This window comes from Novosphingobium subterraneum, assembly GCF_000807925.1.
Classification (GTDB): Bacteria; Pseudomonadota; Alphaproteobacteria; order Sphingomonadales; family Sphingomonadaceae; genus Novosphingobium; species Novosphingobium subterraneum.
On record NZ_JRVC01000001.1, the window covers coordinates 1 to 56,856 of the forward strand.

Here is a 56,856-nt window from a genome sequence, read left to right on the forward strand (position 1 = left end):
GGTCATCGACTGACCGGGGACGACCTCGCTAACCTCATAGAGCGACATCATCGTATCCCGCAGCGCGCGCATATAGGCCTTGTTCGGCGCCTTCTCGTTCCAGCCTCGGCGCTTGAGATAGTCATCGACCAGATTGCGACCGTCAGGTTCCAGTTCCTGTGTCAGCAGATCTTCAAAGGCGCAGCCCCATAGCGGCCCTTGCCAATGATCACCGATGATCTCGAATATGGCGTCGGGTTCGAGGCCGGTCGCTTCACATGCCGGACCGAGATGCGCGGACAGCATTTCATCCATCGCCTCGTCCCACGGAGCACGATCCGCATATTTCATCAGCCCGGACAGATCGTGAGCAGATTTCAATCTGGACATTCAGGCAGGCCTTTCCACGCCAAGGCGGCGCATTTCGCGATAGATGGTGGATCTGCCGATGCCGAGTTGCCGTGCTGCCTCTGTCGGCGAGATACGGGCTTCGACCAGTTTGATGGCCGCATCCACCTTGGACATGTCGAGCGGCTGACGGCCAGGCTGCTTGCCCTTGGCGCGTGCAGCGGCGATCCCATCGCGGGTCCGCTCAGAGATTAGCCGCCGCTCGAAATGGGCGATAGCTCCGAACACATGGAAGATGAGTTCGCCGGCGGCCGACGAGGTGTCGATTTTTTCCTCAAGACTCAGGAGGGCGATGCCTTGGCTGCGCAAAGTTTCGACTGTGGCGAGCAGTTCAGTCAGCGAACGCCCAAGCCGATCGAGGCGGACCACGGCGAGCGTGTCACCCTTGCGGGCATAGGCGATCAGTTCGGCCAGTCCAGGCCGCTCCATGCTTTTTCCCGATATTACATCGGTGAACACCTTGATGGCGCCGGCATTCTCCAGTCGCATGGTCTGGCCCGCCACATCCTGATCGCCGGTGCTGACGCGGGCGTAGCCCAGAATGCCGCCCATCTATCGTGTCTCCCAAACGGTCGTTCTGTGGACGCTCTGAAGGGCGACCGCTTCACCCCGCCCATAGCCGTCCACATACTATGTCTCTTTACTCATGGCTGTCCATAGGCGCAGTTGACCTTTTGTGGACGGGAATCGGCATGACGAAGCGCAAGCATCAACTCCTGACCGAGAGCGAGCGCAATCAGATCCTTGCCATCCCGACCGATCGCGACCACTTGGCTCGGCTCTACACCTTCGAGCCTGCGGACATCGAGATCATCGGCGCGCGACGGGAACGACGGAACCAGTTGGGCGTCGCGCTGCAACTCGCGCTCTTGCGCCACCCGGGCATCACACTGGCGCAGTTGATACAGAACAGGGGAGCGATGCCCCATGATCTCGCCGCCTTCGTCGCAGAACAGCTTGGCCTGCGCGTCACGGATCTGGCTGACTATGCGGCGAGGGACCAGACCATGACGGACCATGCTCGCGAGCTAGCCGCGCGCTTGGGACTGCGAGGGCCGACGCGTGCCGATATTCCGTTCATGATCGAAGCGGCCACGAAAACGGCATGGGCGACCGACAAGGGGATGACGATAGCGACCGGTGTTGTCACCGCCCTTCGTGAGGCCCGGATTCTGCTGCCGTCCATCTCCACCATCGAGCGTGCCAGCAGCGCGGGGCGCGCGCGTGCCCGCAAGCAAGCCGCCTATGCCCTGATCGACGATCTCAGCGCTGAACAGGTCCACGCCCTCGACCAGCTCTTTGACGACGCCGGGGGCATGAGCCAGCTCGCTTCGCTCAAGACCATTCCCATCGCGGCAAGGCCCGATCATATCCGCCAGATTCTCGACCGCCTGCGGCAAGTGCGGAAGATCGGCATCTCCCCGGACGTGGCTGGCCGCATCCACGCGGACCGCTTCCGGCAATATGTCCGGGAAGGCCGTGCATCGCCTGCCTATATGATCGAGCGATACGTTCCCTCCCGGCGGCGCGCCACGCTGGTTGCCTTCCTGCTCGATCTTGAAGAGCAGCTGACCGACAGCGCTCTGGAGATGGCGGACAAGCTGATCGGCAGCATCTTCACCCGCGCGAAGAATGCCCAGGCGCGTAGCTATGCCGCCACATCGAAGAACGTGGCGCGGCTGATGCTGATCTTTCGCAGAACGATCGATGCGCTGACCGATGCGGTCGATACTGGCGAAGATCCAATTGAGGTCCTGGACGCATCGGTCGGGTGGAACACCCTGATGAAGGCGAGGCCGGAAGTGGCGAGCATCGCGGAAACCGCCAACCTCGATCCGCTGACGGTCGCGGCCGACCGCTATGCGACGTTACGCAAGTTCGCCCCCGACCTGCTTGAGACGCTCCAGTTCAGGGCCGGAAAGGGCAGTGCGAAAACGATCGCTGCCATCGAAATGCTGCGCGACCTCAACAGGTCGGGCAAACGCGATCTTCCTACCGACGCTCCGATGCCCTTCCGTAAAGAATGGCGAAAAATCGTCGTTGGCGATAACGGCAAGATCAACCGGCGGCTCTGGGAAATCGCAACGATCGCGCATCTGCGCAACAAGTTGCGTTCGGGGGATGTCTGGGTGGAGCGATCGGCGGGATACCGCCAGTTCGACAGCTACCTGCTCAGCGAACCGAAGGCGAAGCCAATCGTGTCGGCTCTTGGTCTGCCACCCACAGCCAGCGAATGGCTCGAACAACGGGGCCGCGAACTGGACTGGCGACTGAAGAAATTTGCCCAGCGCCTGAAGCGCGACGCTCTGGAGGGTGTGCGGTTCCGCGACGGCCGCCTCCAGATATCCCCGGTTCGCACGATCGCGATGCCCGATGCCGAAGCGCTGGCTGACCGGCTCGATGCGATGATGCCCCGCATCCGCATCACCGAGCTGCTGCATGAAGTGGCGCAGGAAACCGGCTTTCTTGCTGCATTCACGAACCTGCGCACCGGCGAAGCGTGCCCCAACGAAAACGCGCTGCTCGCCACCATCCTTGCGGATGCCACCAATCTCGGCCTGTCGCGCATGGCTGCCGCGAGCCAGGGCGTGACGCGCGACCAGCTCCTGTGGACCCATGACGCCTATATCCGCGACGACAGCTACTGCGCGGCGCTGGCCGTGCTCATCAACGCGCATCACCGCCTGCCATTCTCGCGCGTATGGGGCGACGGCACAACGTCCAGTTCCGATGGCCAGTTCTTCAGGGGCGCGAAGCGCGGTGCATCGGGCGGCGATATCAACGCCCGCTATGGCGTCGATCATGGCTTCAGCTTCTACACTCATGTTTCCGACCAGCGTGCGCCTTACCACGTCAACGTGATCTCTGCCGCGACGCATGAGGCACCCTATGTTCTCGACGGCCTCACCAGCCACGGCACCGATCTGAAAATCGTCGAGCATTACACCGACACTGGCGGGGCGACCGATCATGTCTTCGCCCTGTGCGCGATGCTGGGATTTCGCTTCTGCCCGCGCCTGCGCGACTTTCCAGACCGGCGCCTCGCGCCGATCGCGCCGGTTAAGGCCTATCCGGCCATCGCCCCGCTAATGGGCAAGCGTATCCGCACCGACATCATCGCTGAACAATGGGATGACGTGCTGCGCCTCGTCGGCTCGATCAAGGCCGGCCATGTCGCGCCATCGGTCATGCTGCGAAAGCTCGCCGCGTACGAACGGCAGAACCAACTCGACGTCGCGCTACAGGAAATCGGCAAGATCGAGCGAACCCTGTTCATGCTGGACTGGCTGGAAAATCCCGATCTGCGCCAGCGATGCCATGCTGGTCTCAACAACAGCGAACAACGCCATGCCCTGACGCAGGCAATCTACACCTTCCGCCAAGGCCGGATCATCGACCGCAGCCATGAGGCGCAACAATATCGGGCATCCGGCCTCAATCTAGTCATCGCCGCGATCGTCTACTGGAACACGATCTACATGGATGCTGCCGCCCAGCATCTACGATCAACCTCGGTCGCGGTGCCTGATTATCTGCTCGCCCATACGTCCCCCGTGGGTTGGGAGCATATTGCCTTCTCCGGCGATTTCCTCTGGGATCGCGCAGCCGCTTCCGCTGGCCGCAAGGCCCTCAATCTCCCGCCGGATAGCCGCGTCGCATAAGCGTTCGCTGATTGTTCGCCCTTAGCGTTGTTTAGCGTACCATCCACGCTATGCCCTCAAAAGGGATAATCTGTCGTCCCGAGAGGCGATCATCACGGCAATCGTGGCGAAAACGCTGAGCGTCAGGCCACCTGAAACATCTGAAGGACAACCGATGATGCTCTGAAATTGAAAGGGGGCCCCGCGCCAACGGGACCCCCTTTAACGCATCCTGTTGCCAGAGCGCCAAGTTCACCTCGCTTTCTAGCAACAGACCGAATGGCAAACAAGCGCTTCTGCGCGCGATGAAACGCGCCCGAACGCTGCCAAGAATCGCCGCACCAGCTGGTGCATATGAAAGGGAGGTCAGCGACGCAGACATGAAAAACCCGGGCAGCGCCCGGGCCTTTCGAAGGAAGCTGTAATTTGCCGCGCCAAAGCGTGGCGAGAGACACCGGCAAGCTACCTGCTCCCTCACAACTTGCAAGCATTTTTCGCAACGTTTGCGGGCAATGTTTTTTGTCTGTGCCGCACCTCAGGACTGAGGAAGCGAAGGGATGACTATTGTCCAGAATCAGGCAGCCTGGGAGGTGGATAGCCGCCGCCGGGGAGGGCCAGCAGCGATCGGCGCCTGTCTGCCAAAACTGGGGATGCTCGAGACCGAACAGCTGACCAAGATCGCCTTCATGGAAGACCCGGCAGATCGGGCAAGACATGCTGCGCGCGTCAGCAAGATGATGCGAGGGTTCGGACATACCGGGACCGAAAGTGCAGGCAGACAGCGGCGGCGCAAACTGCTCGATATCATCGAGACCTTCGTGAGAATGCCGCCCGTGACTATCGATGTTCCGAGGATCGTCTGGCGCGATCTTTACGATGCCGCCGCGAGCATCGCCGCCATGAATATCGACTGGGACAGCCGCTGCGGCCCCCTCATCGCCGCCTCGAACGACCATCTCAAATGCCGGATAGGATGGACCGCCGCGCGCAAGAACATCAGGCGCCTTGCCGAATACGGCCTGATCATCCCCTATTGCCTCGCGGGCAACGGCAAACGATTTCTTGGATCACGAGACAGCCTGGATCGCTCTGACGCCTCAGGATGGTCGCTAGCCCCGCTGCTCCTCCTCGAAGATTACCTCACACAGCTCGCCGCCACCGAAAAGGCCCTGGCCGAGCAGAACCTGATCCTGCCCAAGGAGATTCGAAAGGCAACAAGCAGCGCCTACCGGCTGCTGCGGCCGTTCGAGCAGGGCCACCCCTGGGCTGACAAGGCCAGAAAGAAGCTCGATGCGATCGCTGCGGCGCGGCGCATATACCAGAGGCGGAAAGGATCCATGGACGCGATCGGCGTGCTCGGCCGCCTCGCCGAGGTCGCAACGCGGCTGCTTGATCGGTTGTCAGAGCGCATATCGCTCGGCGAGATTGCGTCGCTGACACCTTCCGGGGACACTAGGGTGCGCCGGGATGGCCACCATCAATACAGTCCTGAAGAAGCTCTTGAATCTGTATCCGGCTTGGCGGAGGGCGCTTGCCGACGGGAACCTGATGACGTTCGAACCACGCCTGATGCCGACAGGGTGAAGCAAGAAACAGCCGATGCTTGTCAGAACGCGCTGGTCTCTGCCGACACGAATGATGTCTACGGCATCCAGCGATCGGGGTTCGTTTGGGCCGAAGCCTCTGCCCTCTTCCCTTTCATCGACGGTATGGTCGAAATCGCGAGACGGCCCGGCCTGACCGAGCTTCACGCGGTCGCTCGCGTCTGCCAGATAGGTCAGGCTACAGCCGCTCGGGCAAGCGCCATGCTAGGGACAGAGATCGCACTCCTCTGCGCGCTAATCACCGGGCATCACCTGGCCAACGGACAAATCCGCAAGACCCCCGATGCATACATGCAAGCACTGGTGCGGCGCGCCCGCAGCGGTGAGCTCAATCTCGGCCACACGCTGCTCGGCCGCAGAAAGGCAGTATTCGGCCAGGGGGATACAAGGGCTTCGAATATGCGTATCTCTGTTCGATCATCGATGCACTAGGTCCGACTCATGAAGCAGGAAGCCCTTATCGCTTGGACATCGCTCTACATCGGCGTGGGAATGATGGCGCTGATCTGCGCAGTGCTCTCAGTTGTCGTCACGGCTGACGACTGGCGGAGTGGCAGGTGGCGACCCACGCACCAAACGGGGCTCCAGAAAGCTCTGGTCATCCCGAAGCTCTGGCTGCGCTGGCAGCTCAACTACCTCAAGGGCGCGCCAGTCATCCTGGCAATCAGCGTGTACTATGCTTGGCACGTCGGTTTCTCAGTGTTCTGGGACGTCTGATCGTCCATCGAATGAGGCAAGCATTACCCTGCGAAACGGATTGGGCGCGGGAAGTGCTGCCGAAGTCAGCGACACGCCGCCGGTCGAATTCGGAATGCCAATTGAGCCCATGATCGTACGCACATAGTTGCGGGTCTCACGAAACGGCGGGATACCGCCAAATTGGTCCACGCGTCCCGGGCCTGCATTATAGGCAGCCAGTGCAAGCTCCCATGTCCCGAAGCGATCCAACTGCTCGCGCAGATACCGCGCGCCGCCGACAAGGTTTTGCCGCACATCCCAAGGGTCGGTGACACGCAGATATTGGGCCGTACCGGGCATAAGCTGAGCCATGCCCATCGCACCGGCACTGCTTCGGGCGAAGGGACGATATCTGCTTTCCTGCGCCAGCAAGGCGTCAAATAGAACAACGGGCACGCCGGCATCGCAAGCGACGTCGACGATCAGGTTGAAATAGGCGGTCCGGCGAGCCTGAGCATCGCCGCTGATACCATATCGCGGGAAGAAGCTGCGGGACTGGCAGAGTGGGTCATCCTGCGAAGGGCGGAATGGTGAAGAAGCAGGGCTCATGAATGATGCACCTGCCCGCATCCACGAAGGAACAGCGGGACGCGCGGCATAGGGATTGATCGTGAAGCTGTGAGGGACCAACTCAAAGTCGCCGTGCAACTCTGGTGAAAACGCATCCACTGGAGCCGGAGGCACTTCCACTGATTGCTCGAGATCGACCGCCCCGCGCAACTGTGGGCGGAGCACAGCAAAATCCGGTTTTGCCTCTGGCACAAACACGTCGAGCATGGCTTCGCGCGCCGATGATGGCGTCGGCGTCAAAGCGACCAGCAAAAATAGAAGATTTTTCATGACCACACCTTTCGGCGTGGTTCGGATATCGCCCCACTTTTCTAAATGAACAGGCGGCGCATGGCAATCGCCCAGAATCTGGCATCGCACAGACGAAAGCGGCGTTGGCCATCGCGAGCCGTGCCGGAGAAGGTCGGGTCGATCCAGAGGGGAAAGATGGTGAGGCTGAGCTGAGAGGAGCGAGTTTATGCTAGTTGCGCTCAAACCCACCCAGGAGACCATCGACATCGTTGCTGCGCTGAAGGGCCGTTGGCACGGTTCCTACGCGATGTGCATCTGCCCTGCGCATGCAGACCGAACGCCGTCACTTTCAGTCCGGCAGGGCGAGCGGGGTATTCTGGTCCACTGTTTTGCGGGATGCCGCAGCGAGGATGTCCTGCGCGAAATCGGTCGGACCAAACCGATCCTGAATTCCTCTGCCCCAAGCTATCAGCCAGAACGAACTGCGCCAAACGTCAGAAGGATATGGGATCAGGCCACGGAGATCCGCGGAACGCTCGGTGAAGTCTACCTTCGGTCGCGGCGGCTGCCAATCGACCTCCCCGACTTACGCTTCCATCCGCGGTGCCCATTCGGCCGCAAGCCTAAGACCACCTTCCGGCCCGCGATACTGGTCGGTGTCAGAACCGGGCACCGGATGACGGCCATCCAGCGGATCAGGCTGACCAACGACGGAACATGGCATGATGGCAAATTCATGCTCGGAAAGCCTGAACGGGGCGCGTGGGCACCGCAGTTCGAGGGCGACGTGCTCGCCATTGCTGAGGGCATGGAGGATGCGGCGAGCTATACTCAGATCAAAGGAGTCCCTTGCTGGGCAGCACTCGGGAATAAGCGTCTCGCGCTAATCAACGTTCCGGACCAAGTTGGCACCCTTTACATCGCCGCGGACAACGATGGTCCAGGCCGATACGCTGCAATGGCGGCAGTTGGATCACATAACATACCAGAAAGGCAGCTCTTGCGTGATCCGCCGCCAAGGCCTTTCCACGATTGGGCAGAAGCTCAGAGCCATATCCGTTAAATGAACATCAGGCTGAGTGTCGGCGATGAAGATCGGGCGCGAGGCACCGACAAACGCTGTAAGCTGTTGAACGAGCCATTCGGAAACATACCGCAAACTTGCCGGTCGAATTTCAGCATCGATATGCAGTTCCGACTTCCGCCGTCGAAGTTCATAGGCCACACCATCATAGAAAACGGATCGGTCCATTGAGGAACCCGTTTCAAGCAGTGCAGCGAAACTACGCAGACCGATTACTTGCATCTTTCCCACTACAAAGCTTGCGGGATTATCAATCGCGTCAATTCGATTTATGGCGAACCATTTGCCCATGAAATCTCGGATTTTCGGTGATGGGGCCAAAGGAAAACGCTATCACTTCAAGACACAGCTTGGTTTTATCCTGTATGTCAATTATACTGCCGCTGACTTCGGTTAAAATCCGTTGTCAACAGATCGCGCCGGTGCCCGAGAGGGTTTAATTCGGGAACACGGTGAGGAGCGGCTTTTGCTGATCCGAGTCCGAGGCTGTCCCTGCAACTGTAAGCGGCGAGCGCGATGCACATCGCTTCCACCTTCGGGCGGGAGCAGCCACTGGGCCGGACGCTAAGTCATGCGGGGCCTGGGAAGGCCGTGCATCAAGCTGTGACCCGCGAGCCAGGAGACCTGCCGGCGCTTGGTCGCTCTTGCTGCGGTCCAGGGGATGGCCATGGCACGGTAAACCTCCGTCTGAGCGACGAATCGATGTGACTGGGTCTTTCAGCGGCCCCGGCGCTGCGGGCGCGCGCCAGGAGAAAGCTGCTGACCACCTCACGTGGCGACTTGGTCTTGGTTCGTGGCGTCCGGACCGGAGACACCTGCAATGCAAATGTCATATAGTGCCTGACGTTATGGCAATCCGCCGCTTGGTCACCCTCAAGAAAGACAATGACCATTTGGTCGTAGAGGTAGACCTCGATGGGCCGATGCCGATTGGCCTTGTGGTCCATAAGGGCGAGCGCGACGCTACCATGCGGCTACTCATGGCGAAGAGTGGCAGCGCAATCGACAAACCCGGAAGAGTTTGCAGATTTCAACCCGATCAGTTGGGCTCTGCTGAAATGCTTGTCGATGAGCTTCGCGACAGGCTCCGCCGGATCGCTTCGAAACCCCTTAGTCTCAAGCAGATTGAGAAGCTGTTGTCGCTCACCCCCGCCGAACGCAACCGGTGGTCGAAAGATGGCCGACTGCAAATTTCCGGGACATCCAAAATACGCCGAGGGGACAACCTCATTTCGCTCGCGACCTATAATGTGGATGCGGTGGAACGGTTGCTTGAAAATCCTGCCATCGTTGAGGCTTGGCGTCGTTCCGATGCCAGTCGTTAAGGGATTGGCTTTCGGGCGACTTTCGACTAGTGGATCAACGTCAACGGTTTAAGACCGTTGTCAACAGATCGCGCCGGTGCCCGAGAGGGCTTAATTCGGGAACACGGTGAGGAGCGGCCTTGGCTGATCCGAATCCGAGGCTGTCCCTGCAACTGTAAGCGGCGAGCGCGATGCACATCGCTTCCACCTTCGGGCGGAAGCAGCCACTGGGCCTTACGCTTGTCCAAGCGCGGCCTGGGAAGGCCGTGCATCAAGCTATGACCCGCGAGCCAGGAGACCTGCCGGCGTTTGGTCGCTCTTGCTGCGGTCCAGGGGATGGCCATGGCACGGTAACCTCCGTCTGAGCGACGAACCATTGCGGCTGGGGCCGCAGGGTTAGTCCTGCGCGGGTGAATTGTGCCCACTCGCGTTGGCCTGGCCGACCGTTCGTGCGCTCTCCCGACTCGCCTTGGGAGTTGATGGATCCGGTTGCCCCTTTTCGTCGCGCAGTTGCTCGGCACCAAGGGGGTATCCCGATGAAGAAACCTGTTCTCGTATCCACGTTTGCGCTGGCGCTAGCCAGCTGCCCGGCCTTCGCGCAGTCGAACCCGGGACAGCCTACAACCAATGACAGCGGAGAAACCATTGTCGTGACGGCGTCACGGTCCGGTGAGGCCGTGGCCGTAAACAAGCTCGGTGCGTCGGTGACGGTACTGGACAGCGAAGCGTTGGAGCAGCGCCAGACCCGGATTGTTTCGGACATTCTGCGCGATGTGCCGGGCGTTGCCGTGAGCCGCACCGGCGCTGCTGGCGGCCTCACCCAGCTCCGGCTTCGCGGCTCCGAGGGCAACCACGTCCTCGTTCTGATTGACGGTATAGAAGCTTCGGACCCGTATTTTGGCGAGTTCGATTTCGCCACTCTCATTGCCGATCCCGAAGCCCGCGTTGAAGTCCTGCGAGGGCAGCAGTCCTCGCTTTACGGTTCGGACGCGATCGGCGGCGTTATCCAGTATCTGACATTGACCGGGAAGGAGGCTCCGGGGGTCAGCTTGCGCGCAGAGGGCGGCAGCTTCAACACCTTCACCGGAAGCGCGCGTGCTGGCGGAGTGTCTGGCGATCTCGATTATGCTGTGTCTGGCGCTTACTATCACACCGGCGGCTATCCCACGGCACGAAATGGCAGCAGGGATGTCGGCTCCGACATCGCAGGCCTTTCGGCCAAGCTCATCTGGTCGCCGTCCGAAACCTTCAAACTGACCGGCGTTGCCCGCTACAGCTTCACGGAAGCCGATACCAACAACAGCGAGAACAATCCGGCGAGCCCGCTATTCGGATTCACCGTCGACAGCCCCGGCGTGTTCTTCAGAAACAAGGCCTTCTATGGTCTTGTGAGAGCTGAACTGATCGGGCTCGACGGCCGCTGGACGAACGCAGTGACAGGGCAAGTCGCGTTGAGCGAGCGCAAGGGCTTCGACGCTGCGGGCTTCGATTACGGCAACAAGGGTAACCGCTACAAAGGCTCGTTCGAATCGAGCCTGCGGCTGGGCACCGACGCCATCCGGCATCGCCTGACCGCCGCAATCGACGTCGAGCGCGAAGAATTCCAGAACACCACACCGTCATCCTTCGCGTTTCAGGGAAAAAGATCGACCGACAATGTCGGGATTGTCGGGCAGTATGAACTGCTGATCAACGACGCATTCTCTTTTGGTGCATCGATCCGCCATGACGAAAATGATCGCTTTGATGACCCCACAACTTGGCGGGTTCAAGGCAGTTATTCGCTCCCGACTGGTACCCGTGTTCGCGGTGCCTATGGAACGGGGGTCAAGAATCCGGGCTATTTCGAGCTCTATGGATTTTCCGATGGCCGCTATATTGGCAACCCTAACCTGAGGCCCGAGAAGTCGGAAGGGTGGGAAGCCGGCATCGAGCAAAGCTTCAGCGATGGCAAGGCCACCATAAGCGCGACCTATTTCGATAGCCGCCTGAAGGACGAAATTTTCACGACCTTCCCCGCTCCGACCTTCATAGCGACGCCATCAAACCGTGCAACTTTGTCGAAACAGCATGGCATTGAGGTGGCCCTTGCCGCCCGTCCAATTCCCCAGATCAGGCTGGACGCCGCCTACACATGGCTTCATGCGCGAGAAAACGGCACAGTCGAGGTGCGTCGCCCCAAGCATATCGGCAGTTTCAACGCGACAGTGTTCAGCAAGGATGAGCGCTTTTCGGGTACGTTGACAGTGCGCTACAACGGGCGTCAGACCGATGTCGCGTTTACAAATCCAAGCTTCATTCCGGTGCGCGTGTCCCTGAGGGAATATGTACTGGTTAACCTGAATGCCGAATACAAGTTGCGCCCCAACATTTCGTTGTTTGCGCGCGTAGAAAACCTCATCAACGAGCAATACGAAGAGGTGTTCAGTTTCGCCACTCCGGGCCGCGCAGGCTATGGTGGCGTTCGCGTCCGCTTCTGATGTTCCGCAAGGCGCTCTGCCTCCTTTGGATGATCTCCGTGCTTCCGGCTCTGGCCGGTTGCACGGAGCCGTCTGGTAGTCGCAGCCAGGCGGCAGCAAAGCCAGTCCATGTCATGTCGATGAACCAGTGCACGGATCAGCTTGTCCTGGCATTGCTGCCACCTGAGCGGATCGCGTCGGTCACTTGGCTGTCGCGCGATCCCGACGGCTCCCTCATGTTCCGCGAGGCTGCGCGTGTCGACATCAACCATGGAATGTCGGAGGAGGTCCTGCGCCAGAAGCCGGACCTGGTTATTGCCGGGGCATTTACGACGCCGGCAACACGCGGACTGCTTAAGCGATTAGGGTTTCCAATGATCGAGGTCGATCATGCGGAAACCTACGAAGATATCCGCAAGATAACCCGACAGGTCGCCAAGGCAGTAGGAGAGCCCGCTCGCGGCGAGGAATTGATCGCAAAAATGGACCGCCAACTGGCCGACCTTGCGCGCGATCCGGGCCCGCCGCTACGAGTGGCTGCGTGGGATGGTGCTGGCTTCAATGCAAGCACGGGGTCTCTCTATGACACTGTGCTCAAGACAGCCGGTGCGACCAATGTTGCCAACACACTGCAGAAGAGCAGCTACGGCAAACCGGATATCGAAATCCTGCTCCTTTCTGCTCCGTCCCTGCTGGTGAAAGGCGCCGGGGTAGGTCGCCGCCCGGGGCTTCGCGAAAACGTCGAGCGACACCCTCTAATCCGTCGCTACTGGGACGGTGACCGTACGCTGACGATCCGACAGGCGTACTACGTTTGCGGAACGCCGATGGTGACGGAAGCCGCGATGCAGTTGCGCAACGAACTTCGTTCAGCGGCTCTCCATGCCCGCTCTCCCCTTCCCTTTGCCGGTGGGAAATCGCTATGACCCGGTGGCTTGTTCCCATGCTGGTCAGTTGTCTGCTCGCCAGCGCTTTCGCTTCGGTGCTGGCTGGCTCCGTCTGGTTGACACCACGCGAAGCGTTTCAGGCGCTGGCTTTCGATCATGCGGATCTGGCTGGCCAGATCGTCACCCAGATCCGCCTGCCACGGGTTGTCCTTTCGATGGCCATCGGTGGCATCCTTGGCCTCTCGGGTGCCGTCATGCAGGGGCTGTTGCGAAACCCGCTGGCTGACCCCGGCCTGCTGGGCGTTTCGGCAGGTGCCTCGCTCGGTGCGGTCATCGCCATCTATTTCGGCTTTGCCGCCAGTTTTACCCTTGCCGCTCCGCTGTTTGGTCTGACAGGTGCATTCGTCACCACAGGCATTGCCTTCATCCTTGCGCGGGGAGGCGGTACCCTATCGCTCATCCTGGCCGGGGCAGCAGTCAGCAGCATAGCCAGTGCAGGCGTCAGTCTGGCGCTCAACCTCTCCCCCAATCCTTATGCCGCTTACGAGATCATGACCTGGCTGATGGGTTCGCTTGCCGATCGAAGCTGGGATCATGTCCGCCTTGCCACACCCTTTATCCTTGCCGGGGGTACGATGCTTCTGCTGACGGGCCGAGCTCTGGATGCTCTTGCATTGGGTGAAGCGCAGGCTGAAAGCCTGGGGATTGCGGTTTCACGAACGCGCATGCTGGCGCTGATCGGTACGGCCCTTGGCGTCGGAGGCGCAACCGCCGTATCCGGAACGATCGGTTTCGTAGGCCTGATTGCGCCTCACCTTGTCCGGCCTCTGGTCGCCCATCGTCCAGGCAAGGTGCTCATCCCGGCCATGCTGGTTGGAGCCGTTCTGGTAACCCTCGCCGACATCGCGTCGCGCACATTGGTATTCCGGGGCATGCCGCTAAATCTCGGGGTGTTCATCAGCCTGATCGGGGCACCGTTCTTCCTGTGGCTGGTCCTTCATGTCCGGAGACGCACCGCATGAGCGCGCTGCACTTTCATGGTGTTTCGGCGCGCCGGGGGCAGCGTCTGGTCCTTGACGGGATATCGGCGCGTGTTCCATCGGGCCATCTGACTGCTGTGATCGGCCCCAATGGCGCCGGCAAGAGCACCTTGCTGGACATCACATCGGGCCTCAAACGCCCGGTGCAAGGTTCGGTCGAACTCGATGGCAAGGACCTCCACCGCCTTGGCCGCCGGGAACTTGCCAAGTTGCGTGCCTATCTGCCGCAACGTGCGGGGGTTGATTGGCCGATCACCGTAGAGCGCGTGGTTGCGCTCGGGCTGACTCCGGCGCTGCCAGCATTCGGCACCATACCGTCCGCTCTGCTTCCCGCCATCGACGATGCACTGCTCGCCTGCGATCTGCTGGGTTTGCGGGATCGGCCAGCCACGCAATTGTCGGGTGGCGAACTGGCGCGGGCAATGCTGGCCCGCGCGATTGTCGGCGATCCAGCGCTTCTGATCGTTGATGAACCAACCGCGGGTCTGGATCCACGCCATGCCATCGATGCCGTCCAGCGTCTCAAGGCCCGGACCACGGCCGGGTGCACGGTTGTCATGGCGATCCACGATCTTGATCTGGCCTTGGCCTTCGCGGACTCGATCCTCGCAATCCGCGATGGGCGATTGCTTGCACACGGTCCGACGCACGAAGTCGTCACCGAAAGCCTACTCACCTCGCTCTATGACGTTCCGGTCCGGTTATCTCGTGACGGGGACGGCATTTCCGTCCGCTTTCTCAAGTCCGGGGTATCATCATGAACCAGATTTCCTTTGACGAACTGGCACGTCTCGCGTGCGACCCTGGCCATGGCTGGAGCATCGGCACATTCGGTGCGATCGGCGAATTCATTCGCGACGAGGATGAGCCGGCCACGGTTCAAAACGACCGCGACAATATCGAAATCGTGACCGCTCGCGGTGCCTTGCGGATCAGGCATTCGGATAGCTTTGAATGCCTTGCCTGGGATAGCCTGTCCTCTGATGGCGAAAGCTGGGGTCATGCAATGGCGCTCTGCGCGCCTCTGACTGGTTCGGTCGATCGGGCTGTCGTATCTTTGGGCGCCGATACCGACGCCATTCGCAGGGAAGACCAGTCGAGCCGCCTGTTCGACATGGGCGTTTGTAACGGCACCATAAGGATGTGCGCCCGCACTGACGACGAAGCGCTGATCGGGGCTCTCGAGGCTCTTGAAGGTCAGGACCTGCTGTCTTCGCCAACAGTCATGGCCGAGGTTCTGCGTGCGCAGCCCCACCGGGTCATGCTCTCGCCTGCCGGACGGATCGAAGTCTTCCAACCGATTCCGCCTCCGGATGGGAAATCGCCGGAAGGCCCGCACACCCATCTGCTTGCCAAGCTTATCGGGAAGGGTCGGCCACATGGCGCCAACGTCCCCATTCCGGATGGCTATCAGTCGATCCTGAACATTCACCCTCGCTCACCTTGGCGGAACGCACTGGGTGAACGGCACGATTTCGTGCCCGATACGGACACCGCCTTTTCACCTATGCTTGAACGCTTTGGCCTTGATCAGGATCGTGCCGTGGACGCACATATCCGCACCGCTGTGGCTGAAGGCGCAAACCCTGAATTCTTTGATTGGCCCGACACACGGCGGGGCCGAACGAAAGCCCGCATCGTCCTGCGCCGTCTTGCCGCTGCCGGTCACGAGCACGTGGGTCCCTGGCGCGTCTGGTTCGACCGCGCTCCCGTTGAAACCGATGAAACGGAACAGTGAGGTTGCGCCTGCAATTTCAGCGCGAACTTTGATTGGCATGATCGAAGTTTGGGTCTAGAGATATTCAATGATGATGCGGGTTTGCCCGTGCCATCGATGATCGCGCCGGTGCCCCCAACGGGGCTTAATCGGGAATGCGGTGCGGGAGCGTAGCTCCCAAATCCGCGGCTGTCCCTGCAACTGTAAGCGGATAGCGCGATGCACATTTTTCCTGCGCGTGCAGGAAAAGCCACTGGACCGCGCATGAACGCGCATCTGGGAAGGCGTGCATCAAGCTGTGACCCGCGAGCCAGGAGACCTGCCGGCGCTCTGGTCGCTCTTGCCCGGGTCCAGGGGATGGCCAAGGCACGGTACTCTTCCGTCTGAGCGACGAAGCTGTGCGGCTGGGGCTGCACGGCCGCGTGGTTTCGGGCGTCTGTCGCGCCAGCCCGTTGTCGCGCGCCGACCGGACCTGTCCGGCAAGCCCTGCCCGGTGTCGCTCTGGCGCGCGGAGGAACTGCCATGTCGGACCTGTCAAAGGTACCCGTCACGATCATCACCGGCTTTCTGGGTGCCGGTAAGACCACGCTGATCAGCCACCTGATCCGCAACGCTGGCGGACGCCGATTGGCTGTGGTCGTCAATGAATTCGGTACTCTGGGGGTGGATGGGGACATCCTACAATCCTGCGCCATTCCCGATTGCCCGGCGGAAAACATCGTCGAACTGGCCAACGGCTGCATCTGCTGCACCGTGGCGGACGATTTCATTCCCACCGTAGAGCGCCTGCTCGCGCTTGATCCGCGCCCTGACCATATCCTGATCGAGACATCAGGGCTGGCCCTGCCCAAGCCCTTGCTCAAGGCCTTCGACTGGCCGGCAATCCGCAGTCGCATCACGGTGGATGGCGTCCTTGCGCTGGCCGATGCCGAAGCGGTTGCTGCCGGACGGTTTGCCCCCGATCTTGCAGCGCTGGAGGCCCAGCGCGCCGCAGACCCGGGGATCGACCACGAAACCCCGCTGTCCGAAGTCTTCGAGGACCAGCTTGCCTGCGCCGATCTCGTTTTGCTGACCAAGGTTGATCTGGCCGGACCTGACGGAGTCGCTGCCGCAAGGGCAGCCATTGCGGCCGAAGCACCCCGCCCCGTGCCTGTGATCGAGATAGCCGAAGGGATTGTCGACCCTCGCGTGATCCTTGGACTTGGAGCTGCCGCCGAAGACGATATCGCTGCCCGGCCCTCGCATCACGACAATGAGGATGATCACGAGCACGACGATTTCGACAGCACCGTCATCGCGCTCGGCGAGATTGCCGATCCCGCCGATTTGGTGGCGCGTATCGAAACGCTCGCCCGCGACCATCGCATCCTGCGGGTAAAAGGCTACGCTGCCGTGACTGGCAAGCCCTTGCGCCTCTTGGTGCAGGCCGTCGGGTCGAGGGTTCGTCACCAGTACGACCGCCCATGGCGCCCCGATGAGCGGCGCCAGACCACCCTGGTCGCCATCGCCGAGCATGACGATATCGACGAGCCTGCCATTCGCGCGGTGCTGGCAGGCTAAGCTAGGCCGTGCACGTCATCTTTCGCGAAACGCATGGGATGGAGGAAACGGCCATCCCACAGGATCTGGGGCAGGAGCCTGCGGATCTTGTCGTCCTGTCCTTCTCGGACAGCGATCTTGGTGCGTTCGCGGAAGGCTGGCGCCAGGCGCAAGCGGCGGATCCGGCATTTCCTTCGTTGCGGCTCGCCAATCTTGCCGCGCTGATCCACCCTTTGTCGGTCGACACCTATATCGAAAAGACATTGGCCGGGGCAAAGGCCGTGCTGATCCGGCTGATCGGCGGCACGCCCTATTGGAGCTACGGCCTTCAACAGGTCGAGACCCTCGCCCGATCGCGCGGGATTGCGCTTGCTGTCCTGCCTGCCGATGGTCGGCCGGATTGGCACCTCGACAGTGTCTCCACGCTTCCTGCCGCCACGCTGGCCAAGCTTTGCCAGTTGTGTGACGAGGGCGGCGCGGCAGCGGCGCGCGCGGCCCTGGCCGCTCTCGCGCACGCCGCAGGGCTTGGCGTCAGCACTGTGACGCAATGCACGGCTTTGCCGGCAACTGGCGGATGGCACCCCTCCTGCGGGATCATCGATCCTGCCAGCTTCAGGCCCAATGCGGATCGGCCGCTGATCCTGATCGTCTTCTACCGTGCGTACCTCGCCGCACACGACCTGCACCCGATCGCCGCGCTTCATTCCGCGCTTGAACAACGCGGCTTTGACGCGCTCTCGATCTTCGTCCCCTCGCTCAAGCCCCCTGAGGTCAGGGCACAGGTGGATCGCTGGGTGCGTTCGCTGGCGCCTGCAGCCATCGTCAATGCCACGGCTTTTTCAGCGCGGGGCGAGGATGGCGGAACGCCGCTCGACGGGGGGGGCGTTCCGGTCTTCCAGATCGCGCTTGCCACCGCACCGCGCGCAGGATGGGCGCGCACATCGCGTGGCCTCTCGCCGGCTGACCTTGCCATGCATGTCGTACTCCCCGAGATTGACGGGCGCATCTTTGCAGGCGTGTCGAGCTTCAAGGAAGCGGGCGAACGCGATCCGGCACTCGGCTTCGCTCCCTATTCGCACCGCGGCGATGACAACCGGATCGCAGCGGTCGCCGACCGCGTGGCGCGCTGGATCGGGCTGGCCCGCAAGCCGGCATGCGAACGCCGCGTCGCCCTGATCCTGTCGACCTACCCCGGCAAGGCCTACCAGATGGCGCACGCCGTGGGTCTTGACGCGCTGGCCTCAGTCGATGCGATTGTCGCCGATCTGGCAGAGGCCGGGTACAAGGTCAGCCGCCCCACCGATCTTGCCAGGCAGCTGGCGACCGAGCATCTGGTCTGGCCTTTGAATGCCTATCGCACTGCCATGTCCGCCCTGCCCGAGACGCTGCGGCAGGACCTTGCCTCGGCATGGGGAGAGCCGGAAGACGATCCGCTGGCTGTCGATGGGGCATTTCGCTTCCCGGCGCTCACGCTCGGCCAGGTGCTGGTGGCGCTTCAGCCCGAGCGGGGCGAGCCTATCAGTCGCGATGCAGACTATCACGACCTCTCGCGCTGCCCGCGGCACGCCTATGTCGCCTTCTACCTGTGGCTGGGCCAGCAGGGTACGGATGCGCTGGTCCATGTTGGCGCGCATGGTACGCTGGAATGGCTGCCGGGGAAGGCTGTAGCGCTGTCTGACGCTTGCTGGCCCGAAGCGCTGACACAAGCGATGCCGGTCATCTATCCCTTCATCGTCAACGATCCGGGCGAGGCAGCGCAGGCCAAGCGCCGCATCGGTGCTGTCACCATCGGCCATGTGCCGCCGCCGCTCGTCCCGACCGGAAGCGGCGCCGGGCTGGGCCGGATCGAGGCTTTGCTGGACGAATTCTCCAATGCCGACGGGCTGGACCCTGCCCGCCGGGACCGTCTGCAGAAATCCATCCGCGAGGAAGCTGCCGCGCTGGGGCTGGAGGCAGAGCTCGGCCTTGATACCGCCACCACTCTGGTCGAAGCGATCACCCGGATCGATCGCTTCGTCTGCGATGTGAAAGCCAGCCAGTTCGGTGACGGTCTCCACGTTTTCGGCCGCGGTGAACAGGGCGCGGCAGAGCGGAACGGGCTTCTGGCTGGGCTGGACGGCCGATGGATCGCTCCCGGACCATCTGGCTCGCCCCATCGCGGACGAACCGATGTGCTGCCGACGGGACGCAACCTCTACACGATCGATCCGCGCGCAGTACCTTCGCGCGCAGCGCATGCACAGGGCGTCGTGCTCGCCGAGGAGCTGCTCCGCCGCCATCTGCAGGATCACGGCGACTACCCGCGTGGCCTTGTGGTGGATCTGTGGGGTTCGGCCACCATGCGCACGGCTGGTGAAGAGTTTGCGATGGCGCTGCACCTTCTGGGGGCAAAGCCGATGTGGGACATGGCTTCAGAGCGCGTGACGGGGGTTGAGATTCTCCCACTCGCCATGCTCGACCGCCCTCGCCTCGATGTAACGCTGCGCGTTTCGGGCCTGTTTCGTGATGCCTTTCCCACCCTGCCCGCCTTGTTCGGTCAGGCCGTCCGGGCGCTGTGCACCAGGGACGAACCCGCCGACTGGAACCCTTTCGTTGCCTTGGCCCCAGCGCCGCGCGTCTATGGTCCGCGTCCGGGCCGGTATGGACTCGGGATCGGAGACGCGGCCGAAACCTATACCGATGATGCCCGGCGTGCGGCGGGCGAAGCATGGCTGGCAGCCTCCGACCACGCGCTGGATAGCGTTTCCGATTCCAGCACGGGAAGCGAGGCTGACCCCGATGGCATCCGTCTGCGAGTGGCCAGCGCGGACGCCTTCGTCCACCTGCAGGACCTGCCTGAAACCGACCTCTTGCTGGCCGCGGACTATGCCGGGCACGAGGCAGGCTTTGCCGCAGCCCAGGCGATTGTCGGAGGCAAGGCCGCACTCTATCATCTCGACAATCGGGACCCGAACAACCCGGCGGCCCGCACGCTGACCGAAGAAATTGCCCGCGTGGTCCGTGCCCGAGCCGCCAATCCAGGCTGGATCGCAGGAATGATGCGCCACGGCTTTCGTGGGGGCGCGGAACTGGCCGCGACGCTGGACCATCTTGGCGCTTTCGCACATCTTTCCGGCAGCGTGCCGCCGCAGCTGATCGACCTTTATCACGAGGCAACGCTCGGCCAGTCCGAAGTTCGCGCCTTCCTCGAACGCGAAAATCCCGATGCACTGGCGGCGATGGAAGCGCGCTTTGCCGCGCTGCATGCCGCGGGCCTCTGGCGCACCCGGCGAAATTCCATCCTGGCCAGCCTGCGGGAGGCACCATGACCGGATTTGCCGTCAAGGGCTGGTGCCCGGACGCATGGCACCCGATGATATCCGGCGACGGCCTACTGGTGCGGGTCAAACCCCGGCTCGGGCGGCTGACACGGGAGCAGGCGCTGGCCCTTTGCGATGCGGCCGCCACCTGCGGCAGCGGGCTGATCGACCTGACGCGGCGCGCCAATCTGCAGATTCGCGGCGTTGCCCAAGATCGCTGGCCCTTGCTGATCCAAAGGCTGATTGCGCTGGAATTAGTGCAGCCCGAGCCTGCACTCGAAGCGCGGCGCAACGTCCTTGTCGCGCCCGACTGGCAGGAGAACGACGACACCCACCGCATCGCCAACGCCCTGCTGGCCCGGATAGGCGAATGGCCCGATCTTCCCGGCAAGGTCGGGTTCGTCATCGATGCCGGCCCTGCCGCTGTGCTGACCGGCGCATCCGGCGATTTCCGTGTCGAACGCGGCACGGACGGCAGCCTCATCCTTCGCGCCGATGGTTGCCTCACCGGATCAAGCCTGTCTCCAGGCACGGAAGCGGACGCCCTGATCGCTCTCGCTCACTGGTTCGCCGCGAGCGGCGCCGCCGCAGCCGGGCGCATGGCCCGTTGGGATGCGGAACTTCCCGCATGGGCAAAAGGTGCGATCGCGCCTGCAATGGCTGAACCGGGCCATGTGCTTGGCACCGGACATCATCCATCGATCGCGCTGGCGTTCGGGCTGATAGAGGCTTCGGAGCTCGCCATCCTGCTCGAATCCGGTTCTGCTTCTGGACTGCGAACAACACCGTGGCGGCGGCTGTTGATCGAGGGGGCGGCGGCTGCCCGGACCCACCCGTCCACCGGCGCTAAACCTGATCCGCTGCCCCATGTGGAAGCCTGCCCGGGCGCACCATTGTGCGCACAGGCGACGGTTGAAACCCGTGCGCTTGCGCGCCGACTTGCGCCCTATGTCTCGGGACGGCTGCACGTTTCGGGTTGTGCCAAAGGCTGCGCCTGCTCGCAGGTGGCCGATGTCACGCTGACCGGACGCAACGGCAGGTTCGATCTGGTCCTTGCTGGCAAAGCCGGATCGCCTCCGTCCCGCTCCGGCTTGAGCGCCAGCGAAATCCTCGCGCATTTTGGAGCCGTCTGATGCCCCATGTCTATGAAACCGACGGGGCAGCGATCTATCGCCAGTCGTTTGCCACGATCCGCGCCGAAGCCGATCTCTCCCCTTTCGCGCCAGGCGAAGAGCAGGTGGCAGTGCGGATGATCCATGCGGCCGGGATGGTCGGACTTGCAGCGCATATCCGGTTCTCGTCGGGATTTGCCGATGCGGCACGCGCTGCGCTGGCCGGCGGCGCGCCGATACTGTGCGATGCGCGGATGGTGTCTGAAGGGATCACCCGCGCCCGGCTTCCCGGGAGCAACGCAATCATCTGCACGCTGCAAGATCCTGCGGTGCCTGACCTTGCACGCAAGATCGGCAACACCCGATCCGCTGCCGCGCTGGAACTGTGGCGGCCCATTCTGGCGGGTGCGGTCGTGGCGATCGGCAATGCACCAACCGCGCTGTTTCATCTGCTGAACATGCTGGAAGACCCCGCCTGCCCACGCCCTGCGGCGATCATCGGCTGTCCGGTGGGCTTCGTGGGAGCAGCTGAATCCAAGGCTGCCCTCTGGGCCGCTCCTCCTGCACCCTGCTGCGTCGTCGAGGGCCGCCTTGGCGGCAGTGCCATCACCGTGGCGGCCATCAACGCGCTGGCGAGTACGGCCGAATGAACGCCGGCACGAACATCGGCACCATTCACGGTGTCGGGCTTGGTCCGGGTGCGGCAGACCTGCTGAGCGTGCGCGCCGACCGGCTTGTACGCACGGCGCACCACGTCGCCTATTTCCGCAAGGCTGGGCGGCCCGGCCAGGCAAGGCGCATCGTGGAAGGGATGCTCCGCGCTGACGTGATCGAGTTTCCGATGGAATATCCGGTAACCACCGAAATCCCGGTATCCGATCCTCGCTACAATGCCTGCCTGTCGGCGTTCTACACGCACTGTTCGGAGCGGCTTGCAGCGATTTCGCAGCAGGGTGAGGACGTCGTCGTGCTGTGTGAGGGCGACCCGTTCTTCTACGGCTCCTTCATGCACCTCCATGCCCGCCTTTCAGGCCGCATACCGGTGGAAGTCGTCCCTGGCATCACGGGCATGTCTGGCGCCTGGACCGCGACGGACCTGCCGATCACCTGGGGCGATGATGTGATGACCGTGGTCATGGCCACGCTGCCGGAAGCCGAGCTTGCCCGCCGGATCCGCGAGACTGACGCGCTGGTGGTGATGAAGATCGGTCGGAACCTGCCCAAGCTTCGCCGCGCCGTGGCAGCCGCCGGGCGCATGGATGCGGCATGGCTGGTCGAACACGCAGCGATGCCCGGACAGCGCGTCACCATGCTGGCCGAGGCTGAGGCGGTGACCCCCTATTTCTCGATCCTGCTGATCCATGGTCAGGGGAGGCGACCATGACCGGGGAAAAGGACAAGGGTTGGCTAGCAATCGCCGGTCTGGGACCAGGAGACGAGGCACTCGTCACACCCGAAGTCACCGCCGCGCTGGCCGGGGCTACGGACGTGATCGGGTACATTCCCTATGTCGCCCGGATAGCTGCACGCGAAGGCCTGACGCTTCACCCCTCGGACAACCGGGTGGAGCTCGACCGCGCCGCTCTGGCGCTCGATCTTGCGGCGCAGGGCCGCAGGGTCGTTGTCGTATCGTCAGGTGATCCGGGGGTGTTCGCGATGGCCTCGGCGGTATTCGAAGCGCTTGAGGCAGGTCCTTCCCGCTGGCGGACGCTGGATATCAGGGTGCTGCCGGGCATCACCGCCATGCTGGCCGCCAGTGCACGGGCCGGGGCACCGCTGGGTCACGATTTTTGCGCGATCAATCTTTCCGACAACCTGAAACCCTGGGCCATGATCGAAAAGCGGCTGCGGCTGGCCGTGGAGGCGGACTTTGCCTTGGCGCTTTACAACCCCCGCTCGAAGGCACGTCCCGAAGGCTTCGCCCGTGCGCTGGCCTTATTGAAGGAGCTGTGCGGCGATGATCGCCCGATGCTGTTTGCCCGCGCCGTCACAACGCCGCAGGAAGATCTGCGCATCGTGCCGCTGGGCAAGGCGCACGATGAAATGGCCGACATGCGCACCACGGTGATCGTGGGATCAAGCCGGACGCGGATCATCGAACGTGCGGCAGGCCCTATCCTCTATACGCCCCGGTCCGTTGCGGAAGTGGCCTCATGACCAAGCCATTCCAGCACATCTTCTGCGCGACAGACCTCGATCCGGTCACCGATCACCGGGCGGTCGATCATCACGACCGGAAGCTTGAGCTGGCGCGCAGCGACAAGCTTTGCCTCGGCGCCCGTGCCACCGGCGTTCTTGCACACAACAAGGTCGATCATGTGAGACTGCATCAGCAGCCGATCACCTTCAGCCGTAAACGGCCCGCGATCGATGACAAGGTCGTGGGAGGGCAGGCCTGGGGGCGCAGCCGGAGGGTCAACAAAGCGCAGCAGGTAGTGATGCTGCGGCTGTGCGGCAAAGGCTTCCACATGCATTCGGCCCAGCGCGAGCAGGATGCGGCGCGGCGTGCCCGCAAGTTTGGCCACCGCAGCGGCAGTGTCTCTCACGCATGTCCAGCGATCGCCCGACCCGGCCTCCCATGCGGGTCTGGTCAAGGCGATATGGGCAATCCCGGCAATCCGCGCGGCCTTTATGGCATGTGCGCTCATAGTCGCGGCAAAGGGATGCGTCGCATCGACCAGATGCGTGATGCGATGGTCTTGGAGATAGGCCACAAGCCCCGCCACCCCACCAAAGCCGCCGACGCGGATCGGCACCGGCTGTGGCCGCGGGTTGTCGGTCCTGCCCGCGTAGCTGAGTGTCGTCGCAACCTGCGCTGCCGCAAGCAGGCGCGCCAGTGCGCTCGCTTCGGTTGTTCCGCCAAGCAGGAGAACATTCGGCATGGCTGACATGGACCCTCGCGCATGGTTGACGATCATCGGCATCGGTGAAGACGGCGTGGACGGCCTGTGCTCAGCGGGCCGGGCCGCGCTGGCCAGGGCCGAACTGGTCATGGGATCGGCGCGCCATCTAGCGCTGCTTCCCGCGCTTACCTGCGCGGTCTTCAAATGGCCAGTTCCCTTTGCCGACGGCATAGCCGAACTGCTGGCGCATCGCGGGCGGCGGGTGGTCATGCTGTCATCGGGCGATCCGTTCTGGTTCGGCGCAGGCGCAAGCCTTGCGCGCCATCTCGGTCCGGCGGAATGGGTTGCGCACCCCGCGCCATCGACCTTCAGCCTTGCTGCCGCCCGGCTGGGCTGGCCGATCGAGGAAACGGCCTGCCTCGGCCTGCACGCAGCGCCGCTGGACCGCTTGTGCCCCCATATCGCACCCGCCCAGCGCGCCATTGTCCTGCTGCGCGATGGCGATGCCGTTGCCACGGCGGCGCAATATCTGACCAGCAAGGGCTTCGGCCCATCGACGCTTCATGTGATGGAAGCGCTGGGCGGCCCCCATGAACGCCTCCGCGTGACGACCGCGCAAGCCCTGCCGTTCGCAGACATTGCCCATCCCGTTGCCGTGGGCATCGCGTTCGCCGGTTCAGGCAATGTCCTGCCCGTCACATCCGGCAGACCGGATGCGTGGTTCGATCACGACGGACAGATCACCAAGGCCCCGGTGCGCGCCCTGACCCTCTCGGCCCTCGCCCCGCGTGCCGGTGAATGGCTCTGGGATATCGGCACGGGTTCTGGGTCAATCGCGATCGAATGGCTGCTGGCTCATCCCGCCAACCGGGCGACCGCGTTCGAAGCCGATCCGCTACGGGCCGGCCGCGCCCGCGCAAACGCCAAGGCTCTGGGTGTAGACCGGTTGGATGTGATCAATGCCCGGATGCCCGAAGGCCTGCCGGAAGGCCCCCATCCGCATGCTGTGTTCATCGGTGGCGGCTTGTCCGACCCGCTGCTCGATGCCCTCTGGGCCCGGCTGCCTGATGGAACGCGGCTGGTGGCGAACGCCGTGAGCCTTGAATCTGAAGCCGCTCTTACCCGTTGGCATGGCGCAAAGGGCGGCAGTCTGCTGCGGATCGAACTGGCCGATGCCGTGCCCCTTGGCCAGCGGCATGGCTGGAAGGGGCGCTATCCCGTGGTACAGTGGAGCGTCACGCTATGATCGTGGCTGGCTTCGGCTTTCGGCGCGGCGCAGGCCTCGCTTCGCTGCGGGCGGCGCTGGAACTGGCGCAGGACGGGCTGCCCCCTATAACCCATTTGGCGACCGCCATCGACAAGACGTCTGCGTTGGTACCGCTTGCAGAGGCACTGGGACTGCCGATGACCGGCATCCCATCGGCGTCCCTGTCCACCACGCCTACGCCCACCAGCTCTGCCGCCAGCCTGAAGGCACGCGCGACCGGCAGTGTCGCAGAAGCCTGCGCGCTGGTCGCCGCTGGTCCGGGCGCCCGCCTTTTGCGCACGCGCCACATCTCGCCCGATCGCATGGCCAGCTGCGCCATTGCCGAAGGATCACAGCCATGACCGTCCACTTCATCGGCGCCGGCCCCGGCGCACCCGATCTTTTGACCCTGCGAGGGCGCGACCTGATCGCCGCCAGCCCGGTCTGCCTCTATGCCGGTTCGCTGGTTCCCGTGGCTGTACTCGATCACTGTCCGCCCGGTGCCCGCATCGTCAACACCGCGCCCATGACGCTGGACGAGATCATCGCCGAGATAGCGGAGGCTGACGCCGCAGGGTGCGATGTTGCCCGCCTCCATTCGGGCGACCTGTCCGTCTGGTCGGCAATGGGCGAACAATTGCGCCGCCTGCGCGCACTGGACATTCCGTTTACGGTCACGCCGGGTGTTCCCGCCTTCTCGGCGGCAGCGGCGGCTCTGGAAGCCGAACTGACCTTGCCCGAGCTCGGCCAGTCGCTGGTACTCACGCGCACGCCAGGGCGGGCCAGCGCGATGCCGCAGAGCGAGAGCCTCGCCAATTTCGCTGTGACGGGCGCGACTCTGGCTATCCATCTATCGATCCACAACCTCGCGCGGGTCGTGGCCGATCTTGCTCCCGCCTATGGCGCGGATTGCCCCGTTGCGGTCGTCTGGCGCGCCAGCTGGCCCGACCAGCGGATCGTCCGGGCCACCCTCGACACCGTCGAAACAGCCATCGCCGGCAGCATGGAACGAACCGCGCTGATCCTTGTCGGACGGGTGCTGGGGGCGGAGGACTTCGCACAAAGCAGCCTCTACGCCCACGGCTACGACCGGCGCTTCCGCCCACAGGATGCGAGCTCGCGCTTTGCAGGAGCCGGGGAATGAGCGTTTCAGGCCTGATGATCGCCGCTCCGGCATCGGGAACGGGCAAGACTACGGTCATGCTGGGCCTGCTGCGAGCGCTGGTTGAAGACGGCGCGGTGGTCCAGCCCTTCAAGAGCGGTCCCGACTATATCGATCCCGCCTTTCACCGCGCCGCCTGCGGCCGTGCGTCGTTCAACCTCGATACTTGGGCCATGAATGGCGAGCTGATCGCTGCAATCGCGGGAGAGGCTGTTGGCGCGGACATGGTGCTTGCCGAGGCTTCGATGGGCCTTTTCGATGGTGTCGCGAGCCGGGGTGCCGTTGGCAATGGCGCCAGTGCGGACATTGCACGGACAATGGGCTGGCCGGTTGTGCTGGTGCTGGACGTGTCCGGACAAGCCCAATCCGCCGCTGCAACGGCGCTCGGTTTCAAGCATCTGGATGACACGCTGCCGTTTGCAGGCGTGATCCTGAACCGGGTGGCCAGTCCCCGCCATGAACGGCTGGTGCGCCGGGGGATGGAAGCGATAGGCATGCCTGTGCTGGGTGCCCTGCCCCGGCGCGGCGATCTCACCCTGCCAGAACGCCATCTCGGTCTGGTCCAGGCTGTCGAGCATCCCGATCTCGAGCGGGCGATATCGGACTATGCCGCATTTCTGCGTGCAAATGTCGATCTGAATGCCATCCGCCATGCCGCCAGCAGCAACAGCGCCCCGCCTCCGGCCCCCGGCCAACTGCCGCTTCCCCCTGCCCAGCGGATTGCCATCGCCCGCGATCCCGCCTTTTCCTTCGTCTATCCCCATGTGCTCGAAGGTTGGCGGCGGGCTGGCGCGGAGATCATGCCCTTCTCGCCATTGGCAAACGAGGCCCCTGCCCGCGATGCCGATCTTGTCTGGCTGCCGGGCGGCTATCCGGAATTGCACGCAGGGACCATCGCTGCAGCGACGAACTTCCTGACCGGCCTGCGCCATCACGCCAAGACCCGCCCGGTCCACGGCGAATGCGGCGGCTACATGGTTCTGGGCGAGGCCTTGGTGGACAAGTCGGGAGAACGGCATCGTATGGCCGGCCTGCTGGGGCTTGTTACCAGCTATGCACAGCGCAAGATGCATCTCGGCTATCGCCAGGCCGAACTGCTGGCACCGATAGCCGGACTGGCCAAAGGCAAAAGACTGCGCGGCCACGAGTTCCACTACTCGACGATCCTCGAGCAGACAGACGCAGCGCTGGCATGTGTAACCGATGCAGATGGCGTCGCGGTTGCCGAAACAGGCTCGTATCGCGGCCGCGTGACCGGAACCTTCTTCCACATGATCGCGAACGCATCGTGAAAGGGTTCGTATCATTTGTGGGTGCGGGCCCTGGCGATCCCGAGCTGCTGACCCTTAAAGCCGTTTCTCGTCTTGAGACAGCGCAGGTGGTCCTGTTTGATGATCTGGCTGCGGGACCGATCCTGGCCCGCGCGCGCGATGACGCTGAACTGGTAGCGGTAGGCAAGCGCGCCGGTCGGCCATCTCCAAGTCAGGCCGAAGTCAGCCGTCTTCTGGTGGACCATGCCCTGGCCGGGAAGCATGTCATCCGGCTCAAATCGGGAGATGCTGGCTTGTTCGGCCGACTCGAAGAAGAAATTGAGGCGCTTCGCCATGCGGGAATCTCGTTCGAGATCATTCCTGGCGTCAGCTCGGCGACCGCCGCAGCGGCAGCTGCCGCGATACCACTGACACGACGCGAGCACGCTAGACGCGTCCAGTTCGTAACCGGACATGGCAAGACTGGCACTTTACCCGAAGACCTCAATCTATCAGCGCTTGCCGACCCTTGTGCCACAACGGTCGTCTTCATGCCAAAGCGCACATTTCCGGCGCTTGCTGCGCAGCTTGTCGCGGCAGGACTTGCGGACGATACTGCAGCCTTGTTGGCAGAAAACATTAGCCGACCGGACCAAAGACTTACCAGAAGCACTATTGCCGGACTTGCTCGGTCACTTGCCGACGGCGGATCGGATGCAACCGCACTGGTGATCTACGGCCCCATGATGGAGGAGGCATGATCCACCTCCATCTGATCGGCATAGGCACCGGGAATCCCGACCACCTGACGCGTGCTGCAATACGCACAATCAACGCGGTCGATCTCATTCTGCTGCCCCGCAAAGGCGATGCCAAATCAGATCTCCTGGACCTGCGCCACTCCATCTGTGGCGCCGCATTGGCCTCACCGGTCCGCATGGCCGAGTTCGACATGCCCGTTCGCCGACAGGATGGCGACTACACGCAGGCCGTCGACGATTGGCACGATGCGATTGCAGCGATTTGGGCAGAGCAGATAGCAGTTCACCTTCCTGATGGTGGGCGGGTCGCGCTGCTCGTGTGGGGCGATCCGTCGCTTTACGACAGCACACTGCGTATTGCCGATCGGCTCCGGACGGCTGGGGTCGACCTAACTGTTCGCGTCGAACCCGGTATCACCAGCATTCAGGCTCTTACGGCTGCTCACGCCATCCCGCTGAACGCCTTGGCCGAACCTGTCACGATCACCACCGGCCGCAGGTTGCGCCGGGAAGGCTGGCCGCTGGGAGTGCACACGATCGTCGTCATGCTCGATTCCGGCTGCGCCTTCGAAGTCCTCGATCCTGCTGGCATCACGATCTGGTGGGGTGCCTATCTGGGCATGTCGCAAGAAGCACTGGTGCATGGGCCACTTGCCGATTCTGCGCCGCAGATTGCCGCGCGCCGCGCGGAACTGCGCGCTCGCCACGGCTGGATCATGGATGTCTACCTGATGCGAAAGGAACGAGCCGATGCCTGCTGACCGCGAAGAAGAAGCTGCAAGCGCAGATGCGCGCCATGCCGAGAAAATGCGCAAGATCCAGGCTGCGCGTAGCACCATGATGGCCACCAAGACCCGCGAGCAGGGGCTGCTGATCGTTCACACTGGCACGGGCAAGGGCAAGACAAGCGCTGCACTCGGTATGGTCGTGCGCGCAATAGGACATGGCATGAAGGTCGGGGTCGTCCAGTTCGTCAAGGGCGCGATGGCGACAGGCGAAAAGACGGTGTTCGACGCTTTCCCGGAAAATGTCGAGTTCAAGCCGATGGGTGAAGGTTTCACCTGGGATACGCAAGACCGGACACGCGATATCGCTTCGGCACGTACTGCCTGGGATGAAGTCTGCCGCATGATCGCCGATCCGGCTTACCAGATGGTGGTAGCCGACGAACTCAACATCGTCCTTCGGTATGACTACCTGCCCTTGGATGAGGTTCTTAAGGCGTTTGCCGCGAAACCCGAGATGAAACATGTCATCGTCACCGGACGCAATGCGCCCGATGCACTGATCGAGGCGGCCGATCTCGTCACCGAGATGACCATGATCAAGCACCCTTTCCGCTCGGGCGTGAAGGCGCAGGCAGGGATCGAGTTCTGAGCGATCTGCCGCCCCAGTTCGATGCCGAGTTCGCGGCTCGATTTGCGCAGCTGCTGCGCTGGCGACGCGATGTGCGGCACTTCGAAGCCCGTGCTGTCGCGGAAGAGGAGATGTGTGCGCTGCTGGAGTGTGCCTCCCTCGCGCCTTCGGTCGGGAATGCGCAGCCCTGGCGGTTCGTGCGCGTGCGTTCATCCACCCTTCGTCAGGCGCTGGCCGACCATGTCGATGCACAGAACGCACAAGCAGCGCAGCAATATGCCTGCCAAGCCCGGCAGGAACTGTATCGTTCGCTCAAGCTGCATGGCCTTCGCGAAGCCCCGGAACTGATCGTGGTGTTCTGTGATGAGCAGCCCAAAGCAGGCCATGGACTTGGCATTGTCAGTATGCCGGAGATGTTGCGCTATTCATGCGTGCTGGCGATCCACACACTCTGGCTGGCGGCAAGGCTCCGCGGCATTGGCGTCGGATGGGTATCGATCCTCGAGCCCGGTGTCATCCGCGCCTTGCTGGACGTACCCGCCGACTGGTCGCTGATTGCACTGCTGTGCTTCGGATACCCCCAGGACCCGTCCCAGACACCCGAATTGGAGCGGCGGGGCTGGCAAGCCCGGGAACCTGTGACCAACCGAGTGTTCGACCGATGACCCCCAATCTATGGAGCAAGAAATTATGTTGATCCCCGTCGAGGACGGCCCTGCCGTAGTAGCATGCAACACCTGCCGACACAGCAGCACCGCAAAGGAGGATGACGCCGGTGTGCGTGGTGGCGCGCGTATGGTCGAGGCCCTGCGCGCCGTGCAGGCACGCGATGAACGCTATTCCGGTATCGCGGTGCAGGAAATGCCCTGCTTGTTCGCCTGCAGCGAATTCTGCACGGTCCATCTTCGTGCGCCAGGCAAAGTCGGGTATGTTCTGGGCCGCTTCACTCCCGATGAAGATGCCGCCGCTGCCATCCTCGATTATGCCGTCCATTATGCGCAAAGCGAACATGGCCGGGTTCCGTTCAAGGACTGGCCGCAGGGCGTCAAAGGCCACTTCATCACCCGCACACCGCCGCCGGGCTTTGTCGCGCAATGAGCACGTTTTCTTCCGTCGATGCCTTTGATGCTGCCATTGCCGATATGCCTGCGCCAGATGAAACAGCAATGGCCAGCGCGCGCAACCGGCAGTCGCAACTGACCAAGCCGCCAGGATCCCTGGGACGGCTGGAAGAGATCGCGATCTTCATGGCCGGTTGGCAAGGCCACGAAAGACCCCGGCTGGAACGGGGGCGTGCAGTCGTGTTTGCGGGCAATCATGGCGTCACGGCACGGGGCGTGAGCGCCTTTCCTCCCGAAGTCACCCACCAGATGGTGGCCAATTTTGAAGCAGGTGGCGCTGCCATCAACGCGCTGTGTGCCGCTGCCGGGCTCGATCTTCAGGTGCTGGCGCTGGAGCTTGACCGGCCAACCGCCGATTTCACCTCAGCCCCGGCCATGACCGAAAGCGAATGCCTTGCCGCGCTGTCTTCCGGGGCCGCCATGGTCGAAGCCGGCCTTGATCTCCTTGTCCCTGGCGAGATGGGCATCGGCAACACCACGGCCGCTGCAGCCCTCTGTGCAAAGGCGCTGGGAGGCGGTGCAGGCGAATGGGTCGGCCCGGGAACGGGGCTCGATCCGGCGGGCGTGGCGCGCAAGATCGGTGTAATCGAAGCGGCACTCGTCTTCCATCAGGTTGCACCGTCAACGCCTTTCGAAACCCTGCGGCGTCTGGGCGGGAGGGAAATAGCCGCAATGGCAGGTGCAATTGTCCGTGCAAGGCAACTTCGGGTGCCGGTGCTCCTGGATGGCTTCATCTGCTGCGCTGCCATCGCGCCGATCTTTGCCGCCGAACCTGCAATTGTCGACCATTGCCTGGCAGGGCATTGTTCGGCCGAACCTGGTCACAAACGGTTGCTCGAGCGGTTCGGTCTCGCACCGCTCCTCACTCTGGGCATGCGCCTGGGCGAAGGGAGCGGCGCTGCGGTCGCGGCCCAGATCGTGCGTTCAGCTCTCGCCGCACACAACCAGATGGCCACTTTTGCCGAAGCTGGCGTGGCTGCTGGCGTATGAGCGAGTTTTTCCTGCACCTCATGCGGCATGGCGAGCCCATCCACCCCGGTCTGCTTCTCGGAAGGACCGATGCGCCTACGACGCCCGAGGGCGTCGCATCATGCGTGGCACAGGTCGAGGAACTGTCGTTCCAGTCGATTGTATGTTCCGATCTCCAGCGCTCGGCAGAGGCAGCAAGAGCTATCGCCGATCCAAGAGGGCTGCACCCGATCCTCGACTCACGGTGGCGCGAACTGGACTTCGGCGACTGGGACGGTCTGGCACCCGCTAAGGTCGACAGTGCCGCGATCAGCGCGTTCTGGGACGACCCGGACGCCAATCCGCCACCCGGTGGTGAGCGCTGGTCTGCTCTGGTTTCGCGCGTGGAAGCGGCCTTGGCCGCAATCCCGCCGCAAGACACGCTGGTCGTAACGCATGGCGGAGCAATCCGGGCTGCGCTGGCCAGCCTGTTCGGCTTCGGACAGCGGCAGGTCTGGGCGTTTGACCTTCCCTATGCCGCGCTGATCAGCCTGCGGGTCTGGCCGGGAACGCCGCGCTCAGCCCAGATCGCGGGCCTTTGGACATGAAGCGCCCGATCGCATGAAAGGCTTCCTCATCGCACTCCAGTTCCTCACCCGTTTGCCGACACCCCGGCTCACGGTTTCTGCCGAGGAATTCGCCCAGTCCATGCGCTGGTTTCCAGCTGCTGGGCTGGTGATTGGCCTTATCGTTGCCGGGGCCGCCTGGGTTGGAGCAAGGACCGATCCCTGGACCGGAGCCCTTGCCGCCTTGATCGCCTGGGTTCTCGTCACCGGAGCCCTTCACCTGGACGGTCTGGGAGATATGGCCGATGCCAGCGGCGCGGCCCACAAGGACCGCGAGCGGCTCCTGGCCGTCCTGGCAGATCCGCATGTCGGCAGCTTCGGCGTAACGGCCATCACCATGCAACTGCTGACCAAGCTCGTGCTGCTGCATGGCATGATCGAGCACAGCCAGTTTCTGGCACTGATCTGGGTGCCGGTCGCCGCGCGCATCGCGCCGCTGGCATGGACCTTGTTGCTATCGCCGTTGCACGATGGCCTTGGTGCGCGCTTTCGGGGCGCGATCAGGCCGATCGATCTGGCGCTGTGGGCCGCAGTACTTCTCGCCACCACGGTGGCGTTTCCTGCATTGCTCATTGCGGTTCCTGCTGCGGCACTATGGGGCCTGTGGATCAAGCGCGCTATTGGCGGCATCTCGGGCGATGGACACGGCGCCGGAATTGAACTGATCGAGGCGGCGCTGCTGCTGGCGCTTGTCGTGATGGCGGCCGCATGACCCGCGATCGCTGGACATGGCACGGCGGCGGCCTCTCTGCGGCCCGCGCGCATTTCGGCGACGATGCGCGTGGTTGGATCGATTTTTCCACCGGGATCAATCCGCATGTCTGGCACGGTGCAGGGGCGGTGGAGATCGATTGGCGTGCCCTGCCAGACGAAATGGCCCTGCGCGCGCTGGAGCAAGCGGCCGCCGCCAGCTTCGGGTGTCATGCCGATCATGTCTGCGCGGTGCCAGGCACCGAAGTTGGCCTTCGCCTCGCCGGCAGGGTGCTGGGCGATGACGTCTGCCACGCCGTTCCATCCTATCGCACCCACGGCGAGATGGCGGCCTCCAGCCATCCCGTAACGCTTGGCAATCTGGCGCTGGCCGATGGATCAAGCCTGATCCTTGCCAACCCCAACAACCCGGATGGCGTCCTGCTTTCTCGGGAAGCCTTGAGCGATCTTCTGGTGCGGCGTGGTCGGAAAGGGTGGCTGGTAATCGACGAAGCCTTTGCAGACTGCCACCCCGACCACAGTTTCGCCGACCAAGTTGATGATCGGCACAGACTCCTGATCTTTCGGTCCTTCGGGAAATTCTTTGGCCTCGCCGGATTGCGGCTCGGTTTTGTGCTGGGCCCTCGTCCGATCCTGGCGAGTCTGCGTAAGCAGCTAGGTGCCTGGCCGGTCTCGGCGGCTGCGATCGCCATCGGCACCCGCGCCTATCAGGATATCGCCTGGCAGGACGCGATGCGGGAGCGCCTCATCGCCGAGGCCACCAGCTTCGATCAGCGCTTGGCCTCGTTCGGTTTGTTGGCAAGCGGCGCATGCCCACTCTTCCGGCTGATAACGACGCCGGACGCGTCACACCTGTTTGAACGTCTTGCCCGGGCTGCGATCCTCAGCCGCCCCTTCGCCGATAAACCGGATTGGTTACGCTTTGGCCTGCCCGCCAACGACGAGGCGATGGAGCGTCTCTGTGCCGTGCTCGAAGACCATGGCTGAACCGTTCGCGCTCATGGCCCTGGTGCTGGATGCTGCCATTGGCTGGCCTGGCGCGCTGTATCGCCGTGTCGGACATCCGGTCGGCCTGTTTGCCCGGATCATCAATGCCTGCGAAGGCGCATGGAACCGGCCAACTCACTCAGACGGCATACGCAAGACGCTCGGCGTCATGACCGTTCTGATACTGCTGGTGCTGACAATCGGGGCTGGACTTGGCCTTACCGCGCTCGCCCGGCACCTGCTGGGCTCATGCTGGTGGCTTGGTGCCGCAGCACTGGCCTGGCCCGCTCTGGCCCAACGCAGCCTCTACGATCATGTTCTTCCCATCGCAGTCGCACTGGAGCAGAATGATCTCGAAAGTGCGCGCCATGCCGTCTCCATGATCGTCGGGCGTGATACCGACACCCTTGATCGCGCGGGTGTGGCACGAGCTGCAATCGAAAGTCTGGCCGAAAGCTTTTGCGACGGCATCGCCGCGCCGCTGTTCTGGCTGGTTATCGGCGGCCTGCCCGGCGTCTGGGCCTACAAGGCGATCAATACGGCAGACAGCCTGATCGGCCATAAGGAAGCGCGCTGGCGCGCCTTTGGGTGGGCTGCGGCGCGCACGGACGATGTGATGAACCTGCTGCCGGCTCGGCTTGGCGGCGTCGTGGTATGTCTTGCCGGCGGCGGAGGGTGGGCCACGCTGTGGCGCGATCACCGCCGCCACGCCTCACCCAATGCAGGCTGGACCGAGGCGGCCATGGCGGGCGCGCTAGATCTCGCGCTCGCGGGACCAGTGTCCTACGATGGTGTGACCCATGCCAAGGACTGGATCGGCAGCGGGCGGCGCGATGCTGGCGCTGCTGACGTCAGGCGCGCTTTGCGCATTTATGTCCGCGCCTGCCTGTTGCTCTGGGCCATCGTGGCCGCTCTCACCTGGAAGGATATCGTATGGGCGCTCTGATGTTGCAGGGCACGGGTTCCGATGTCGGGAAATCGGTGCTGGTTGCCGGGCTGTGCCGCGCCCTTGCCAATCGCGGGCTGAGCGTTCGCCCGTTCAAGCCCCAGAACATGTCGAACAATGCTGCGGTTACCGTCGATGGCGGCGAGATCGGCCGCGCCCAGGCTTTGCAGGCTCTAGCATGCCGGGTCGAACCGCACACCGACATGAACCCGGTACTGCTCAAGCCTCAGGCCGACCACACATCGCAATTGGTCGTTCACGGCAAGGTCCGCGGCACGCTGGGCGGTGGCAATTTCCGGCACAAGCGTGGCGAACTGCTGCCCGAGGTCATGGAAAGCTGGCACCGGCTGCAGGCGCAGTGCGATGTCGTCGTGGTTGAAGGCGCCGGCTCGCCGGCGGAGATCAACCTGCGGGCAGGCGACATCGCCAACATGGGCTTTGCCCGTGCTGCCGGTGTGCCAGTCGTGCTGGTCGGCGATATCGATCGCGGCGGCGTCATTGCTGCGCTCGTTGGCACGAGGGCGGTATTGGACCCGGACGACGCGGCGATGATCCGGGGTTTTCTCATCAACAAGTTTCGCGGCGATCCGGCGCTCTTTGCCGACGGTTATCGGCAGATCGAGGCGCTTTCGGGCTGGCGAGGCTATGGCGTGGTGCCCTGGCTGCGCGCCACTGCCCATTTGCCAAGCGAAGATGCGGTCGTGCTTGAACGAACCGCACGCGAAACCGCCGGTCGCCTGAAAATCGCCTGCCCGATCATCCCCCGGATCGCCAATTTTGACGATCTCGATCCGATCAAAGCGGAAAGCTCGGTCGAACTGGTCATGGTACCGCCAGGCCAGCCCATCCCCGGTGATTGTGCGCTGATCGTCCTGCCCGGATCAAAAGCCACGATCGCTGATATGAAGGCGATGCGCGAACAAGGCTGGGACATTGATATCCTTGCGCATCATCGGCGCGGTGGAAAGGTCCTGGGCATCTGCGGCGGCTATCAGATGCTCGGCCGCCGCATCGCCGATCCGGAAGGGATCGAGGGACCACCTGAAGATATCCCCGGTCTGGGTCTGCTGGATGTCGAAACGGTCCTGACCGGAGATAAGGCGCTGCGCCAGGTTGCAGGCACTGCGCTCGATCAAGCCTTCACCGGCTTTGAAATGCACATGGGCGTGACCAGCGGTCCCGATTGCCGTCACCCCTTTGCGCTGCTCGGCGAAGGGCGGCCCGACGGCGCAACCAGTGCAGACAGGCAAGTCACGGGCACTTACGTCCACGGAGCATTTGCCAGCACGGCGCTGCGTTCAGCTCTGCTCGGCATGCTCGGCGCGCAGTCGGACGGGATCGACCATGATGCGAAGGTGGATGACGCGCTCAATGCGATCGCGGCTGAGCTTGAACATCATCTCGATGTGGATGGTTTGTTGAAACTCGCAATGGGGAAAGACGATGCGTAGCCTGTTCGTGATTGGCGGAGCGCGCTCGGGCAAGAGCCGCTATGCACAGGCCAGAGCCGAGGCGACCGGCCTGTCGCCAGTCTTCATCGCTACGGCTCAAGCTTTCGACGAGGAAATGCGCAACCGTATCGTTCGGCACCAGGCGGATCGCGGCGTGGAATGGGAAACGGTCGAGGCCCCCCTTAAACTTGCGGAAGCGATCGAGTTGCATGCCTCACCCGACCGGGTCTTGCTGGTGGACTGCCTCACGCTATGGGTGACCAATCTCCTGATCGGCGATCACGATATCCCGGCGGCAGTCCGCACACTCATTGAGACCATCACGGTTGCGCAAGGGACCCTCATACTCGTCAGCAATGAGGTCGGATTGGGCATCGTCCCGGAAAACCAGTTGGCGCGCCGGTTTCGGGATGAGGCCGGGTTTCTTCATCAACGTGTCGCGGCTTGCGCGAACGAGGTGCAGTTGCTGTGCGCTGGCTTGAATTTGCAGTTCAAATGAAAATGTCCCATTGTATTAATGGCATATTTGGAATTCAAATTGCGCGAGAGCCGGCCAGAAAGACCGCCAGAAGCTGGATCATGGCGCTGCCCATGGCGATGGTTGGCTGCCCGGTTTGGAAGGCGTTCATAACGTTGATGCGGCTTGTCGGGACATCTTTTTCCGCGACGAGAGTGCCTATCTGGTGGCGGAAAACTCTAGACCCAAGCGGTTCAAAGTTGGGTAGCAGTGCAACTTGGCGTCGGACTCTGCTCAAAATCGGTTACATTTCAGACCACCGTCACGGTGTATGTGCGCGCGGTAAGTGTCGCGGTGGCTCCCTTGGTCCTTGGGGCACCGCGTTTCAGCCTGAACCTAGGCTAGAGAAAGCTCTTGCCAGCGTGGTTCTCAAACAAAGCCGCATCTCGGACATAGCCAAGCAGCACCTCCACCTTTTTCTGTCGCGAGACCTCCTGCATTTTTGGCAGTGAAGCACCAGCCTTCGCAGCTTCGGTCAGGAATCCCGATCGAAGCGAGTGCGCCCCGACCGCAGCCGGATCGAGACCGACCTTCTCGGCGTAGCGCTGGATCAGGCGAGCAACCGAGCGATCTGACATGGGCTCCTTCGTCATCAAGCCCTGAGCATCGGTTCGATAGAAAAGGGGCCCCGCCTCCCCTCCCCTGACGCTCAGCCATTCGTTGAGGCGGGGACCGGGCTTGAGCACCTTGCCCGACGGAACTGCGATGACCTGCCCCTCCCCCTCCTGGTCGGTCTTCGAGTGCCGGATCGTCAGCTTGAGCCCTTCGCGCACGAGCTCGAGATCGGCGAGCTGCAGAGCGACCAGCTCCGAGCGCCGAAGTGCTGCTGCAAGGCCCAGCGCCATGACCGCACGGTCACGGATTGCCCTCGGGCTCGATCCTTCTGCAGCCGCAATCATCCGCGCCAGATCGGCCGCCAGAATGGCGCTCTTCTTGCGTGTCGGCCGTGCGCGCTGCTCGCGCCGAATGCCGGCGAGCGTATCGGCGATGACATCGCGGGGATCACGGTGCTGCGGCGCCACGTGCCCCGCCTGCCTGTGGTGCCAGGCAATGGCAGCAAGGTGCCGCCCGATCGTACTGTCCGCCCTCCCCGCTTGAGCCAGTGACGCCAGCCAGGTTGCAACCACCTCGGGCATCGCGGGCATGGGCTCAAGGTCGCGCGTCCAGCACCATTCTTCGAACTGCCGCCAGTCGCTGTCATAGGCGCGGACGGTGTTCGCGGCCTTGGATCGCGCCCTGTAGGAACGGGCGGCCTCGATTTCGGCGGCGAGCTGCGGAGGGATTGCCTGTCCGAGCGAGACGAGGCCCTCATCGATCGGCACCTCAACGATCAGCCCGGTGCCGTCAGCCAAAGCGCCTCTCCTTCATGCTCGATCGCGCCGCTGGTTTCTTCGGCGTTCTGCCCTTGGGAGAGCGGCGGCGTCGCAGCGGATTTGAGGCACTCTATATAGATTGTCGTGTTGTCCGTGAAGGGTTCTTATCGGACAGCAAATCAACCGTACAAGCTGGGTATACTTTTTAGGCCGTTCATATACTATTTGCCCGATGGCGCCTTACCCTCCCCCTTGGCAACTGACCCTTGCGCGGATCGAAGGCGCCCTCCCCTTCATCTCGCCGGAGCTCGCCGAGTGTCTGGCGATGGCCTCATTGCGGCGTCTTTGGCGCGTGCATGTTCGAGACTATCCCTTTGATAATCTAGGAATCGCACACAACCCGGGCATTAATGCGAGCGAACTTGTCCGATCATGGTACTCGGAGGAGCGGCGGCAATTTCTGTCGTGGATCGGCCGACGTGCGTCCCCTGTCCTCGCCAAGGCTGCCAGGCAGGTGCTGGCAGCCAAATGCCAGACCGAAGGCTTCACCGAGGCCTACACACCCGCAGACAATGCGCTCGCGCGGCTCGACGCTCTGCTCCCCAGCAGGGATCCCGACGGCACGCTGATCGAGTGGCTTGAGGAACTGCGAACCGAGGAATTCGACTTTTTCGAAGGCGGCAGCGAAATGGTCCAGGTCGGCGGGTTCGCAATCACGCGTTCGGCGCCGCGTGGCGCGGCCTGGGCTGCCTCATTGGCTGCGGCCATCAGGCCCCACCTTTTTGGGTTGGGCTCGGCCCCGCTGGCGCTTGCAGGCATCATGCCGCGGGCCTTGTTCCGCGAATTCCACGAAGAACCCCTGCCCGCCCTTCTCCGTTCAGCGCTTCAGACGGCCACTGACAATGCCGCGGCCGATTTGCGGGTGATGCGAGAGGCTGTCACTTTGGCCGACAAGCAGCTGGCCGGTCGGCTGTATGCCTCCTCAACCGCTCCGCAGGCGTGGCGCATGATCGTCAGCCTTGGTCCCCTTACCAGAGCGGAGCTTGCCAGATGCCTAGGCGTGACAAAGCGAACCGCTTCGCAATCGGTGTCCTCATTGCAGGAGGCAGGCATGGTGCGCTTGCGCGAGACCGATAGTGCTATTGTACCGGCCAATGCTGATCTAGTACCGCGCGAATAGCCTCTTCGGCTTCCTGCCGCGTCGCACCACCCTTGTTCAGCAAGGTAATGCGGACACCCTTGCGATCAGCACCCTCAATCCGAAGTACAGGCTGGCCAACCGCATTCGCGACGGTCTCGGCCTTTCCTGACTTCTTGGGGGTTCCTGACTTCTTGGGGGGATCAGCCGCGAGTGAAAGCGCCTTGATCACCTCGAGGACTGATGGCGAATGGTTCGTCCGTTCCCGTTCTGCGGCAAGCCGCGCTGCCTCCCGGAAGGCCCTCTCCTTCCGATCTTCTGGCTTCATGAGCGCCTTGAGTGCGATCGCATTGCGAATTCCGAGCTCATGCGGATTAGCAAAGGCTCTGGTCAACTCCTCGGGCAGGCGGGCCAGATCGAGATAGCGTGTGAGCCAGCTTTCGGACACTTTGAGCCGTTCGGCCATCGTCTTCTGACGACCCTCGTAGTAGGCCGACAATGCCCGGAGATAGTCCTTCGCGCGCTCGAAATCGGTTAGGTCGTCCCGTGCGCGGTTCTCGAGATCTGCGAGCCTGAAAGCCTCCTCATCGCCAATCTCGCGCACGTCGACGAGGAACTTGAAGTCTGGGTAGTTGTGCGTCCGCAGCCAGCTGACCGACCAGTGTCGCCTCGCCCCGCAGATGACCTCGAAATCATAGCCATCTTCGCCCGACAGGCGACGGACAATAGCCGGGATCTCTTGCCGCCCTTGGGCCTTGATGCTCTCGATCAAGTCTGCGCAGCGTTCCTCATTGAGGAGCGCGTAGTCGCGATTGTGGCCAGCCCACATCCGGCACCTTGCTGGATCAACGAGCTCATGCGTGCGCGAGACAATCGCACCGGAAGCGAGATCGGCCAAACGGTTTGATCGCCCGGTAAGCACATTCGACGCGATGCTCGATCGACGCGGCGCGGCGGAATCCTCGGTCAGATCGATCCCGGCTGCCAAGTCGGCGGCAAAACCGCTGTTCTTCCTACTCATGCAAGCCTCCCATTAGCAGAATTGCACGCGTGCAATTTTCCCAGCGGCTCATACCAAGGCCTCCTGCCGGAGGCGCTTTTGATGGCTTGGCCACATCGATCGAATGTCGACTTCGATTTCTGAGTTCACGCCATCAAGATAATTAAGGCAGCGATTGCGTACCGCCGAGCTCGTAGCAGGCCCGTCGAGTTCATAAACTGTCATTAGCCGCGCAGTCGCATTGTCGATCTCGGCAGAGTCCTTGAGCGGCGTTCGAACCATGGCGTGGCCAAACAGCGTCCGCATCAACTGCAGAAGCTCCTTCTGCATCGACTTGTTCTCATCGACCTTTGAGGCAACGAAGCGCAGAAACGTTAGTTCTGGGGCAAGACCTCGGTCGGCCAGCTGCTCAATCGTCTCATCAAGCATTGAGAGGAATGCCGCAGTCGACGAGAAGTCCATCACGGTCGGAGGAACCGGAACCACCAACGCATTCGCAGCTCGCAACACGGACAAAGAGATAGCCCCGAGGGCGGGCGGTGGGTCCATGACGATGACATCGAACCGATCCGAGATGCTCTCAATCCCTTCCTTGAGGCGGTCAAGTAAGGCTCCGTTCCCCTGCGCCATTCTGGCGGCCAGTTCGTACTCGGAATTAAACAGGCGAAGATTGGCAGGGATCAGCTCAAGGCCGTCGAAATGGGTCTTGCGGAGGGCGTAGTCGAGCGATGACCGCTCACCCTCACGAAGGAATGGGTAGAGGGTATCGTCCTCTGTCAGATCGAGATCTGGCACATAGCCAAACAGCGTCGTCGCAGAGGCCTGGCTGTCGCAGTCGATCAATGCAACACGATAGCCCTTGATCGCGAGATATTGCGCCAGGTGAACAGACAGCGTCGATTTGCCGACGCCGCCTTTGAAATTCTGAACCGCAACCACGCAACACGGATCGGTCGGAGCACGATACGGCCTGGTGCCGAACACGCCGCGCATGTCGTTAAGCTGGGCAAGAGTGTACCTCTCGCGTCGATTGCTATCTGTCCTCGCCGGCTCGGGCAGCCTTCCATCTTTCTCGGCGTCACGGATAGCCGCCGGCGTCCGCCCGACGAGCTCTGCCGCCTTCCCGATCGTAAAGGTAGGCTCGCGGCGCGCATCTGCCCGAGCGCTTCGTGCGGAGTCGCGCAGCTTTTCGAGCACCGACGATGTTCGACTGGCGAGCGTTGCAACCGAGACTAAACGCTCGGCTTCTTCGATCTGAAGTCCGTTAGACACATGCCGTCCTTTCGCAATTGAGGGTATGCTACACCCACTTGCGCTTTTCGGTCAAGAAATTCGGAAATTTCGAAAGTCGGGCCGCATTGTCGCGCCGATTCTAGAGCCGGATCAGGCAATCCTGACTCGGTGGGGGCATGGCGAATTGCACGCGTGCAATTCTTGAGCGTCAGGGCCGCCCGCGCCGGTTTACCCAGCCCTCACAAAAGCCCTTCCAAGCAGCGATGAGCTTGGCGCCACGAAGCTTCTCCAACCGATTGCCCATGTGTTCGCGAAAGCCGCTCGCGATAAGATCGACATCCCATCCACCGCCATGCTTTCGGGCGACTTCAAGCAAATCGGCGTGCCCGAAGCGGATCGAGCCAGACGACGGGAAGGTGGACTCTGACTGCTTGATCGCAGGCGCCGCGCTGGGCGGTGCTGCTATTGCCCCCTGCCCCGCAGTTACTGTTTCGACCGAACCTGTCCGCCTCGCTTGGCGCCCCGCCGAGTGCCGGTCGAGCTCGTCTACGGTTTCGAGAACCTCGGGCGCACCTTTGGGTTCAAACCGAAACTCGAGTTCAGTGACCGTTCGTCCCTGCCGGATCTCGCGCCATTCGACACGGAAGTGAGCGAGCTGGTCAATTTCAGACTTCGCCTTTTCAAGCACCTTGCGCCGAAGCTGAGCGAAGTCCGTGTAGACATCAGGCGGGATGCCAAGCGCTGCACGCAGTGCCTGCATATCTCCTCGCCAGGTTGCTTGGCGGCGATGGAGGCGAAGGGCTCCAAGCTCGTAAAGTTTGAGCGCATAATTCGAGCGGAAACCCAAGACCGCTTGCCGGTTAAGCACGGCATAGGTCTCAGAAGCCTGGATCAGCTTACGCGCATCGGGCGTGAACTCCCATTCGATCCAGCCCGTCTCTCCGCCATCCTCGTCGGTTTCCTCTTTAGACCGAGAGATCAGGGAGAACAGGAGAGTCGCCTTCTTTCCGCGCCACGATTTATCATCCACAGCAAACAGGGTGCGATGGAGCTCCTGAAGCATGTCGCTGATCCGCTCGTTACCCTTGTGGCCTCGGCGTATATCGGCTTTGCGAATGCGATGAGGACGATCTTCCCATGCGTCTCCACCTGCGGTCAGGATCATGAGCGCCAACAGCCGCGATGCCGTCAGACTAAGCGACTCACCTTTGACGAATTTGATCTCAATGATGTTGCCCGGTTTGGCGAACTCGTCGCCACCCTTTGCCTTCAATGCAGCAGCAACGCGCATCGCACGTCCGGGGGAACCTTCTTCAGGCTTCTCCTCGGAAGCTTCTACTATTGGGCCGTCATCAGTTTCCATGCCATAGTGCGATCAGAGCTTGATTCTTTGAAGGATTGATTGCTGCCTGACCTGACCTCTTGCGTCAAGTCAGGTCAGGTCAGGAATCAATGTGCAGCCCCCAAGAGGTCAGGATTGAAGGGCAAGGGAGGGGTTACGGAATCGTCGGAATTCCTGCGAGTCGGCAAGCGTCATGAACGAACGCAAGCTAGGGTTCAGTTTTTACAAAACCAGGCAGGAGAAAACGCTCGAAAGGCCCGCTACATCTACTGGAACAGGCTCTCCCCCCATTTGGTCAGGAATGCCCCAGAAGGTCAGGGGAAAGCCCCCGCTCGGTCAGGATGTAGCCCCCAGAAGGTCAGCCTAACACCCCCATCGGGTCAGGAAAAACGGCATAGTCCTCTGAATTCAGGCCATAAATCGGACCTGAATCTGAATCTCTAGAATCAGAAATCCTTCCGCTGCAAGCAGCGGCGTTTTTATGATGATGTTTTTGAAGGTGATCGGCCAGCAACCCCCTCCCATCGGATCAGTGAATCACTGACGCAGCTGTGATTCATATTCCCGGTTGGACCATTGGTCCGTGTCTCTGCCACCAGGCTACTATGGAAACACCAACCAGTCAGTCGTGGCATTGGCAAGCCGTCGACAATTCGCGCAACGTCGCGCGAGAATACCACCTCTGGATCCAAACCGACTTGTTCGGGTGGACAACTGTTGAACGCCGCTGGGGGCGGATAGGCTCAAAAGGGCAGGGCCTCATTCTTAGCTTCGAGGCGACGGCACAAGCCGAAGCGACCGCTCAGCTGATCCGTCAAAGACGAGCAAGCGCATTCAAGCGAATTGGAGTTCGCTACAGCCAACTTCGATGACTGCAGGCCCTATGGGGACGATTGAAAGCACCCGGCGCTCCTCAAGTGCACGGCAGGAAGGGGAGGGGGAAAGCTTTAGGGACGCTTATGACCCTATCAGCACTCCGACCAACTCAAGACACGATCAACCTTGTCACAGCTCTGCGCGGCACATGGCACGGCTCCTACGCTATGTGCCGATGCCCTGCTCATGACGACAGGACGCCCTCATTATCGATCCGCCAAGGATTATCAGGGGTCCTCGTGCATTGCTTTGCCGGCTGCAATCCAAGGGACATCATACGTGCCCTGCGGAATACAGATCGAGTTCGAGGCGTAGAACCCCGCCCAACGCAAAGTCTGCATTCCAGTCAACTCGCTCAGCGTCTGTGGAGTGATGCGGTCGGCGTTTATGGTACGCTGGGAGAACGCTACCTCATTGGGAGATGTCTACCCCTCGATCTGCCTGACGTGCGCTTCCACCCGAAGTGCCCTCTCGGCCGAAAGCCAAACACTGCATTTCATCAAGCATTGCTCGTCGCTGTGCGAGACGGTGGTCACCTTGTCGCCGTCCAGCGCATCATTCTCGACCCGAGAACGAACCAGCATCAGGGTAAATTCTTGCTCGGGCGCTGCGGGCAAGGGGCATGGCAACCGACGCCGAGTGGACGAGTTCTGGCAGTAGCGGAGGGCTTCGAAGATGCTGCTGCCTTCACCCGTCTGTCTGGCGTAACCTGTTGGGCGGCGATGGGCGCTTCCCGACTGCCAAACCTTAAGCTGCCGCTGGAGCTCGACACATTGATCATAGCCGAGGACAACAATTCGCCAGGGCGAAGGGCAGCACACCGAGCGACGATGGCTTACGCTAGACCTGGCCTTCAGATCATTCGAAGTGCTCCGGGCAATGGCGATGATTGGGCCGCAAACAACGAGTTATTTCACCGATGGGATCCCTACTCCGAAGATTGATGAGGACTAATTTTTCCTGGTTATCCTTTTGGCACCAGATGACGGTTCCCGTGGTGCGAACTCCAATCGATCCTCGCGAAAATAGCATAAATGCCTGTTTTACTTCCCAATAGGCCCGCCTTGCGCCATCTTGCGCAGGTTCAGGGAGGTCGAAGAAAGAAATGCGAGTTCATTCGTTATCGGTGACAAACTTTCGCGGCATCAAGTCCGCCACCATCTGTCTGCCTGCGCATGCAGTGCTTATCGGTGACAACAACACTGGCAAGTCTTCGGTTCTAGAGGCCATCGATCTGGTACTTGGCCCCGATCGACTCTCCCGTCGACCACCGGTCGACGAGCACGACTTCTTCGAGGGTCGTTATCTCGCTCCCGCTACCGCCGTGGCAGAGGCTGACCACGATGGGCAGCCTCCCGTCGAGGCCGCAGGCAACCCATTGGCGGACTCAGTGCCGCCGCGCATCGAGATCGAAGTGACGATCACGGACCTATCGGAGGAACAGCTGGCTCGTTTCGGCGGTAGAATCGAGTGGCTCAACACGGCTGATGGAACCCTGTTCGTTGAGGCGAACCCCGCCGGCATAGATGCAGCCGCCGTCGTCGCAGCGCTACGCGTCACCTTTATCGGCCAATATGACCCGGACGACGACGATTTCACTGGTGCCACTTACTTCACCCGCAGCTTGACGGAAGACGATACTCCGACTCCGTTCCGCAAGACTGACAAGCAGCATTGCGGCTTCTTGTTTCTCCGCTCGCTTAGGACCGGATCCCGCGCCCTCAGCCTTGAGCATGGCAGCCTGCTCGACATCATCCTCCGCTTAAAGGAAATCCGCCCCCGGCTTTGGGAAGGCACACTGGATGCGCTTTCCACACTGGACGTGGCTGGTGACCCCCAGATGGGCATCAGCGGAGTCCTTGAGAGCGTGAACGCCTCGCTTAAGAAATACGTGCCTCGAGAATGGGGTGCAAAGCCGCACCTTCGCGTTTCCAGCCTGACACGCGAGCATCTCCGCAAAGTGATAACGGCCTTCATCGCCACCGGCAGTGGCGACCATGCCGCCCCCTTTTACCGGCAGGGTACCGGCACAATCAACATGCTCGTCCTCGCGCTTCTTTCTCAAATCGCCGAGGACAAGCAGAATGTGATCTTCGCCATGGAAGAGGTCGAAACTGCTATTCCTCCCTATGCGCAGAAGCGCATCGTCCATGAGCTACGCAAGCTCTCCGCCCAATCGATAATCACCTCTCATTCGCCCTACGTCCTTGAAGAATTTGGTCTAGACGAGACCGTCATCCTTTCCCGGAGCAGCCAAGGCATACTCAGCCAAGCTTCTATCGCCCTTCCTGAAAGCGTGAAGCACAAGCGCTACCGACAAGACTTCCGCACCAAATTCTGCGAAGGGCTGCTGGCGCGCCGGGTGCTCATTGCGGAAGGCGATACCGAAGCCGCGGCGCTTCCGGTCGTCGCGCGTCGGCTCTCTGATCTCAATCCGGCGACCTACAGCTCAATCGAAGGCTTGGGAATCACCGTCATTAACGCGAAGACCGAGACTCAGATCGCCGATCTCGGTAGGCTCTATGCGGGGTTGGGCAAGCGGGTGTTTGCGCTGTGTGATTTGCAGACCGCGGAGGCGCAGCAAGCCATCGAGGCCGAGGTCGAACAGCTGTTCATGCATCCCGAAAAAGGCATTGAGGACCTTGTCCTCAAGAACACCACCTTGGAGGCCATGAACCGCTTCTCGCAGTCGCTGGCTTGGCCGCCGCATCTGGCAGCCAAGCATGCGGGCGCCGACGTGAACATGATCGATGCGCTGATGGACTATTTCCAGTGGTCCAAGGGTAATTGGGGCATCGCCGACTTCCTGGCCCAGTGCTCAGAAGCCGAGATACCGTTGTGGTTTCGGCAAACCTGCGCGCGGTTGCGCCAGCTGTGCGATCCGCCTCCACCTCCGCCTGTTGCAGATCCTGCACCTGGCGGAGGTGGCGACGACTTCGACGCGCTTTTCAGGTAACAGCGGTAATCATGGTCGACCTGACGCCGAAGCAGCAGATCGTGCTCGCGACCGCCGGCCACCAGCTGGTTACCGGTGGCCCCGGTTCCGGCAAGACGACCGTCTCGATCCTGAAGGCAGCGAAAATCGCCCGCGAAATGCTCAAGCCAGGGCAGCGTGTCCTCTTTCTCAGCTTCGCGCGTGCGACGGTCTCCCGTGTCCTCGAAGCCATCGACGAAGAAAAAGACGTCTCGTCCGACGAGCGGAGCCGGATCGAGGTTGACACCTATCACAGCTTCTTCTGGCGGCTTCTCAAGACGCACGGCTATCTGGTCGGCCTGCCGCGTAGGATCTCGATCCTCACACCGCCAGGTGAAGCGATCGCCCTAGCTGCGATCCGCCGGGAATATGGCCCCGACAAGAAGCTCGACGAAGCCCAGCTGGCCGAAAAGAGAGCGCGCGAGAAGGCTGAGCGCGACCGACTTGCGTTTGCAGAGGGGAAAGTCTGCTTCGATCTGTTCGCTGATCTCGTGGCACGGCTGCTCGAGGGTTCCGCCAAACTGCGAGCAATGACTGCTATAGCTTGGCCCTGCATCATCTTCGATGAATTCCAGGATACGAGCGCGGATCAGTGGCGTGTCGTGAAGGCGCTTGGCGACCGTTGCACCTTGATTGCGCTGGCCGACCCGGAGCAACGCATTTTCGAATTCATTGGCGCCGATCCGGCCCGCCTTGATCATTTCAAGGCTGCGTTCGCTCCGACCTTCACCGAGCTCGGCTCGGACAATCACCGCAGCAAGGGCACGGACATACTACTCTTCGGCAACGAGCTGCTGACCGCCAAATTCAGCAAGGCCGAATACTCTGGCATCAGCTTTTGCTTGTTTCCGTCCAACCGGAACCAGGCCTATGCCGCGCTGGTCACGCAGGTCCTTCAGGCGCGAGCCCGGCTGATCGCCACCGGACGGCGCGACTGGTCGCTCGCAATCCTCGTTCCAACCAAGCGGAAGATGCGGCTCGTTTCCGATATCCTGCGCGATCCGTTCGGTAACGTTCCGACTATCTCACATGCCGCCTCGATCGATATGGAAGGACCGATCCTGGGAGCCGAAGTCATTGCGCAACTGATGCAGCAAGAGCGTGCTTCGGATGACCTCGACCAGTTGGTGCATTTGATATGCCAATATCTTCGCGGCCGTGGGGGATCCGACCCAGGCAAGGGAGATCTGGGCGATGCGGTCAAGCTGGAGAGCGCGCTGGCGAAATGGAACGAGCGGATCGCCGGGGGACAGGCGCCGCACGCGAACAGTGTCATCCATCCTATCGCTGCCGTCCTTTCCGCAACCCGGCAGGTCGTTATGGTCGGCGATCCAGACAAGGACTGGATCGCCATCCGCGCCACGCTCGCTGATGGAGCGTGTACCCGGTTGCGGGCTATTGCGAACGACGCCCGCAACGTGCGTCTGCTCGAACGCGGCAATCTGATGCGCAATACGCTGGAACAGAACTGGCGAGAGCGGGGTCGCTATTCCGATGCGCTTGACATCACTCGATTGGCGTTTGTTCAGGATCACTTCGCCACAGCTCAGCGCCCCGAGACGGGCGTCATTGTGATGAACATGCATAAGGCGAAGGGGAAGCAGTTTGACGAAGTGATCGTGTTCGAAGGCTGGCCACTCAGGGTGGGTAAGGAGATTAAGGCGAACCCGGATCGGATCGTTCGCGAAAACAAGCTAGAAGGCGACCTATCCCAGGCACGTCAGAATTTTCGCGTGAGCGTGACTAGGGCTAAATCGCGCACCACGGTCATGACGCCAAAGGACGACGTCTGCGTCCTTCTGAAATCTGACTGAAAGATGGACCCAGTAAGTTAGCGGCAAACTAGAGAAAGCAATGAAATATTGCTGGTGGCCAACCCGGAGACGAGTGAGCTGCCTCTTGGTGTCTTCAAAGACTTGGGAAAACGGACCCCAAAGCCTTCCTTAGCCAAATGTTCGGGCCACGGATTCCAAGCCCTCTGATACTTTTGCCATTGAGACCCGGACCCCAGTATCCCGAGCGTGCGACGGCCAATCGGCGAGTGATGCACGAACATCGTCGATCACTGCGAACACGCGCTTGGGAGAGATACCGTGGGTCTTCGCGAGTTTCTCTATATGTTGGCGGGTAATGGTGCGCCCTTCGCCCAGAACAGCCATGTAATGCTCGCCGCCGGGGCCATTCGAGAACGTCAGGTCGAAGGCCGGCGCAAGCCGCCAATCTCCCCGAGCGTCCATCAGGTAAGCATGTTGGCGAACATGATCGTCGCGGTTTCGCGCGAGCACGTTGAAGACCATGCGGCGGAAGGCTTGCTCGACGTCCGCCATGCTGTGGGTGATCGCCAATGTCGCCTTCAGGAACCCGTCGTAGTCGACACTCGGCATATGCGGCGAGGCCTCAAGCACTCCGCCCAGACTGACCATATGAAGCCTTTTTCCGGGCACGGGCCGGTCGAAACGCCTTGTCGCGAAATGGCCTGGCCCCTTCGCAGAGGAGATCAATCGCGTTTCAGCCATTTCAATTCCCGCAGCGCGGGCCATCCGGGCGTAGGCCTCCTCCAGCGGCCCGATATCTGCGGGGTCGTTGGTCGCTGCAAACTTGACGATCCATTCCTCACCGGCGCTCCTGGTTCCCGCTGCAGCCAACTCGTCTCCTGCGGACAGCGTGCCGCCCGCGTCGATCGCCACATGAACTTTCGGCCGCGCGCCGCCCGAGCCGCCGCCCAGGCGAGTGAGCAGCGCCTCCAGCTCTGTCTCCTCGCCGAGCAGAACGTGGCGGGATTCATCGGCCAAAGCATCGAGGTCGATAGTACTTGAAGTTTCACCATCAAGCGTTTCAGGCTGGAATACGAGCGCGCCCCGACCTTTCGTGCCAACAAGGGCGAGCCGGTCGACTGCGTTTAGGTCTTCGAACCGGTGACCCATTTTCTGAAGCCGCCGCTTCAACAAGAGCATGCCCCAGGCATCGGGCAGACAGTCCGACAGGAAACCGTGGAGGCCTTCAAAGGTCCGGCTGCGGGCAGGGTGCAGGCCCGGTTCAGCCGGATAGTGCAGCGGAGAAATTGGCATCCCTTCCGCTATGATCTCTGCAGACCATTCGAGCTGCGCAAGGCCCCTGGCCATTGCCAGCCTGCCGACCGAAAGCGGCGCGGCAGTCTCATCGGTCAGCAATCCAACCACCAAGGGCGTTCCCGGAGCCAGCTTCATGGCCTTGCACCGCTAGCACGCTTGCGCTGCGGCTTTGCTGCTTGGCGCTGCTGCGCGAGCAGCTCATCCATGCTGGTTGCCGGAACTTGCGGAAACAGCGCGACAATGCCTTCATCGCAGCGCAGTGCGATGGCGGCGCGCACAAGATCTTCGATCGAAGCCCTGCCTTCGGCCTCCATCCTTCGCCACGTCCTGTGAGACACGCCAGCTTTGGCAGCTGCCGCTTGCTGGGTAAGGTCGAGGGCCAGGCGGCGTACCTTGATCCGCTTGCCGAGGCCCGTCAGCTGATCCGGGAGGGTGAGATACATAGGCCATATATGGCCTTTATCCGCAAAAACGTCAACTTATAGGCCTTATTTGGCCGATGAACTCTCCCTAGTGCAATGCTGCGGGCCAAAACAGGCATTCCAAGAGTGGCGCTGCTCAACGCCTCTGGCGCAATTCCAAGCTCCGCGCTGCCGAACCGGAAGGGGAGGGGGAGGCTGTGGTGCGCATCAGCATCAGGAGCAGCGCATGACCGATCTTTTCACCCCGTTCGACTCCCGCCTTGATCAGGTCATCGACGAAGTCGCGCTCGAGATCGCCGGTGGATCGCTTACGAAGATGACGCTCTTCGACGCAATGAAGCGCCTCCATGGAGGAAGCTCGGCTGAGGGCCGCTGGGCACAGCGCGATGCGTATGACCTCCTCGAAGCAGGGGTGACCCGTCACCTCCTAAGATTACCCCGTCCGGTGCGCCTGGACGACATCACCGCTTTGAGTCTTCTGGTTGAGCAGCTGCCAACCCATACGGTCAGGAGCGAAGACCAGATTCGGTTTCAACAGTTCTCCACGCCTGCCGATCTTGCGGCACTTGCGACTGTCCTTGCGCAGCCCCGGCCAGACGACATCGTGCTGGAGCCGAGTGCGGGACATGGTGCGCTCGTGGCCAGCCTGCCGACAGTAAGGCAGCTGCACCTCAATGAGCTTGATCCCAAACGCCGTGAGAAACTCGCTCTGCTGTTCAAACATGCCAAGCTTACCGGGATCGACGGTGCGATGCTGGCTTCCGCGCTGGATCCTTCGCTGCGCCCCAGCCTGATTCTCATGAACCCCCCGTTCTCCCGTTCGGAGGGAAGGGGCGTCGATCAATTCGCTGCTGTCCGCCATCTGCGCGCCGCGCTCGGTCGATTGGCTCCTGGCGGCAGACTTGTCGCTATCATGCCGGACTGGTTCACCACCAGCGCTAGGCTCTCGAAAATCTATGACCAGACATTCGAGAACTGCACGGTGCAAACAGCTTGCCGCCTTGCCAGGTGCTACCACAAGCAGGGGACCAGCGTGCCGGTTCGCCTCTACGTGATCGACAAGGTTCCCGGAAACATCCGTCCTGCGATCCTCGCTAGATCGAATGTCGCCGAGATTGCCGCGGCGGTTGCAGTGGTAAAGCGGGCAGTCGGTCCTTGCGAGGCTTCACCAATTTACGCACGGCAGCAGACCAAGCCCGGCACGCTTTTCAAGGCGATGCGCACAAGTGCAAAGCCGCCTGCGGCTAAGCCGCGCGTAATCGAAGCGCCATCGATATCGCCGCTTGTTTTTCGCAGCCTGGCAACGCCGCGCCCTCTGGGCGAGCAGGCCGGTGTCTATCTGCCTTACCGCCCGAGCCGGATCGACATCGATGGTGCAAAGGCGCACCCGACCCCGCTGGTGGAAAGTGTGGCCATGGGCTCCATACCAGCGCCGGTGCCGGAGTATTGCCCCAGCCTGCAGGGCCGCATCCTCAAAGAAAGCCTGCTTTCGGAAGCGCAGCTCGAGACGGTGATCTATGCCGGCAATGCCTGGCAGCAGTATCTGCCGGGCCTGTTCGTCCCGGCTGACGAAGGTGTCGCTCTCACTCTGGCCGAAGACGGACACAGCTACCGCAAGGGCTACTTCCTCGGTGATGGCACTGGCGCGGGCAAAGGCCGACAGATTGCCGCCTGCATTCTAGACAACTGGCTAGCCGGACGCCGCAAGGCGATCTGGGTATCCAAGAACGAGAGCCTGCTCGAAGATGCGCGCCGGGATTGGAGCGCGATCGGCGGGATGACTGCCGACATTCAACCGCTCTCCAGCTGGAAAATCGATCAGCCAGTGCCGTTCCGCGAGGGGATCCTCTTCGTCACGTACCCGACGCTGCGCAGTCAGAGGCAGGATGCGACCCGTCTGAAGCAATTGCTGGACTGGGCCGGGGCGGATTTCGAAGGTGTCATCGCCTTTGATGAGAGCCACGAAATGGGCGGGGTGGCAGGAGGCGAGGGCGCCCGCGGGAGCAAATCAGGTTCCCAGCAGGGCATCGCCGGCGTCATGCTCCAGAACCATCTGCCCAAGGCCCGCGTGCTCTATGCCTCGGCGACCGGGGCCTCTGAAGTCAACAATCTCGCCTATGCGGTTCGGCTCGGCCTTTGGGGACCAGGAACGGCGTTTGCCAACCGCGAGGATTTCATCAGCCAGATCAGGGCAGGTGGCATCGCTGCGATGGAGCTGGTGTCGCGCGACCTTAAGGCCCTTGGGCTTTACCAGGCACGGGCGCTGAGCTTTGCCGGGGTCGAGTACGAAATCCTCAAGCACGGCCTGACGGCCCAGCAGATCGCTGTCTACGACACCTATGCGGATGCTTGGGCGATTATTCACCAGAACATGGAGGAGTCGCTCGCGCTGACCGGTGTGGTCGACGAGATCGACGGCACCACGCTGAACGGCGGCGCGAAGGCCGCAGCCCGCAGCCGCTTCGAAAGCACCAAGCAGCGCTTCTTCAACCAGCTGCTGCTTTCGATGAAGCTCCCGACTCTGATCAGCGCCATCAATAAGCACCTGGACCAGGATGACGTGGTCGTGGTTCAGCTGGTCTCGACCGCCGAAAGCATCCTCGACCGAAGGCTCGACAGCCTTTCACCCGAAGAGCGGGCCGAACTCGACCTTGATCTCAGCCCGCTTGATGCGGTCATCGAATACCTCGAGCGAGCTTTTCCCACCCAGCAGATGACGTTCTACACCGACGACACCGGTGCTACCCGTTCGACGCCGATGTTCGACGAGGACGGCCGCCCCGTGCACAACCAGGCTGCGATCGCCCGGCGCGCCGAGCTGATCGAGCATCTTTGCGCGATGCCGCCAATCAAGCCAGCCCTCGACGGGATCATCGAACACTACGGGACGGATAAGGTCGCAGAAGTCACCGGGCGCACAAAGCGCCTCATTTCTCAGGCCGATGGTAGCCAGCGCCTCGAAACTCGCTCCCCCCGCACGAACCAGTCGGAAACCGACCAGTTCATGGATGGCCGCAAACCCATTCTCGTCTTCAGCGATGCAGGCGGAACGGGGCGTTCCTACCATGCCAGCCTTGACGCACCCTGCCAGAAGCGCCGGGTGCATTTCCTTCTAGAGCCGGGCTGGCGCGCTGACCGGGCCATCCAGGGCCTCGGCCGCACCCACCGCACTCATCAGGCGAACACCCCCCTATTCAGGCCGGTCACGACCAACTGCAAAGGTGAGCTGCGCTTCACCAGCACGATCGCGCGGCGCCTCGACAGCCTTGGGGCATTGACGCGTGGCCAGCGCCAAACCGGCGGCCAGAATCTGTTCGATCCGGCGGACAATCTCGAAAGCCCTTATGCCAAGGCGGCGCTCACCAGCTGGTTCGGCCTCCTCGCAGAGGGAACGCTGAAGAGCGTGACCTTGTCCGACTTCGAGCAACGCAGCGGATTGACGATCGTCTCCCAGGATGGCGTGCTCGAAGAAGACCTTCCCCCGATCCAGCGGTGGCTCAACCGCATTCTTGCCCTGCCGATCGGCATGCAGAACGCAATTTTCGATGAGTTTCTCGGGCTCCTCGAAGCCCGGGTTTCCGCGGCGCGTGAGGCCGGTTCTCTCGATGTGGGCGTCGAAACGATCCAGGTCGAAAGTGCCGACGTCATCGAAGATATTGTGCTGCGGACGGATGCACGGACCGGGGCGACCTCGCACCTCCTCCAGCTGGCGCTCAGGACGCGTACCCGGCCAATCACGCTGGAAAGGGTGAAGCAGCGCCTCGAGCTGTCGGACGGGTGCATGCTGATGCACAATACCAAGAGCGGCAGGGCGGCGCTGGCTGAGCCGTCCCGGCATTTCATGACCGATCGGGGCGAACTGATCCGCCGCGTCATTCTCCACCGACCGCTGCGCCGCGAATACCATCACCTTGATGATCTTGCCGAGTCTGCGTGGGCGGAATGTCCTCGGGAGACCTTCGAGCAACTTTGGTGTGCCGAAGTCGCCGAGCTGGCCGAGAAGCTGACAACCGAGAAGATCTACCTCGCCACAGGACTGCTGCTGCCGATATGGTCGAGCCTTCCGATCGACTATCTGGAAGTGAGGCGAATCGTCGATGAGGAGGGACGCAGCTGGCTCGGCCGCATCGTTCACGAGCTCGACGTCGCAAACCTTTTGCAGAAGTTCGACATTACCTCGAATGTCGAACTCTCGGAGCAAACGATCCTCAAGGCGCTCGGCGAGCATCGGACGATACCTATCAAGCAACCGTTCGAGGCCACCATCAAGTCCTCGCGGGTCGCCAACGAGCAGCGCTACGAGATCGTTGGCGCCCCCGTCGATCAGCTGCCCTGGTTGAAGAGCATCGGCTGTTTCACCGAGATCATTTCGTTCCGCACAAGGGTGTTCATTCCGACAACGGCAGCAGAGGCCGTGCTGGCGGCGCTCCTGATGCGGTGATGGGAGGCAGCACCGAAGGCGCTGAACCCACGGTGACTGCGACAAGTGCACAGGATCTTGGATGCTTGAACCCGACAAACAAGGGGAGGGGGAGGGGATCTGTGCCCCGGTGATGGCCGGGAGCAGATCAGGAGTGACCGAGATGCTGATTCCCTTTTCCAAGCTCTATTTGAGCGATGCGAACGTGCGCAAAACACGCAATGACCAAGACGACGCGCAGCTTTCTGCGGACATCGAGGCCCGCGGCCTCCTGCAGAACCTGCTGGTGACCAAGAGCAAGAAGCGCGGCCAGTTTGCGGTGATCGCCGGTGGCCGCCGCCTGCGGGCCATTGGCATGATCATTGATCGCGGGGCCTGGGCTGCGGATGCCGAAGTAGAATGCAAGCTGCTCGAGGGTAGCGAAGAGACGGCGGGCGAAGCCTCGCTCGCCGAGAACTTCCAGCGGGTCGGCATGTCTCCGGCTGAAGAATGCCGCGCCTTCCAGCATTTCATCAAGGAAGGCAGCGATATCGCGGCCGTAGCCAAGCGCTTCGGACTCACCCAGCGGTTCGTCGAAGGCCGGCTGCGCCTTGCTAATCTGGCAGCGCCGATTTTCGAGGCACTCGCCGCCGGTGACATCACCCTCGAAATCGCCAAAGCTTATGCTGCGACCGACCAGCACGAAGTGCAGATCCGCGTCTTCGAGCAGATGCGCCATGCCTACAACCCCAGCGCCGACGCCATTCGCCGCATGGTCGCCACCGGCTCGATGCGCGGTAATGACCCTATCGCGCTTCTGATCGGCGAAGATGCCTATGTGGCTGCCGGCGGCAAGGTCGAGCGGGATCTGTTCAGCGATGCGGGCGAGGATCGCTGGATCGATATCGATATCGCGCACCGGCTCGCCTCCGAAAAGATGGAAGCGGAAGCCGAGCGCCTGACCTCGGAGACCGGTCTCGCCTGGATCAGCCCGGTGGCCGCCAGCAATTCCTGGCAGGCCCGCAGCGAGATGGGCGTCTCCGCTGTCCGGCTCCCGCCCGTGCCCCTCTCGGAAACGGCGCGCGCCCGCATCGACGAGATCGATGCCCGGATAGATGAGATCAACGCGATCTTCGATGAAGGTGAAGAGCAAGAGGACGTCGATTTCGGAAAGCTCGAGGCCGAATACGAGGCTCTCGATGCCGAACGCAGCGACCTCAACAATCCGGTTCGCGAGCTGCCTGAAGAATGGCGCGGTGAAGTCGGCCGCTTCCTCGTGCTCACCACCCGCGGCGAGATGGTTCTCGAGGCCGATTACTACAGCGAGAAGCGGCTGTCGTTCGAGACCGATGACCAAGGCAATGTCACCGCAACGGCAGAAGAGCCAGCGCCGACCTCAGGGAGCCGCGCAAGTGGTGCTCCCGCACGGCCTGAGGCGATCGCACCCGGAAGCGAGAAGCCGATCAGCGCGAGGCTGTTCGACGAGCTCGCCGTTCAGCGCCGCAATATCCTGTCGGCCTGCCTGCTTGGCGATCCGGGGCTTGCCCTCGA

49 protein-coding genes, 1 pseudogene and 3 riboswitches (1 of these 53 only partly in view) are annotated in these 56,856 nt (G+C 62.2%); of the genes and pseudogenes, 39 read left to right on the forward strand and 11 right to left on the reverse strand.

Annotation, left to right across the window (positions count from 1 at the left end; genetic code table 11):
- Together NJ75_RS00005 and NJ75_RS00010 are read right to left on the reverse strand one after the other, a co-directional pair.
- Window positions 1-369, reverse strand: a pseudogene (locus NJ75_RS00005) (hypothetical protein); the annotation flags it as partial.
- Entirely contained in the window at window positions 370-939 is a 570-nt protein-coding gene (locus NJ75_RS00010; RefSeq protein ID WP_007015735.1) for a recombinase family protein, read from the reverse strand.
- A 140-nt stretch (window positions 940-1,079) separates the two neighbouring features.
- On the opposite strand from NJ75_RS00010, the gene NJ75_RS00015 reads away from it, so the two are divergent.
- The 3 genes from NJ75_RS00015 to NJ75_RS00025 all read left to right on the forward strand — a co-directional run bounded on the left by NJ75_RS00015 (window position 1,080) and on the right by NJ75_RS00025 (window position 6,349).
- Complete coding sequence (locus tag NJ75_RS00015) at window positions 1,080-4,049, forward strand: Tn3 family transposase (RefSeq protein WP_007015734.1); 2,970 nt, start codon at window positions 1,080-1,082, stop codon at window positions 4,047-4,049.
- A gap of 629 nt (window positions 4,050-4,678) precedes the next feature.
- Window positions 4,679-6,064 carry a helix-turn-helix domain-containing protein gene (locus NJ75_RS00020; RefSeq protein WP_039330616.1) on the forward strand — a complete coding sequence of 462 codons (1,386 nt, stop codon included), beginning with the start codon at window positions 4,679-4,681 and terminating at the stop codon, window positions 6,062-6,064.
- Window positions 6,065-6,073: 9 nt separating this feature from the next.
- Window positions 6,074-6,349, forward strand: coding sequence for a hypothetical protein (locus tag NJ75_RS00025; protein WP_039330618.1), 276 nt, complete (start codon window positions 6,074-6,076; stop codon window positions 6,347-6,349).
- Here the strand turns inward: NJ75_RS00025 and NJ75_RS00030 are convergent.
- Window positions 6,329-7,210, reverse strand: coding sequence for a lytic transglycosylase domain-containing protein (locus tag NJ75_RS00030; RefSeq protein WP_052241776.1), 882 nt, complete (start codon window positions 7,208-7,210; stop codon window positions 6,329-6,331). The two genes, NJ75_RS00025 and NJ75_RS00030, sit on opposite strands and share 21 nt — an antisense overlap.
- A gap of 268 nt (window positions 7,211-7,478) precedes the next feature.
- Here NJ75_RS00030 and NJ75_RS25500 point away from each other — a divergent pair, with 268 nt between their 5' ends.
- A complete protein-coding gene (locus NJ75_RS25500; protein ID WP_419470515.1) occupies window positions 7,479-8,234 on the forward strand; it encodes a DUF7146 domain-containing protein in 756 nt (251 codons plus the stop codon).
- Here NJ75_RS25500 and NJ75_RS24685 read toward each other — a convergent pair.
- Window positions 8,145-8,546, reverse strand: coding sequence for a hypothetical protein (locus NJ75_RS24685; RefSeq protein ID WP_152998733.1), 402 nt, complete (start codon window positions 8,544-8,546; stop codon window positions 8,145-8,147). The two genes, NJ75_RS25500 and NJ75_RS24685, sit on opposite strands and share 90 nt — an antisense overlap.
- A gap of 112 nt (window positions 8,547-8,658) precedes the next feature.
- Window positions 8,659-8,901, forward strand: a riboswitch (cobalamin riboswitch).
- A 202-nt stretch (window positions 8,902-9,103) separates the two neighbouring features.
- On the opposite strand from NJ75_RS24685, the gene NJ75_RS00045 reads away from it, so the two are divergent.
- The 12 genes from NJ75_RS00045 (at window position 9,104) to cobJ (ending at window position 23,769) form a co-directional block, all read left to right on the forward strand.
- A complete protein-coding gene (locus NJ75_RS00045; protein WP_039330621.1) occupies window positions 9,104-9,580 on the forward strand; it encodes a hypothetical protein in 477 nt (158 codons plus the stop codon).
- A gap of 57 nt (window positions 9,581-9,637) precedes the next feature.
- Window positions 9,638-9,880: riboswitch (cobalamin riboswitch) on the forward strand.
- A 215-nt stretch (window positions 9,881-10,095) separates the two neighbouring features.
- A complete protein-coding gene (locus NJ75_RS00050) occupies window positions 10,096-12,039 on the forward strand; it encodes a TonB-dependent receptor plug domain-containing protein (protein ID WP_039330622.1) in 1,944 nt (647 codons plus the stop codon).
- A gap of 113 nt (window positions 12,040-12,152) precedes the next feature.
- Complete coding sequence (locus tag NJ75_RS00055; protein WP_160328032.1) at window positions 12,153-12,944, forward strand: ABC transporter substrate-binding protein; 792 nt, start codon at window positions 12,153-12,155, stop codon at window positions 12,942-12,944.
- Window positions 12,941-13,927 (forward strand): FecCD family ABC transporter permease, encoded by a 987-nt coding sequence (locus NJ75_RS00060; RefSeq protein ID WP_039330624.1) that lies wholly within the window; start codon window positions 12,941-12,943, stop codon window positions 13,925-13,927. The genes NJ75_RS00055 and NJ75_RS00060 overlap by 4 nt, the downstream gene beginning before the upstream one ends.
- Window positions 13,924-14,706: an ABC transporter ATP-binding protein gene (locus NJ75_RS00065; RefSeq protein ID WP_052241777.1), complete on the forward strand. Its 783-nt coding sequence runs from the start codon at window positions 13,924-13,926 to the stop codon at window positions 14,704-14,706. The genes NJ75_RS00060 and NJ75_RS00065 overlap by 4 nt, the downstream gene beginning before the upstream one ends.
- Complete coding sequence (locus NJ75_RS00070) at window positions 14,703-15,683, forward strand: DUF6925 family protein (RefSeq protein WP_052241778.1); 981 nt, start codon at window positions 14,703-14,705, stop codon at window positions 15,681-15,683. Before NJ75_RS00065 ends, NJ75_RS00070 begins: the two co-directional genes overlap by 4 nt.
- An 89-nt stretch (window positions 15,684-15,772) precedes the next feature.
- A riboswitch (cobalamin riboswitch) is annotated at window positions 15,773-16,003 on the forward strand.
- A gap of 181 nt (window positions 16,004-16,184) precedes the next feature.
- Window positions 16,185-17,222: a cobalamin biosynthesis protein CobW gene (gene cobW, locus NJ75_RS00075; RefSeq protein ID WP_039330625.1), complete on the forward strand. Its 1,038-nt coding sequence runs from the start codon at window positions 16,185-16,187 to the stop codon at window positions 17,220-17,222.
- Window positions 17,223-17,230: 8 nt separating this feature from the next.
- Window positions 17,231-20,509: a cobaltochelatase subunit CobN gene (cobN, locus tag NJ75_RS00080; RefSeq protein ID WP_039330627.1), complete on the forward strand. Its 3,279-nt coding sequence runs from the start codon at window positions 17,231-17,233 to the stop codon at window positions 20,507-20,509.
- The gene (locus tag NJ75_RS00085; protein ID WP_039330629.1) at window positions 20,506-21,633 is read left to right on the forward strand and encodes a cobalamin biosynthesis protein CobG; all 1,128 of its coding nucleotides are present in this window, start codon (window positions 20,506-20,508) and stop codon (window positions 21,631-21,633) included. Before cobN ends, NJ75_RS00085 begins: the two co-directional genes overlap by 4 nt.
- Entirely contained in the window at window positions 21,633-22,262 is a 630-nt protein-coding gene (locus tag NJ75_RS00090; RefSeq protein WP_039330631.1) for a precorrin-8X methylmutase, read from the forward strand. The genes NJ75_RS00085 and NJ75_RS00090 overlap by 1 nt, the downstream gene beginning before the upstream one ends.
- A complete protein-coding gene (cobI, locus tag NJ75_RS00095; protein ID WP_039330633.1) occupies window positions 22,259-22,996 on the forward strand; it encodes a precorrin-2 C(20)-methyltransferase in 738 nt (245 codons plus the stop codon). Before NJ75_RS00090 ends, cobI begins: the two co-directional genes overlap by 4 nt.
- Window positions 22,993-23,769 carry a precorrin-3B C(17)-methyltransferase gene (gene cobJ / locus NJ75_RS00100; RefSeq protein WP_039330635.1) on the forward strand — a complete coding sequence of 259 codons (777 nt, stop codon included), beginning with the start codon at window positions 22,993-22,995 and terminating at the stop codon, window positions 23,767-23,769. Before cobI ends, cobJ begins: the two co-directional genes overlap by 4 nt.
- On the opposite strand, the gene NJ75_RS00105 is transcribed toward cobJ, so the two are convergent.
- The gene (locus tag NJ75_RS00105) at window positions 23,733-24,494 is read right to left on the reverse strand and encodes a cobalt-precorrin-6A reductase (protein ID WP_039330637.1); all 762 of its coding nucleotides are present in this window, start codon (window positions 24,492-24,494) and stop codon (window positions 23,733-23,735) included. The genes cobJ and NJ75_RS00105 overlap by 37 nt on opposite strands.
- Between NJ75_RS00105 and NJ75_RS00110 the strand changes: the two genes are divergently transcribed.
- Genes NJ75_RS00110 through cobU form a run of 16 tightly spaced genes read left to right on the forward strand, consistent with a single transcriptional unit; the run spans window position 24,493 to window position 37,519 of the window.
- The gene (locus NJ75_RS00110) at window positions 24,493-25,701 is read left to right on the forward strand and encodes a bifunctional cobalt-precorrin-7 (C(5))-methyltransferase/cobalt-precorrin-6B (C(15))-methyltransferase (protein WP_039330640.1); all 1,209 of its coding nucleotides are present in this window, start codon (window positions 24,493-24,495) and stop codon (window positions 25,699-25,701) included. The two genes, NJ75_RS00105 and NJ75_RS00110, sit on opposite strands and share 2 nt — an antisense overlap.
- The gene (locus tag NJ75_RS00115; protein ID WP_039330641.1) at window positions 25,698-26,063 is read left to right on the forward strand and encodes a cobalamin biosynthesis protein; all 366 of its coding nucleotides are present in this window, start codon (window positions 25,698-25,700) and stop codon (window positions 26,061-26,063) included. Before NJ75_RS00110 ends, NJ75_RS00115 begins: the two co-directional genes overlap by 4 nt.
- Window positions 26,060-26,845: a precorrin-4 C(11)-methyltransferase gene (gene cobM / locus NJ75_RS00120; protein WP_039330643.1), complete on the forward strand. Its 786-nt coding sequence runs from the start codon at window positions 26,060-26,062 to the stop codon at window positions 26,843-26,845. Before NJ75_RS00115 ends, cobM begins: the two co-directional genes overlap by 4 nt.
- Window positions 26,842-28,155 (forward strand): cobyrinate a,c-diamide synthase, encoded by a 1,314-nt coding sequence (locus tag NJ75_RS00125; RefSeq protein ID WP_039330645.1) that lies wholly within the window; start codon window positions 26,842-26,844, stop codon window positions 28,153-28,155. The genes cobM and NJ75_RS00125 overlap by 4 nt, the downstream gene beginning before the upstream one ends.
- On the forward strand, window positions 28,056-28,874 hold the full coding sequence (gene cobA, locus NJ75_RS00130) for a uroporphyrinogen-III C-methyltransferase (protein ID WP_230962559.1): 819 nt from the start codon (window positions 28,056-28,058) through the stop codon (window positions 28,872-28,874). Before NJ75_RS00125 ends, cobA begins: the two co-directional genes overlap by 100 nt.
- A complete protein-coding gene (gene cobF, locus NJ75_RS00135; protein WP_039330650.1) occupies window positions 28,871-29,635 on the forward strand; it encodes a precorrin-6A synthase (deacetylating) in 765 nt (254 codons plus the stop codon). The genes cobA and cobF overlap by 4 nt, the downstream gene beginning before the upstream one ends.
- A complete protein-coding gene (gene cobO, locus NJ75_RS00140) occupies window positions 29,625-30,251 on the forward strand; it encodes a cob(I)yrinic acid a,c-diamide adenosyltransferase (RefSeq protein WP_039330652.1) in 627 nt (208 codons plus the stop codon). The genes cobF and cobO overlap by 11 nt, the downstream gene beginning before the upstream one ends.
- A complete protein-coding gene (bluB, locus tag NJ75_RS00145) occupies window positions 30,248-30,895 on the forward strand; it encodes a 5,6-dimethylbenzimidazole synthase (protein WP_081095568.1) in 648 nt (215 codons plus the stop codon). Before cobO ends, bluB begins: the two co-directional genes overlap by 4 nt.
- 25 nt (window positions 30,896-30,920) lie before the next feature.
- Window positions 30,921-31,328, forward strand: a complete 408-nt coding sequence (locus tag NJ75_RS00150; RefSeq protein WP_039330657.1) for a DUF1636 domain-containing protein — start codon at window positions 30,921-30,923, stop codon at window positions 31,326-31,328.
- On the forward strand, window positions 31,325-32,341 hold the full coding sequence (gene cobT, locus NJ75_RS00155; RefSeq protein ID WP_039330659.1) for a nicotinate-nucleotide--dimethylbenzimidazole phosphoribosyltransferase: 1,017 nt from the start codon (window positions 31,325-31,327) through the stop codon (window positions 32,339-32,341). Before NJ75_RS00150 ends, cobT begins: the two co-directional genes overlap by 4 nt.
- Window positions 32,338-32,907: a histidine phosphatase family protein gene (locus tag NJ75_RS00160; protein ID WP_039330661.1), complete on the forward strand. Its 570-nt coding sequence runs from the start codon at window positions 32,338-32,340 to the stop codon at window positions 32,905-32,907. Before cobT ends, NJ75_RS00160 begins: the two co-directional genes overlap by 4 nt.
- 13 nt (window positions 32,908-32,920) lie before the next feature.
- Window positions 32,921-33,637 (forward strand): adenosylcobinamide-GDP ribazoletransferase, encoded by a 717-nt coding sequence (cobS, locus tag NJ75_RS00165; RefSeq protein ID WP_039330663.1) that lies wholly within the window; start codon window positions 32,921-32,923, stop codon window positions 33,635-33,637.
- The gene (locus NJ75_RS00170) at window positions 33,634-34,623 is read left to right on the forward strand and encodes a threonine-phosphate decarboxylase (RefSeq protein ID WP_039330665.1); all 990 of its coding nucleotides are present in this window, start codon (window positions 33,634-33,636) and stop codon (window positions 34,621-34,623) included. The genes cobS and NJ75_RS00170 overlap by 4 nt, the downstream gene beginning before the upstream one ends.
- Window positions 34,616-35,569, forward strand: coding sequence for an adenosylcobinamide-phosphate synthase CbiB (gene cbiB, locus NJ75_RS00175; protein ID WP_039330667.1), 954 nt, complete (start codon window positions 34,616-34,618; stop codon window positions 35,567-35,569). The genes NJ75_RS00170 and cbiB overlap by 8 nt, the downstream gene beginning before the upstream one ends.
- Window positions 35,557-37,020, forward strand: coding sequence for a cobyric acid synthase (locus NJ75_RS00180; RefSeq protein WP_039330669.1), 1,464 nt, complete (start codon window positions 35,557-35,559; stop codon window positions 37,018-37,020). The genes cbiB and NJ75_RS00180 overlap by 13 nt, the downstream gene beginning before the upstream one ends.
- Complete coding sequence (gene cobU, locus NJ75_RS00185) at window positions 37,013-37,519, forward strand: bifunctional adenosylcobinamide kinase/adenosylcobinamide-phosphate guanylyltransferase (protein WP_039330671.1); 507 nt, start codon at window positions 37,013-37,015, stop codon at window positions 37,517-37,519. Before NJ75_RS00180 ends, cobU begins: the two co-directional genes overlap by 8 nt.
- Before the next feature lie 359 nt (window positions 37,520-37,878).
- Here the strand turns inward: cobU and NJ75_RS00190 are convergent, their stop codons facing one another.
- The gene (locus NJ75_RS00190) at window positions 37,879-38,889 is read right to left on the reverse strand and encodes a site-specific integrase (protein ID WP_230960947.1); all 1,011 of its coding nucleotides are present in this window, start codon (window positions 38,887-38,889) and stop codon (window positions 37,879-37,881) included.
- 475 nt (window positions 38,890-39,364) lie between these two features.
- Between NJ75_RS00190 and NJ75_RS00195 the strand changes: the two genes are divergently transcribed.
- The gene (locus tag NJ75_RS00195) at window positions 39,365-40,030 is read left to right on the forward strand and encodes a MarR family transcriptional regulator (protein WP_236727027.1); all 666 of its coding nucleotides are present in this window, start codon (window positions 39,365-39,367) and stop codon (window positions 40,028-40,030) included.
- On the opposite strand, the gene NJ75_RS00200 is transcribed toward NJ75_RS00195, so the two are convergent.
- From NJ75_RS00200 to NJ75_RS00210, 3 genes are all read right to left on the reverse strand, one after another.
- Window positions 39,990-41,009 carry a ParB/RepB/Spo0J family partition protein gene (locus tag NJ75_RS00200; RefSeq protein WP_039330674.1) on the reverse strand — a complete coding sequence of 340 codons (1,020 nt, stop codon included), beginning with the start codon at window positions 41,007-41,009 and terminating at the stop codon, window positions 39,990-39,992. The genes NJ75_RS00195 and NJ75_RS00200 overlap by 41 nt on opposite strands.
- 48 nt (window positions 41,010-41,057) lie before the next feature.
- A complete protein-coding gene (locus tag NJ75_RS00205) occupies window positions 41,058-42,260 on the reverse strand; it encodes an AAA family ATPase (RefSeq protein ID WP_039330676.1) in 1,203 nt (400 codons plus the stop codon).
- Between the two features lie 169 nt (window positions 42,261-42,429).
- Window positions 42,430-43,512 (reverse strand): replication initiation protein, encoded by a 1,083-nt coding sequence (locus NJ75_RS00210; RefSeq protein WP_039330893.1) that lies wholly within the window; start codon window positions 43,510-43,512, stop codon window positions 42,430-42,432.
- A 656-nt stretch (window positions 43,513-44,168) separates the two neighbouring features.
- Here NJ75_RS00210 and NJ75_RS23615 point away from each other — a divergent pair.
- From NJ75_RS23615 to NJ75_RS00220, 4 genes are all read left to right on the forward strand, one after another.
- Window positions 44,169-44,435, forward strand: a complete 267-nt coding sequence (locus NJ75_RS23615) for a WGR domain-containing protein (RefSeq protein WP_082013209.1) — start codon at window positions 44,169-44,171, stop codon at window positions 44,433-44,435.
- A gap of 171 nt (window positions 44,436-44,606) precedes the next feature.
- A complete protein-coding gene (locus NJ75_RS25505) occupies window positions 44,607-45,383 on the forward strand; it encodes a DUF7146 domain-containing protein (protein WP_231731198.1) in 777 nt (258 codons plus the stop codon).
- Between the two features lie 161 nt (window positions 45,384-45,544).
- Window positions 45,545-47,395, forward strand: coding sequence for an ATP-dependent nuclease (locus NJ75_RS00215; protein WP_039330678.1), 1,851 nt, complete (start codon window positions 45,545-45,547; stop codon window positions 47,393-47,395).
- 11 nt (window positions 47,396-47,406) lie between these two features.
- Window positions 47,407-49,227, forward strand: coding sequence for a UvrD-helicase domain-containing protein (locus NJ75_RS00220; RefSeq protein ID WP_039330679.1), 1,821 nt, complete (start codon window positions 47,407-47,409; stop codon window positions 49,225-49,227).
- A gap of 129 nt (window positions 49,228-49,356) precedes the next feature.
- Here the strand turns inward: NJ75_RS00220 and NJ75_RS00225 are convergent, their stop codons facing one another.
- Entirely contained in the window at window positions 49,357-50,619 is a 1,263-nt protein-coding gene (locus tag NJ75_RS00225; protein WP_039330680.1) for a type II toxin-antitoxin system HipA family toxin, read from the reverse strand.
- A complete protein-coding gene (locus NJ75_RS00230; RefSeq protein ID WP_039330681.1) occupies window positions 50,616-50,927 on the reverse strand; it encodes a helix-turn-helix transcriptional regulator in 312 nt (103 codons plus the stop codon). Before NJ75_RS00230 ends, NJ75_RS00225 begins: the two co-directional genes overlap by 4 nt.
- 205 nt (window positions 50,928-51,132) lie before the next feature.
- Between NJ75_RS00230 and NJ75_RS00235 the strand changes: the two genes are divergently transcribed.
- The gene (locus NJ75_RS00235; protein WP_039330683.1) at window positions 51,133-55,347 is read left to right on the forward strand and encodes a strawberry notch-like NTP hydrolase domain-containing protein; all 4,215 of its coding nucleotides are present in this window, start codon (window positions 51,133-51,135) and stop codon (window positions 55,345-55,347) included.
- A gap of 142 nt (window positions 55,348-55,489) precedes the next feature.
- Window positions 55,490-56,856 carry the 5' portion of a ParB/RepB/Spo0J family partition protein gene (locus tag NJ75_RS00240; RefSeq protein WP_039330896.1) on the forward strand. 712 nt of this gene lie beyond the right edge of the window, so 1,367 of the gene's 2,079 nt are visible here — the first part of the coding sequence; its start codon is at window positions 55,490-55,492; its stop codon lies beyond the right edge, outside the window.

What these genes read in the sequence shown, in the direction of transcription:
- NJ75_RS00010 (WP_007015735.1), bottom strand. Translation starts at nt 939, where the DNA reads ATGGGCGGCATTCTGGGCTACGCCCGCGTCAGCACCGGCGATCAGGAT.
- cobJ (WP_039330635.1), top strand. Translation starts at nt 22,993, where the DNA reads ATGACCGGGGAAAAGGACAAGGGTTGGCTAGCAATCGCCGGTCTGGGA.
- NJ75_RS00210 (WP_039330893.1), bottom strand. Translation starts at nt 43,512, where the DNA reads ATGCGCGTTGCTGCTGCATTGAAGGCAAAGGGTGGCGACGAGTTCGCC.
- NJ75_RS00030 (WP_052241776.1), bottom strand. Translation starts at nt 7,210, where the DNA reads ATGAAAAATCTTCTATTTTTGCTGGTCGCTTTGACGCCGACGCCATCA.
- cobF (WP_039330650.1), top strand. Translation starts at nt 28,871, where the DNA reads ATGATCCACCTCCATCTGATCGGCATAGGCACCGGGAATCCCGACCAC.
- NJ75_RS00150 (WP_039330657.1), top strand. Translation starts at nt 30,921, where the DNA reads ATGTTGATCCCCGTCGAGGACGGCCCTGCCGTAGTAGCATGCAACACC.
- NJ75_RS00220 (WP_039330679.1), top strand. Translation starts at nt 47,407, where the DNA reads ATGGTCGACCTGACGCCGAAGCAGCAGATCGTGCTCGCGACCGCCGGC.
- NJ75_RS00085 (WP_039330629.1), top strand. Translation starts at nt 20,506, where the DNA reads ATGACCGGATTTGCCGTCAAGGGCTGGTGCCCGGACGCATGGCACCCG.
- cobA (WP_230962559.1), top strand. Translation starts at nt 28,056, where the DNA reads ATGTGTAACCGATGCAGATGGCGTCGCGGTTGCCGAAACAGGCTCGTA.
- cobS (WP_039330663.1), top strand. Translation starts at nt 32,921, where the DNA reads ATGAAAGGCTTCCTCATCGCACTCCAGTTCCTCACCCGTTTGCCGACA.
- NJ75_RS00065 (WP_052241777.1), top strand. Translation starts at nt 13,924, where the DNA reads ATGAGCGCGCTGCACTTTCATGGTGTTTCGGCGCGCCGGGGGCAGCGT.
- NJ75_RS00230 (WP_039330681.1), bottom strand. Translation starts at nt 50,927, where the DNA reads ATGTATCTCACCCTCCCGGATCAGCTGACGGGCCTCGGCAAGCGGATC.
- NJ75_RS00160 (WP_039330661.1), top strand. Translation starts at nt 32,338, where the DNA reads ATGAGCGAGTTTTTCCTGCACCTCATGCGGCATGGCGAGCCCATCCAC.
- NJ75_RS00020 (WP_039330616.1), top strand. Translation starts at nt 4,679, where the DNA reads ATGCTCGAGACCGAACAGCTGACCAAGATCGCCTTCATGGAAGACCCG.
- NJ75_RS00055 (WP_160328032.1), top strand. Translation starts at nt 12,153, where the DNA reads ATGTCGATGAACCAGTGCACGGATCAGCTTGTCCTGGCATTGCTGCCA.
- NJ75_RS25505 (WP_231731198.1), top strand. Translation starts at nt 44,607, where the DNA reads ATGTGCCGATGCCCTGCTCATGACGACAGGACGCCCTCATTATCGATC.
- NJ75_RS00015 (WP_007015734.1), top strand. Translation starts at nt 1,080, where the DNA reads ATGACGAAGCGCAAGCATCAACTCCTGACCGAGAGCGAGCGCAATCAG.
- cbiB (WP_039330667.1), top strand. Translation starts at nt 34,616, where the DNA reads ATGGCTGAACCGTTCGCGCTCATGGCCCTGGTGCTGGATGCTGCCATT.
- NJ75_RS00200 (WP_039330674.1), bottom strand. Translation starts at nt 41,009, where the DNA reads ATGAGTAGGAAGAACAGCGGTTTTGCCGCCGACTTGGCAGCCGGGATC.
- NJ75_RS00115 (WP_039330641.1), top strand. Translation starts at nt 25,698, where the DNA reads ATGATCGTGGCTGGCTTCGGCTTTCGGCGCGGCGCAGGCCTCGCTTCG.
- NJ75_RS00110 (WP_039330640.1), top strand. Translation starts at nt 24,493, where the DNA reads ATGGCTGACATGGACCCTCGCGCATGGTTGACGATCATCGGCATCGGT.
- NJ75_RS00090 (WP_039330631.1), top strand. Translation starts at nt 21,633, where the DNA reads ATGCCCCATGTCTATGAAACCGACGGGGCAGCGATCTATCGCCAGTCG.
- NJ75_RS24685 (WP_152998733.1), bottom strand. Translation starts at nt 8,546, where the DNA reads ATGGGCAAATGGTTCGCCATAAATCGAATTGACGCGATTGATAATCCC.
- cobI (WP_039330633.1), top strand. Translation starts at nt 22,259, where the DNA reads ATGAACGCCGGCACGAACATCGGCACCATTCACGGTGTCGGGCTTGGT.
- cobW (WP_039330625.1), top strand. Translation starts at nt 16,185, where the DNA reads ATGTCGGACCTGTCAAAGGTACCCGTCACGATCATCACCGGCTTTCTG.
- cobM (WP_039330643.1), top strand. Translation starts at nt 26,060, where the DNA reads ATGACCGTCCACTTCATCGGCGCCGGCCCCGGCGCACCCGATCTTTTG.
- NJ75_RS00050 (WP_039330622.1), top strand. Translation starts at nt 10,096, where the DNA reads ATGAAGAAACCTGTTCTCGTATCCACGTTTGCGCTGGCGCTAGCCAGC.
- NJ75_RS00060 (WP_039330624.1), top strand. Translation starts at nt 12,941, where the DNA reads ATGACCCGGTGGCTTGTTCCCATGCTGGTCAGTTGTCTGCTCGCCAGC.
- NJ75_RS00125 (WP_039330645.1), top strand. Translation starts at nt 26,842, where the DNA reads ATGAGCGTTTCAGGCCTGATGATCGCCGCTCCGGCATCGGGAACGGGC.
- NJ75_RS00070 (WP_052241778.1), top strand. Translation starts at nt 14,703, where the DNA reads ATGAACCAGATTTCCTTTGACGAACTGGCACGTCTCGCGTGCGACCCT.
- NJ75_RS00225 (WP_039330680.1), bottom strand. Translation starts at nt 50,619, where the DNA reads ATGAAGCTGGCTCCGGGAACGCCCTTGGTGGTTGGATTGCTGACCGAT.
- NJ75_RS00180 (WP_039330669.1), top strand. Translation starts at nt 35,557, where the DNA reads ATGGGCGCTCTGATGTTGCAGGGCACGGGTTCCGATGTCGGGAAATCG.
- NJ75_RS00235 (WP_039330683.1), top strand. Translation starts at nt 51,133, where the DNA reads ATGACCGATCTTTTCACCCCGTTCGACTCCCGCCTTGATCAGGTCATC.
- NJ75_RS00105 (WP_039330637.1), bottom strand. Translation starts at nt 24,494, where the DNA reads ATGCCGAATGTTCTCCTGCTTGGCGGAACAACCGAAGCGAGCGCACTG.
- NJ75_RS23615 (WP_082013209.1), top strand. Translation starts at nt 44,169, where the DNA reads ATGGAAACACCAACCAGTCAGTCGTGGCATTGGCAAGCCGTCGACAAT.
- NJ75_RS25500 (WP_419470515.1), top strand. Translation starts at nt 7,479, where the DNA reads ATGTGCATCTGCCCTGCGCATGCAGACCGAACGCCGTCACTTTCAGTC.
- NJ75_RS00025 (WP_039330618.1), top strand. Translation starts at nt 6,074, where the DNA reads ATGAAGCAGGAAGCCCTTATCGCTTGGACATCGCTCTACATCGGCGTG.
- cobO (WP_039330652.1), top strand. Translation starts at nt 29,625, where the DNA reads ATGCCTGCTGACCGCGAAGAAGAAGCTGCAAGCGCAGATGCGCGCCAT.
- cobT (WP_039330659.1), top strand. Translation starts at nt 31,325, where the DNA reads ATGAGCACGTTTTCTTCCGTCGATGCCTTTGATGCTGCCATTGCCGAT.
- NJ75_RS00045 (WP_039330621.1), top strand. Translation starts at nt 9,104, where the DNA reads ATGGCAATCCGCCGCTTGGTCACCCTCAAGAAAGACAATGACCATTTG.
- NJ75_RS00170 (WP_039330665.1), top strand. Translation starts at nt 33,634, where the DNA reads ATGACCCGCGATCGCTGGACATGGCACGGCGGCGGCCTCTCTGCGGCC.
- NJ75_RS00215 (WP_039330678.1), top strand. Translation starts at nt 45,545, where the DNA reads ATGCGAGTTCATTCGTTATCGGTGACAAACTTTCGCGGCATCAAGTCC.
- cobU (WP_039330671.1), top strand. Translation starts at nt 37,013, where the DNA reads ATGCGTAGCCTGTTCGTGATTGGCGGAGCGCGCTCGGGCAAGAGCCGC.